This window comes from Streptomyces daqingensis (assembly GCF_014645895.1).
Classification (GTDB): domain Bacteria; phylum Actinomycetota; class Actinomycetes; order Streptomycetales; family Streptomycetaceae; genus Streptomyces; species Streptomyces daqingensis.
The window spans coordinates 225584-282080 of the sequence record NZ_BMMP01000007.1; the positions used below are offsets into that span (position 1 = coordinate 225584).

Genomic DNA, 56497 nt, shown 5'->3' on the forward strand with positions numbered 1-56497 from the left:
GACGACGGCCGGCGCGTGGACTGCCGCCAGACCCTCAGGCTCTACCCGCAGCCGGCCGGCGCCGGCGGTCCGTTGCGCATCGTCTTCGCCGGGGGCCCCGGACGGGCGGTCCCGGGCGGGTCTCCCATGGGCTCCGGGGACGTGGGGTGCGACCGGGACGGCTTCCTCAACCTTCATGAACCGGGCGCCGTACGGGCCCTGCTCGACGCGGCGACGGAACGCGGGTGGCAGCCGGAGGAGGGGCGGGCGACGGAGTTCGACGGCTGGCCTCTGCTGGAGGACGTCGCCGCCGCACGGTCAGGGAACGCCCGTCCGCCTGCTGAGGCAGGCAACGACGGGGAGGCGACGCGAAGTTGAGGCGCCCGGTCTCCGGGGGTGCCGCAGGAGATCGGGACGCCGCAGGTCACGGAGGGGGCGACGGGGGTGGCCGGCGCCCCACACATGGAGTCGCGGTGTCCCCGGAGCTTTGGGCGGCCGGCGGGCCCGCACCGGCTCAGGCGGAGCGGACGGGCCGTCCCGCGGCTGCCGGGCGCGGGGGCCAGGCGTGGGGGGCGAGGATGCCGAGGACGTAGGCGCGGGCGACGAGCGCGGGTCTGGTCGGGGCGTGAAGGAGATCGCGGAGCCGGCTGAGGTGGTAGTCGACGGCCTGCCGGGAGAGCTTCAGCGAGGTGGCGATCTCGCCGTTGGTGCTTCCCTCGGCGAGCAGGGACAGTATGCGGATCTGCGCGGCGGTGAGCGGCGGGTGCCCTTCGTGGGCGAGGCTCTGGTGGGTGACGACGGCCCACACGTGTGAGGCGCGGCCCGCTGAGGTGGTCACGGCGGCCAGATGGAGCCGCGCGCGGCGCTGGTTCCCCTGGGCGTCGAGGAGCACGGCGGAGGTCTCCGCCCGTCTGATGCGGCGGGATATCAACCCCTCCCACGCGTGGCGGAGTTGGTGCAGTTCGGCCGTGGCGGCGAGCAGGGTGTGCGCGCGGCGGCCGACGAGGTCGGAGAGGCGCGTCCGGAAGAGTTCGGCGGCGGCCGTACCGGCCTGTTCGATGCGCCCGCCGGCGGAGAGCAGCGCGCACGGCAGGCCGCTGTGGTCGCGCAGCGCCCTCAGGCTCTCCTCGGCTTCGCGGCGCTGGTTCATGGCGCGGGTGTGTTCGGTGATGTCGACGTAGATCCCGGCCACGCAGGTCCGGCCGTTCTCCTCGACGGGGAAGCGGTGCCCGGCCGCCTGCCCGGTGCTGCCGTCGGACCGGTGGTAGGTCAGGGTGTGGCGGACCGGCTTGCCGCGGCTGAGGATCTCCTGATCGAGGGCGCGGAACTGGGCGGCGTCGGAGGGGGAGTCGTGGTCTTCGATGCGGCTGCCGGCGATCCGTTCCGGCGTCGTGCCGTAGAGGTGGGCGTACGCGTGGTTGGCCCACAGGTAGAGCCCTTCGCTGTCGCGGATGAAGGCCGCGGCGGGGGCGAAGTCGGCGACCTCCGCGAAGGCGGCGTACCGGCGTCCGTTGACGGGCCGCGCCTGTGCCTCGACGGCGAGTCCGCAGGTGCGTCCAGGGTCGCGGCTGCCGTTCGGGGGGAGCCGCACCTCGAACGTCCGGCCGTCGAACTGGACGAGGCAGTGGCCGTCTTGGGCGGCGTGCCCCGGCGACGTCATCTGCTGGCGAAGGCGGTCGAGGAAGCGCTGCGCGGTGGCGAGATCGCCGAAGGCGCCGCCGCCCCTCTCCAGGAGGTGCCACTGCTCGTCGGCCTCCCACCAGGACACGGGGAGGTGCTCTAGCAGTGCTCTGAGCCCGGAGTCATCCACAGCGGCCTTTCGGTTCCGTCTCCCGCCGGACGGCGGGGGTTCCCCGCGATGCCTATCCCGGGTGCGTGCCGCTCATGCCCGGTTCCCGGCAGGCTGCGAAGTGTGACCTGATCGCGAGCGAGGCGCGCCATATGTGATCACGGAACCTTCACCGTTGCTCGACGAGGTCTGCAACTTTGGCATTTGCCTGAGAGGCGCCGGGCGGCCGCGGCGATTCCGGGACGCGGGGTCTGATTCCCTTGTGTGTGCCGTCAGTTACGCCCCGTGTTCTACGCGGGTTGCGCCGTCGTGTGCCCTGCCGGGCCCGGACGCGCGGAGGGCGGGCGGCAGGCAGCCGGCCGGGCGATCGCCCGCGACCCGGACAGGACGAAGCGAGGGGAGTCGAACTTCAGTGAGCACGGTGCTGTTGGTGCACGCCAAGGGCGGTCCGCCGATCGGTCACGTTCTGTCCCGTACGGCTGCGAGAGCGGAGGTGCATCTGCTGGCGCTCAGCGAGCTGCCGGCGGCCGTGGCCTCCCACGCCGCGAACCTGTGCGCCTCCGTCACGGTTCCCGCGGAGGAGGAGCGGCGCGACTTGGTCTCGCTGATCGTCCGGCGAGCCGGGGACGTCGGCGCCGGCGCCGTGCTCACGTTCTCCGAGTACGCGGTCGTGGCCGTCGCCGAGGCCTGCGACGCGCTCGGCCTCGCGGGGGCGGGGAGTGCCGCCGCGCTCGCCCGCGACAAGCGGATGATGCGGGAGACCTGGCGCCGGCACGGCCTGCCGCAGCCGGAGTTCCGCCCCGTCGCGACGCGGACGGATCTCCACGAGGCCGCGGACGCCCTGCCCGTCCCCATGCTGCTGAAGGCCGCCTGGAGCGCGGGCTCCACCGCCCACCAGATCATCGGCTCTCCCGGCGAGGCCGAGGCGGCGTGGCGGCGCTCGCGAGAAGTGATGGCCGCCTCCGCCCGGTTGGGCTTCGCCGAACTCCATGTCGCCGAGGCGGACGCGCACTTCGTGGTCGAGCAGATCGTGACCGGCGATGCCGGGGAGTGGTTCGACGAGCCCGGCTGGGGCGACTACGTCAGCGTCGAGGGCGTGGTGGCGGACGGCGTCTTCCACCCGGTCTGCGTCAGCGGCCGGATGCCCACGGTGGAGCCGTTCACCGAACGCGCCAGCATCACGCCCGCGTTGCTTCCCGCCGGGCTCCAGGACCGGGTCGTGGACCTCGCCCGTCAGGCAGTCGACGCTCTCGGGTTGCGCGACTGCGGCACCCACACCGAGATCAAGCTCGGTGCGGGCGGGCGCATGTGGCTGATCGAGACGGCCGCACGGTTCGGCGGGGCGATGACCGTCCCGCAGATCGAGGAGGTCTTCCGGCTCGACCTCGTCGGGATGCTCGTGGACCACCTGCTGGGCCGTCCGGTCGCCTGGCCCGAGCGGGCCCTCGGGCCGGAGCAGGCACGGGGCGCGGCGGGGTCCCTCGTCGTCCTCGCGGTGGACGGCGACGGTGCCGCCTGGCGCGACCGCAGGGTCTGGGACTTCCCGGCGGTGAAGGAGGCCGTCGCACTGAGCGAGGGCAGCGACCTCTCGGTGGTACCGGAGAGTTCGCTGCCGGACGGAGCGGAGGTGCCGGTCTACGACCCCGACGGCGGAGCGAACACGATGGCGGCACTGTGCCTGCTGTCCGCGGCCGACGCGCGCACGGTGATCCGCGACTTCACGACTCTGGTGGACGCCCTGCCCTCGGTGCTGCCGCCTGCCGCGCCGGTGCCGTCGGCCGCTGCGAAGACCGCGCTCGCCGCGCCCGCGGTGCACAAGCCCGTGGCCGCTGCGCAGAAGGCCGCGCCCGCGGTGCAGAAGCCCGTGCTCACCGTGCCCGCCGTGCGGAAGCCCGCCCCCGCCGCTCCCGAGGAGGTCCCCGCATGAGCACCGCCACGCTCTCCACCGGAGCTCCGGAACCCCTGACCGACCGCACGGTCGTCGGCGAGAACCTGTCGCTGCCGCTGTTCCGCACGCTCTCCGGCGTCCTGGCCGGGCACCCCTACCTCAAGGTCGTCGTCGACCGCGCCGAGAACACCTGGCACCTGCTCGACACGGCCGCGCACCCCTTCCACGTCAACTACATAGCGACGCGCGTCCTCGGCATGGACCTCGCCGAACTCGACGCGTCCCTCGACGAGTTCAACGCCTCCGTCTACATGGACCCCGGACGCCGCTTCCTGCTCGGAGTGCTGTCCCTGCACACCGAGCCGGGGGAAGAGGGCCGCGAGCGTACGTTCCTGGTGCTGGAGACCACCGAGGCCGACACCATGCACGGGGAACTGCTCGAGTTCTTCTACGACTTCGTACGCGAGCGCGTCGACGGCAGGCTGCCGCTCCGGCTCAAGCCCGCGAACCACGGCCAGGAGGAGGAGCTGGCCGGGGTGAGCGAGCAGCGGGTCCCGCGCGTCCTCAGCCACGAGCTCTTCGGCAACCGGACCAGGACGCCCCTCAACACCGGGGACGCCACGGGCCGGCTGCGCTGCTTCCGGACGGTGGAGGAGTACGAGGCGGCGGCCGCGGGACTCGGCTGGTCCGACATCGTCGCCATGCCCTGCCTGCCGGACGACGTGCAGCGCGTGGCCGGATTCGTCAACACCGCGCCCATCACGCCGCTCTCCCACACCAACGTGCTCGCGACGGGCTGGGGCATACCCAACGCGATCGTCCGCGACCTGGACGGGCTCGTCGAGGAGGACGGACTGGACGGCGCCTGGGTCCGCTACCGGGTACGCGAGGACGAGGTCACGCTGGAGCGGCTGGACGAGGCTCCCGAATTGCGGGCCCCGGCCTGGCACCAGCAGCGCATCCGGCTGGAGCCGCCGCTGCTGGAGGACTCGCCCGTGCTCTCCCTGCACCGGCTGCGCAGCGCGGACCGGGACCGCTACGGCACGAAGGCCGCAAACCTCGGGGAGCTGCACCACGTCCTCGACAGCCGCTCCGCCGACCTCACCGCGTTCTACGGGCGCCCGCGCCCGCCGCGGGAGGACCTGTACGGGCATCTCGCGGCCCGGCTCGGCCTGCGCTCGCCCTCCGCCGAGGAACTCCGGGCGGCCGCCACGTCGTTCGTGGCGGACACGGTCGAGGCGCCCGACGGGGTGGCTCTGCCCTTCTCCCTGCAGCACCGCTTCCTCACCTCGTCCCCGGCTCTCCAGCAGGGCATCGGCAAGCTGAAGATGGCGCTCGAACTCGGCGCGGACGACGTGATCGACTCGCTCTGCCTCCAGCTCCAGCACCTCGTCCGGCACACGCCGATGCCCGACTCGGTCGCCGGGGAGATCGCCCGCGCCTTCCCCGCACCGCTCGCGGACGGCGACCGACTCGTCGTGCGCTCCTCCTCCAACGCCGAGGACCTGCCCGGGTTCTCCGCCGCCGGGCTCTACGACTCCGTCACCACGGTCCGCGACGCCGGTGAACTGCCCGACGCCGTACGGCAGGTGTGGGCGTCGCTGCTCTCGCCGCGCAGTGTGCGCCTCCGCCATCAGGTGGGGATCAGCCTGGACGACACGTACATGGGTGTGATCGTCCAGGCGTACGTGCCCGCGGCGCTCGGCGGTGTGATGGTGACCTGCGACCCGACCCGGCGCGAGGACTTCCGCAACGTCTACCTCAACTGCTCGCCCGGCTCGCCCGAGCAGGTCGTCGAGGGTGCGGTCCTGCCGCAGCAGTACCTGTACAACACCGTCGAGGGAGGCGGACGCACCGTCGCCCTCGGCACGTGGAGCGAGGGACTGCCCGCCGCCACGCGGGCCCGGCTCGCGGACCTGTCGCTGACGGGGCGGCTGCTGCAGTCCCACTTCAGCGCACCCGACGTGGACGAGCCGCTGGACATCGAGTGGCTGCTGACCGGCGAGGGCGACTTCCGGCTGGTCCAGATCCGCCCGTACGCGCTGTGAGCGGCCGTCCCCCGCGCCCGCGCTCCTCCGCGCGGCCCGCGGCCACTCCGCTGACGGCCACCGCCCGCCGCATCGTCCGGCTCAACTACGGCTTCCAGCTGCTGTTCAACCTGCTGTGGTGGATGCCGGTCTTCTACGCGTACCAGAAGGACGCCGGACTCTCCGACGGGCAGATCTTCGGCATCCAGAGCATCTACTACGTCGCCTTCTGCCTCTTCGAGATCCCGACGGGGCTGATCGCCGACCGCATCGGCACCCGCAACTGCCTGCGTGCGGGCGCCGTCGTGATGACGGCGGCGAACCTCGCGCCGGTGTTCAGCGCCTCCTACACCGGGTTCCTCGTCCACTTCCTCGCCATCGCGGCCGGCCGCTCGCTCACTTCGGGTGCGGCCAGCGCCTACCTGTACGACGGGCTGCGCGCCGAACGGTGCGACGAGCACTATCTGAAGGCGGAGGGCACGGCGCGGGCGCTCGGACTCGCCGCGAAGGTCCTGTGCTGGCCGCTGGTCGGGCCGCTGATGGCTCTCGCCCATCCCGCTCCGTACGTCCTGAGCGCCGTGAGCGCGGCGGGCTCCCTGGCCTGCGCCGTCGCCCTGCCCCGGCTCGCGGGCCCGCCGGCGGAGGCCGGAACGTCTCCGTCCGGCCGGAAGGGGAGGCCGTCGGCCGGGAAGGCTTCCGGGACGGGCGGCCGCGGCCGCAGCACCTCGCTGGGCGACGCCCGGGCCGCGCTGCGGTGCATCGCGTCGTCGCCGTGGCTGGCGCTGGTGATGGTGCAGGGGGTCGCGGTCTTCACGCTCTCCCGGATCTGCCAGGTCAACCTCTTCCAGCCGATCCTGCTCGACCACGGCATCGCCGAGGCGTCGCACGGCGGGATCCTCGCCGCCATGACGGTGGCGGAGGCCGTGGGTTCGGCGCGCCCCCAGTGGCTGGGGCGCCGTCTGACGCCGGTGGCCTGGGTGTCCGTCCTCAGCATCGCCCTCGCGGTCACGCTGGCGGGCATCACACTCGGCGGGCCCTGGACGGTGGTCGTCCTGCTCTGCCTGTTCGCGGCCGCGGCCGGCTTCGCCTATCCGGTGCAGCGCAAGCTGGTCAACGACGCCGTTCCCGCCCACGCTCCCCGGGCCACGGTGCTGTCCGTCGAGTCGATCGTGGACCGCGGGGTGTGCGCACTGGCCGCCGTCGCCGTGGGCGCCTACCTCTCAGCCGGACGCCTGGACGCCCTGCTCTGGCACAGCGCCCTGGCGACCGCGGTGCTGCTCGGCGTCTTCCAACTGGTCCTGCGCAGCGACGTGTTGCTGCGTGTTTCCGACGGCGGGCCGCGGGCGGCCGCCGCCCGGGAGCCGGACGGAGGCACCGTCCCCGGCACTCAGGCGGCCCCGGCTCCCGCGGCCGACCCGGCTGCTCCAGCGGCCCCGACGGCAGCGGACGCGCACCGCAACGCCGGCGTGTAGGACGGCCGCGCGCCCGTCCCGCAACGGGACGGGCGCGCAGCGGTGTTCGTCCGCGCTTCGCGTGTCCGGGGCCGCCGTGTCGCGTCAGGAGCCGTGCGCGAGGAGTTCGATCACGCGGGCCGGCAGGTAGGCGGGGCGGGAGGGCAACCCGGTCTGGTAGGCGAAGTAGCCGAGCGAGGCGGCGACTTCCGTCTCCTCGGCGGTCTCGGCCTCGTAGACGAGGCGGCAGCCGTTCGCGTTCTCCTTGGCGCGCTCCCACAGCGCGGGCGCCGGCTTGCGCTCCGCCTCGGTGCGGGGGGTGAGGATCCGGTCGCCGAAGTCCTCCCAGGCGAACGGCGCGGAGCCCTTCCAGGTCGAGTCGACCTCCTTCTTGAGCGCGGCGGCACGTTCGGCGTCCGTCTCGCCCCAGGAGGAAGGCACGTTGGTGATCAGCCCGACCTCGATGTTCCGTTCCCGCAACTCGCGCAGGTAGGCGGCCGCGCCCGGCATGTAGCCGGTGGTGGAGTCCTCGGCGGTGTGCACGAGGGTCTCGCCCAGGTCGAAGTAGACGACAGCGCAGCCGCGTTCGGCGTCCGCGTCCGCCTGGATCCCGGCTGCGGCGCCGTGCGCACCCTCCGCCGGCACGGCCGCACTCGCCGCGGTGGTCATCGCTGCGGACGCCGCCGCCGCGCCCAGCAGCGCGATGCTCGTACGGAAGATGCCGCGGAAGGCGGGTCTGTTCATGGCGTTCGGCGCCTTTCTCCTCGGCGCATCGCGGGGATGCGCGAATGTCCGGGGCATGACACACAAGGAGGGCGGAGTGCCCGCCAAGTCCCCTCATGCGCCTGGAAGAAGGCTCTTCCTGCCACCGCTCCCTCCGGCCATACCCCCGAACGGCGCCCACCACTCGGCCCGGGCGTCTGACGCCCCGCTCCGGCCGTCCCGCCGCCCGCGCAACCACCGGCGGTCCCCAGAGAGCGTCAAACCCCTTCCCTTCAGGGCAAGTTGGAGCATCCTTGAATCAGCGGCCGGCGACTGCGCCGGAACGCGACACGGGGCCGGAGGAGCGGGATGAAACGCGGCCGACAGGGTCTGTGCGGCAGTCCGCCCGATTTCGTCTTCTTCGCGTCCCGGGGCCGGGACCTGCGGCGGTTCATAGAGGCCGCGGGCGAGGGAGGGCGCCGCTGCCGCACCACCTTTGGTCTCCGGATCGAGCACCCTGGGCGTCTGCTTCGACCTCAAGGACAGGAAGCCCGGCGCCGCCCTGGAGAAGCTGCGCAGCCGCTGGGCGCACAGCGGACTGCGGGTGTACTACACGGCGTACACCCATCCCGAGATCGCGGAGAAGGTGTACGGCAAGGGCGGCGGCCCGTTCGCGGACTTCGAGAAGGCGTACCGGCGCGAGGCCGGCGAACCCGTCTCCGCCCTCGACAGCGGCCAGGCGATGCTCGGGCACGACGCGACGCTCACCATCGGCAAGGCCGCCCGCACCGCTGTACGCGTGTACGGGACGCGGGCCGTGACGCCGCGCATGGTGCTGGCCATGCTGGAGCAGACGAACGGCAAGCTGCGGGTGCGCGGGGTGAGCGGCGAGACCGCCTTCGACCCGGACACGGGCGAACCGGTCGGGCGCCCGCTGGCGCTGGTGGAGCTGAACCGGCCGCCGGAGGGGGGCGGCAGCGGCGGGAAGTACCGCTTCGAGGCGGCGATCACGCCGTGACCCCCGCGGGCGGTCGCGGGGGTTCGGGGTGGTGCGGCCCTCAGGCCGCGAGCAGGAGCGCCAGCGCCGCGGCGGCGGGCAGCGCCTGGACGTAGAGGATGCGGCGGTTGACCGTCAGGGAGCCGTAGAGGCCGGCGGCGAGCACGCAGCAGAGGAAGAAGACCTGCACCTGGGGGCCCGTGGGGTCCGGGGCGAGGAGCCCCCAGACGAGCCCCGCCGCCAGGAAGCCGTTGTAGAGGCCCTGGTTGGCGGCGAGCACCGCGGAGGCGTCGGCGAACTCCTCAGTCGTGCCGAAGGTGCGCCGCCCGCGAGGAGTGCGCCACAGGAACATCTCCAGGACCAGGAAGTAGAGGTGGAGCGCGGCTATGACGCTGACGAGCAGCAGGGCGGCGGTGTGCACGGAGGTCTCCCGGAAGTGGTGAGTTGGATTTCACGACCAACTGAACGGCCGGGACGCTAGCGCACTTTGGTTTGTTTTTCCAACCATCTCTCGGCTAGATTGCCGCCATGGCCAGGAGAGAGGTGAACCCGCGCGACTGCTCGCTGGCCTCGGCGCTGAACGTCGTCGGGGAGAAGTGGTCGCTGCTCGCGCTGCGCGAGGTGTTCTACGGCGTCCACCGCTTCGACGGCATCGTCCGCAACACCGGTGCCCCGCGTGACGTGCTCGCCGCGCGGCTGCGCACACTGGTCGACGGCGGGGTGCTGCGGCGCGTGCGCTACTCCGAGCGGCCGCCCCGCGACGAATACCACCTGACGCGGGCAGGCCGGGAGCTCGCACCCGCGATGCTGGGCCTCATGCGGTGGGGCATGCGATGGGTGCCCGGCGCGCCCACCGACCCGACGGTCTTCACCCACGACTGCGGCGGTCCGCTGGACGCGGGGATCGTATGCGGCTCGTGCGGCGAACAGGCCGGGGCAGGCGGCGTCACGATGCCCGGCTCCGGCTCGGGCTCGGAAACGGGTTCCGATCCCGGCCCGGGTTCCGAGACCGGTCCCGGCCCGGGTGCCGGGTGAGGCTCCGGTTCCTGGTTCCGGTCGAGGCCCTGGCTGCGGGGCCGGCTCATCCCAGCACGCGCAGTCTCGCTCCCTTGTTCCATGCCTCCAGCAGGCCGCGGTGGACGGCGGTCACCTCGTGCCGGGCGGCCACCAGCAGGGCGTCGCGGGTGAAGGGCGCTGACGCGACGAGCAGCGCGACGTCGGCCTCGTACTCGAGCTTCGCGACGCCGGCGAAAGCCAGCACGTCGCCACTGGTGATGTGTGCCCCGGAGTGGCGCGTCCGGCACCGGACGACGAGGCGGCGTCCGTCCGCTGCGTGCCCGAGCATGTCGGCGAAGCCGTCTCCGTAGCCCCCGCCTCCGCTCTCCCCGCGTGCGACGGTCAACTCCGCGCAGCCGTCACGCCGGCAGAGCCAGGCGACATGACGTCCGAACTCCCGCGAGTCCATGGCGTCCAGCGCCGCCATCGAACCGGCCGCTCCGTTCTCGCGGACCACGCGCCTGAGCCGGACCGTCTCCGCCTCGTTCTCCGCGAGCCTGCGCCGCAGCTCCCCGTGCGCGTGCATCACCTGGTTCAGCAGCGGTACGACAGTCCTGCCGACGACGCCGCGCACCGCCTCCTCCGCGATCTCGCGTACCCGGCCCTCCCGCGCGGCGTGCGGCACCCCCTGCTCGGCGACGCACGCCGCGATCCGCTGGTCGAGCCACTCGATGAGACTGTGGACGACTGCGTCGTCCACAGGCGCGCCCGGGCTCTCCGCTCGCGTGGCCTGCTCCGTGTCGAGCAGGTACGTGCGCACCCGCCGCGCCACGTCGCTGTCGCGCAGCAGCATCGCGACGTTGAGCACGGCGCGACGGGTGAAGAGCGCGAGGTGCGCACGGCCCTGTGGATAACTCTCGGAGCAAAAAGACAAGTTGTCCTTTTCAAAAATGCGCAGGTCAGAGCCTCGCAGCGTCCGGAAGCCGTTGCCGGTCAGCTCCTCACGGTGGCGCTGCACGAGTTTGCCCACAGCGTGCTCCGAGACCTCGAAGTACCGCGCCACCATCCGCGTCGTCACATGCACGCCGTCCGGCAGCAGCGACAGCGCCTTCACCTTGTCGAGCGCTTCGGTGCGCTCCGCTACGGACGCGCGCAGCGTCTGCGATTCGAGCAATGCGCCTTCGTGCACCACGACGGATCCCCCTCCCACCGGGCACGCACCCGGTTCCGGGGCAGGCGTCCCCGCTGACGCCACCCCCGTGAGGATCAACGAGGCCGCGCCAGGGGAAGGCACGCTCGAAAAGCGTGCATGCTTGCGAATCGGCGCGGGGTTGAGCGGGCCGGCGCACACCTCTACCGCGAGCGCCCCCGTAGCCCGGCACTCAGAGCTGCATCTTGAAGCCCAGGTGGGACGCCTCGAATCCGAGCCGCTCGTAGAAGCGGTGAGCCTCGATGCGGGTGGCGTCCGAGGTGAGCTGGACGAGGGAGCACCCCAGCCGTCGCGACTCCGCGACGGCCCATTCGATGATCTGGCTGCCCAATCCCGTGCCGCGGTCGTCCGAGTGGACGCGGACGGCTTCGATCAGGGCGCGGCTGGCACCACGCCGCGACAGCCCCGGAATGACCGTGAGCTGCAGGGTGCCGACGGTGCGGCTGCCGCGTTCGGCGACGACGAGGTACTGGTTGGGGTCGGCGTCGATGCGCTCGAACGCGGCCCGGTACGTCTCGGGTTCGTCCGGGCTCTCGCGGCGTGCGCCGAGGGGGTCGTCGGCGAGCATGGAGACGATGGCAGGAACGTCGTCGGCGGTCGCCCGGCGCATCGTCACGGGCGAGTCCGCCGGTGACGGGGAGGGCGGTGTGGATGACGGAGTGCCGGTGGTCATGTCCGCAGCTTACGTCTCGGTTTTGGCCAGAGGTCGGACTCGTTGGCAACGTGCGCATCCGTGCCGCAGCGCACCCTGCCTGACGTGACTTCGCAGCTCCGCGCGGCCCGCGGCCGGCCGGCGTCCGTCAGCCCGCGGGTTCCAGTGCCCGCACCGCGCTTACGAGGGGCGCCAGTTCGGGACGCTGCTCCGCCGCGTCGAGCGCGTCGCGGAGAGCCGCGTCGTGCGTGGGGCGAGCGGTTTCGAGAAGGGCGTGGCCCGCCTTGGTGACGTTCGTATAGATGCCGCGTCTGTCTGTCGGGCAGAGGTAGCGGGTGAGCAGGCCGCGCTCCTCGAGCCTGTTGACGAGACGCGTGGTGGCGCTCTGGCTGAGGACGACGGCGTCGGACAGCTGCGTCATGCGGAAGTGACCGCCGTCTCCGTCGTGTTGCTCGCTGAGCACGTCGAGGACGGAGAACTCCCGGACGCTGAGGCCGTGTTCCGCCTGGAGCGCGCGTTCGATCCGGGCCTCGATCCGCCCGTGCAGTGCGGACAGCGCGCACCAGCCCTTGGCGGGGACGGGATCCGGTCGCGACATGGCGCCCTCACTTCCTCTTGCGGTACGTACGGACCGTGCCTCGTCGAGCGGCCCCTGCCCCGTCTCGGGGCGGGCCGTGCTCCCTCGGCGCGCGTCTGCCTCTCGGCGGGTCCGGCGGCACCGCGGACAGGGGGCGCCGCTCGGTATTCCACAGGTTAGTGCAGGGCGAAATTTCCAGCTCGCACCCGTATGCGGCGCCTGCAAACACCGTCCCGGCACCCCGGCCGGGGAGGGCTGCCGCCGGAGAAGACCGTGGAGGCGGCGTCCGCCCGGCCCGGCCTGAGGGAGAGGGCCGCCAGCGCGTCGGCGGCGAGCGTCAGCCAGAACTCGGCGTAACCCATCGACACCAGGCCAGTCCCCACAGAAGAGACGGAGACCTCCGCGAACGCGTCCGGATTGCGGACGCTCGCGAGGGCCGGTGCGAGCAGGCACAGCGAGGTGCCGAGCCGGCCCGCCGAGACGGTGACGTGGGTGACGAGGAAGGCTTTCCGCGGGGGCGCGTGAGCTGCGGCAGTCGCGGCATGTCCGACGTGGTGCCGCCGTGGTGCTCTCCACGTCTGACGGCCGGAGTAACCGCCGCTGCCCGGCGGCGAGTAGGCGCCCGCCCCCACGGCGCTTCCAGGGCCGCTTCTACGATCGGCCCATGGTTCCTTCTCCGCTCGCGTCCTCGCAGCCCGGCGCCGGGCAGGCGCCGCGCCGCCCCCGGCTCCACCTGTTCGACCTGGACGGGACGTTGATCCACGGTTCGTCGGCGGCCGTCGAGATCGCGCGCCAGCTGGGTCTGGACACCGAGATCCGCGAACTGGAGTCCGCGTTCTCGGCCGGGGCGCTGACGCCTCCGCAGTTCGCAGCGCGCGCGTGCGAGCTGTGGTCGGAGCTGACGGACGAGCACGTGGGCAGGGCCTTCCTGCAGGCGCCGTGGCTGGCGGGCATCCGCGAGGTGTGGGAGGACATCCGGGCACGCGGTGAGCACTGCGCCGTCATCTCGCTCTCGCCGGACTTCTTCGTCAGTCGCCTGCTGCGGCAGGCCCCTCCGTCCCCGCGCGGCGCCTCCGCCTCCCCGGACGCGGACGCCGGGTCCGCCCGTACGGGCGCCGATGCGACGTACGGATCGCGGTGGCCCTCGATCCCCTTTCGGGAGCCCGTGAATCCGGCGGGGATTCTCTCCGCGGCGGCGAAGGTACGGATAGCGGACGAACTTTGCGCGCAATTCGGTGTATCGAGAAATGAGTGCGTCGCGTACGGCGATTCGATGTCCGACGCGGAGCTGTTCGCCAGGGTGCCGACGTCGGTCGCGGTGAACGCGGACCGCCACCTGCGGGGTCTCTCGTCGTACGAGTACCGGGGGCGTGACCTCCGGGAGGCATACGGACTTGTCGGCACGCGTCCGTAATTCCTGTCAGTGGTGCCCGTCACGTGATTCGCCCGGGCTGTTCACGGGACTTGTGCGACGAAGTGACAACGGTATGGTCGAGTCCGCATCGTGCGGTACGTCAAACCGCTGCCGGTGCCCCGGGGGTCGAATCACCGAAACGTGCGAAATGCGTGACTGCGCAGATTGTCTGTAAGAGTTCGAGGCGAGGCAGACCATGACGACCACATCGGCCGGCAACGGTCCGTCCGCGGGGGACGGCGGAAGAGGCGACGGCAGAGAAGACGACGACTGGGGCTGGTTCAGCCGGCCGCAGCCGCAGGCCGGAAGCCCGACCGCCGAACAAGGGACCACCTGGCACCAGGAGGAAGAGACCGGGGCGACGCGCGCCCGGGACAGTGTGGAGAGCAACGCGGCGGGGCGGGCCACCGACGCATGGGCCTCCCGGGAACAGGCCGTACGCGAGCAGGCGGGACGCGAAGGCGCCGGCCGTGAACAGGCCCCTCGCGAACAGCCCCCTCGCGAATCCGGGCGGCAGTCCCTGAGCCCGGTCGCGGCGAACGCCGGTCCCGGCGCGCTGCGCACCCGGCTCGCCGGGGCGACCGGACAGCCGGGCGCCACCGACGGCGGGGGCCTCGACGAGTTCGACGCCTTCGGCGGAAGCGGTGGGGACCGTCCGGCGCCCGCGATCGACGTGCCCACGCTCGACGTCCCGACCGTCGACGCCGGCCTGGAACTGGCCCGCCGGCACCCCGACCCGGGCGCGCGCCGTGGGCCCGCGCCGGAGAGCGCACCCGCCCCGCCGCCCGCGCCGGACGCCGACCCCGTCGAGTCGCGTGACGCGATGCTCATCCGCCGCACCATGCAAGAGGTGGAGCCCGTAGCGGACGCGGCGACCGCGTACTTCTACGCCCTGCTGTTCGTCGAGCACCCCGAGCTGCGCGAGCTCTTCCCGGCCTCCATGGACACCCAGCGCGACCGGCTCTTCCGCGCGCTGCTGACCGCCGTGCGCCTCGCCGAGGACCCCGACGTCCTCACCCGCTACCTCTCCGGACTGGGCCGCGGGCACCGCAAGTACGGCACCCGCCCCGAGCACTACCCGGCGGTCGGCGAGTGCCTGCTGGGCGCGCTCGCCCAGTACGCGCCCGGCACCTGGAGCCAGGAGACCGAGGACGCCTGGGTCCGCGCGTACACGCTGATCTCGCAGATCATGATCGACGCCGCGGCCGAGGACGAGATGCGCGCCCCGGCATGGTGGAACGCGCAGGTCGTCTCGCACGAGCTGCGCACCTCCGACATCGCGGTGATCACCCTGCGCACCGACCAGCCGTACCCGTTCCTCGCGGGCCAGTTCACGAGCGTCGAGACGCCCTGGTGGCCGAGGGTCTGGCGGCACTACTCGTTCGCCTCCTCGCCCCGCTCGGACGGCCTGCTCACCTTCCACGTGAAGGCCGTACCGACGGGATGGGTCTCCAACGCGCTCGTCCACCGCGCCCGTCCCGGCGACGTGCTGCGGCTCGGCCCTCCCGCGGGCGGCATGACCGTGGACCACTCCACGGACGACGGTCTGCTGTGTCTCGGCGGCGGCACGGGGATCGCCCCCATCAAAGCGATGGTGGAGGATGTCGTGCAGCAGGGCCGCAGACGGCCCGTGGAGGTCTTCTACGGAGCGCGCAGCGATCACGACCTCTACGACCTGGAGACGATGCTGCGCCTGGAGGAGCGGCACGACTGGCTGTCGGTGCGGCCGGTGGTCGTCAACGGGCCGGGGGCGGGCCGTGCGCAGGTCCTGTCCGGTCAACTGCCGGACGCCGTCAGGCAGTACGGCCCCTGGAACTCGTACGTCGGCTACCTGTCGGGCCCGCCCGGCATGATCCGCAGCGGCCTGGACGCCCTCGTCGAGGCGGGCGTGCCGGCCCACCGGATACGGCACGACGCGGTGGCGGAGCTGAACGTCGGGAGCGAATAGCGGCGTCCGGGAGCGCGGCGCGCGGGACGTACGCACACCACCGCGCCCGTGGCGGCCAGAACCGCACAACCGCATACGGCAAGCACAACAGCGACAGCAGGACGGCACGGGGGGCTCCGTGCGCAGCAGAGCAGTTGGCAGAGGAAGGGGAAGGGGTCAGCGGCGTGGCAGAGGCTGATGCGGCACATCCTCGGGATGGCCAGAACGCGCGTGCGCAGCACGAGAACGAGAAGTCGGAAGCGCACTGGTTCGAGCGCCGTGACCGCCACGACCGAACGGCCTCCGGAAGCGGCGCGCGCGAAGAGCACAGTGCCGTCGGCGAGGAGCACGGGTTCTTCGGCGGACCGTCGCGCCCCGGCAGCGACGGTGAGCGCGTGCTGCAGCGCCGGATGGGCACCACCGACCGGGCGGAGCGCTTCTACGACGAGCAGGTGCTGGACCATCTCAACGAGCGGATGCGCGAGTTCGTGCAGCGCCAGGAGATGTTCTTCCTCGCGACGTCGGACCGTCACGGCGAGTGCGACAGCAGCTTCCGTGCCGGGCCGCCCGGATTCCTCCACGTGCTGGACGAACGCACCCTGGTGTACCCGGAGTACCGGGGCAACGGCGTGCACGCCAGCCTCGGGAACATCGAGGAGAACCCGCACCTCGGCATCATGCTGATCGACTTCACCCGCGCCAGGATCGGGCTGCACGTCAACGGCCGCGCCAGCGTGCTCAGCGACGCGGAGATCCGCATGTCGCACCCGGAGCTGCCCGCGGACCCGGTGCCCGGGCGCAAGGCGCAGTTGTGGGTGCGGGTGGAGGTCGAAGAGGCCTACATCCACTGCGCGAAGCACATCCCCCAGCTGCAGCGCGCCCCGAAGCGCACCGCTCGTGAGTGGGGCACGGACGACTACAAGCGCAAGGGCGGCGACTTCTTCGGCGCCGCACGCGACGCGCGGGAGCGCGGGACCGCACACGGAACCGGACGCGGGGGCGCCAAAGGGCGCGAGCGCGAGCAGGTCCCGGCGATGCAGACCGCGCAGGGGTACGCGGCGTCACGCGGGCAGCAGCAGCAGACGCCGCCGTCCCCGTACGACGAACTGCCGGGCTACGGGCGGGAAGAGGCCTACGAGCCCGGGGGCCAGGGGGCGCAGGCCCACGGGTCCGGGGCCCGTGTGTCCCATGCGCCGGTGTACGGGGCCGGGGCGCCGGACGCGGAGCCGGCCGGGGCGGGAAGCACGTCGCCCGGGGCGGGAAGCGTGCCCGAACCCGTGTCCCTGGCTGACACCACGGGCACCGCGGACACCACGGGGACGGCGGCAGCGCACCCGGTCGTGCCGGAAACCGGGGCCGGCGCGGCTGCCGTGACCGGTTCCCCGTCCGGGACCGCCTCCGGAAGCACGTCGTCCGCCACGGAGTCCGTGACAGCGAGCAGCTCCGGTACGGATCTGTTCGGGAGCGACCGCGAATCGGCCTGGCAGCTTCCCGAGATGCCGCCGCCACCGCGGCTGCTGAACGCGCCCCCGGCCCAGCGCGCCGCCGGTTCCCAGCAGGACGCCTCGGTGTACTCGGGGAGTACGGACTGGCCTTCGTCGCTCTCCGCCGGTTTCGCGGCGACCTCGTCCCCGGCGCAGGGCGCGCCGACTGCTGCCGACGGGGCGTCCGGAGCGATCGCCGCGCGGGGGGCGGCCGCGGCGGGGCGCGGTGCCGACCCGCACGCCTGGCGGCAGGAGGCCGAGGCGGCGCTGGCCGAGGCGCAGCGGCGCGGTGCGGTGAGCGGACAGAACTCGTTCCAGGGCTGGTTCGGCTGACGGTCCGCCCGGCCGGAGGGCCCGCCCCCGGCCGGAGCGTCCGGCGGACGTGCGGCCCGCGGCCGGAACTGCCTGCCGGCCGTGGACCGTTCACCCCAGGTCGGGTGCCAGCAGCGCCAGTACGCCCTCGATGTTCCGTTCCAGGTAGGAGCGGAGCGCCGGCGGGACGACGTCGACGGAGGTGACGCCTTCGCGGGTGAACGGCACCCGCACGATGTCGTACTCGCCGCTCGGCTCGTCCACTTCGGGGCCGTGCCTGCGGGAGAGGTCCATGGACACCAGCCGGCAGACGAAGAAGTGCTGCACCTTCACGCCGCTCTCGCCGCTCTCCGTGGTGTGGGGCACCGTGTCGACGAAGGCGGGAACCACGTCGGTGACCTTGCCGCCGAGTTCCTCGTCCACCTCGCGGTGCAGCGCGTCGACGACGGTGCGGTCGACCCCTGGTTCGACGCCGCCCCCCGGCGTGATCCAGTACGGCTCCAGCCCCGGTTTGGTGCGTTTGATGAGGACGAGGTGCGGAGCGGCCGGAGCAGGGCCTCCGGCGGAACCGGTGCCGCCGCAGTCGAGCAGGACCGCGCGGGCGGTGCGTTTGACCACGTGACGTTCATGGGCCATGGATGAGGTCTGGCCCGCGGCGGGACGCGTCAAACTCCCTCCGCCGAGACGCCCGTCGTACGCCGTGTCCGCCGCGGCGGCGCGGACCCGGTCCCCCTGCGGATGCGGAACGGTGGCGAAAATCTCCACGGAGCTATATCGATAATGTCGCGACAGTCACTGGACATCGACGCAGAGTCAACTAATCTGGTTTTGAACGGTTCTTCGCGCGTTGAACCGTGAACCGGGCGGTTCGAGGCATGAGGGGGGAGCCTCGAACCGCCTGTCGCGTACGGGGCGCGGGTGCCTGGGCTTACGCGTGATGCGTGGCGCCGCACGCTCCGGCCGTCGGGAGACGCGCAGCAGCGGATACGCATGGCGGCCCCGCTCAAGAGCCCGCCCCCTGACCGTGGTTGACGTCGAAGAAGTACACGCCGCGCTTCCACGCCACCGCGAGCGCGTCCCCCGAAGGCGTCCACGCGCAGCATCCGTGGTCGTCGTCGGAGCGCATCATGGCCGCGCACTCTCCTCGGACGGGGTCCCACAGCCGCACGGTGTGGTCCCAGCCAGCCGTCGCCACGAAGGTGCCGCCGGGCGAGACGGCGAGCCCGCTGATGCGCGCTGTGCGTGCGGTGAGGGTTTGCAGGCGCCCGGCGGCGACCCCGGCGAGCCTCCGGTCCGTCCGCCCTCCGGCCGCCCCGCGCCGCCCCCGCCTACCGCTACGGTGTCTTCTCGAACTTGTCGCACTGCCAGTCGCGGAAGTCGCCGTGTTTCTTCCACATGCGGTGCGCGGCTTTGATGTTCCATTCCGGGTCCAGCGCCTTGCGCGGTGTTCCGCCCATCTGCTCGACGCGGGACTCGTAAAGCTGGAAAACTCCCCAGTTGCGGGTTCCGTTGTTGTTGGAGAGGATGTACAGGGGGTCCAGATTCGACTGGCAGCGGGCTATTGCCACCGCGCGGTCCGGTGCTTCCTTGAACACTTCGCGAATTCGCTTTTCGACGCGGTCCTCGGGCCAGCTTCTGAGCCGCGTTCTTTCTTCGTAGAGTGCCCTCTTCGTCGTGTCGTCCACGACTCCGTTCGGCGTTATTCCGGCCAGTACCTGGAATGCGATGACGCGTCTCAGCGTCTCGGGTCCGAACGAGTCGTCCACGGCCAGTTCGCCGCCCGCCCGCTTGAGCAGGAGCTGGACCTCCCGTACGCACTTGTCGTTCTGGCGGCCGAGGTTCACCGGCCCCTCGCAGGTGTCCGCGAAGAGCGGGCGGGCCCCCTCTTCCCGTCCGCCGTCGCTCGTGAGGCCGATTCCGGCGGCGACAGCGGACACGACGGTCACGACGGCGGCTGCCGCGATCAGCGGACGCCGGAACCGGTGCAGGACGGACGCGTCCGCGGACGGTTCGGACGCGGGCGGTGGGCCGGCCGCTAAGGCGGCCGGCTCTCGCGCCGGCGCCGTGGTCGTGGCCGCTGCCGTCCCCGTGGCTGCCGCCGCCGCTCCGGGCCTCCGCTCCCCGGGCTTCTTCTCCCCGATCCGCTTCTCGGCCGTCTTCGCCTCGGCCCACCTGGCCGCCCACTCCTGCCTGTCGCCGCCCAGGGCCGCGGCGATGTCCACCGCGTTGACCTGCTTGACGAGCACTTCCTGCTCGATCAGCCGGTGGGCGGTGTCGTGGCTGCAGTGCGCGTCTTTGCCGATCTTGCGGAATGAGGGATTCCCGGCGCCGGCCCGCAGCGCCCGGATGTCACGGAAGAAGGCCGCCCGGACCTCGTGCGCGTCCGGTTCGTCATTGTCGTCGACCATCTGCACCCACTTGAACGAATTGGCCTCTGCGAATCGGAACCTCGCCTGCCACGGGCCGGAACCGGTGTCCGAGGATATCCGAAGTTCTCCGAAAGCGTCCGGACTCCTGGCGTTCCGGTATCCGCGGCTGAGACGTTCCTCTGGCACGGGCACCAGACTTCATCGAATTCCTGGCCGTGGGTCCAGGGGAAAAGGAGTGCATTGTGAAGAGGATTCTCAAGCGGTTTGCCGTCTCCACCGCGGCCGTCGGGGTACTGGCATCGGGAATGGTCGTCGCCGGCACGTCGGAGGCGATGGCCGCGGCGCCCTGCGGACTCAGCTACACGGTGGGCGACGTTCCGGGCGGGCCCCTGAAGGTCGTCTACTACGACATCCGCAACTGCCACAACAAGGCGGTGAAGCGGAAGCTGGACATCGCCGGAACCACCGACGGGCCCTGCCTCACCATTCCCGCCGGAAAGACGGTCTCCAATGAGCGCATCATCGCGGGATGGGCGGGCGTACGGGGCATCAAGGCCTGCTGAAGCCTGTCCGACAGCCCCTGAAAATACAGCCGCCGGCGCTGCGCGCATGCGATTCGGAGCGCGGCCCTGATCCGCCCTGACCGCCATGCCGTAAGACCGGCCGCCCCGCTCGTCGACACGGGGCGGCCGGTCTCTCATCCGGCTTCCGTCAGCGCTCGGTCAGGGGCAGATAGACGCGGTTGCCGCCTTCCGCGAACTCACGGGACTTGGCGAGCATGCCCGCCTCGATCTCCTCCTGTCCGAGAGGGCTCTCCTCGCCGCCGTCCGGGCCGAACCGCTCGTTGATGTCGCGGCTGATCCTCATCGAGCAGAATTTCGGCCCGCACATCGAGCAGAAGTGGGCGACCTTCGCCCCCTCCGCGGGCAGCGTCTCGTCGTGGAACGACCGGGCGGTGTCCGGATCGAGGGCCAGGTTGAACTGGTCCTCCCAGCGGAACTCGAAACGCGCGTCGGAGAGAGCGTCGTCCCAGTCCTGGGCACCGGGATGGCCCTTGGCGACGTCCGCCGCGTGGGCCGCGATCTTGTACGTGATCACACCGGTCTTCACGTCGTCCCGGTCGGGCAGACCCAGATGCTCCTTGGGCGTGACGTAGCAGAGCATCGCGGTGCCCCACCAGCCGATCATGGCGGCGCCGATGCCGCTGGTGATGTGGTCGTAGCCGGGGGCCACGTCCGTGGTGAGCGGGCCGAGGGTGTAGAACGGCGCCTCGTCGCAGACCTCTTGCTGGCGGTCGATGTTCTCCTTGATCTTGTGCATGGGCACGTGGCCCGGGCCCTCGACCATCGTCTGCACGTCGTGCCGCCTGGCGATGCGGTTGAGCTCTCCCAGCGTCTCCAACTCGGCCATCTGCGCTGCGTCGTTGGCGTCGGCGACGCATCCGGGACGCAGCCCGTCACCGAGGGAGAAGGTGACGTCGTAGGAGCGCAGGATCTCGCACAGCTCGGAGAAGTGCGTGTAGAGGAAGCTCTCCTCGTGGTGCGCCAGGCACCACGCGGCCATGATCGACCCGCCGCGCGAGACGATCCCGGTCCTGCGGCGTGCCGTCAGCGGGACGTAGCGCAGCAGCACCCCGGCGTGCACCGTCATGTAGTCGACGCCCTGTTCGCACTGCTCGACGACGGTGTCCCTGTAGACGTCCCATGTCAGCTCCTCCGCCTTGCCGTTCACCTTCTCCAGCGCCTGGTAGAGCGGCACCGTGCCGATGGGGACGGGGGAGTTGCGCAGCACCCACTCGCGGGTGGTGTGGATGTTGCGGCCGGTGGAGAGGTCCATGACCGTGTCGGCGCCCCACCGGGTCGCCCACGTCATCTTCTCCACTTCCTCCTCGATGGACGAAGTCACGGCCGAGTTGCCGATGTTGGCGTTGACCTTCACGAGGAAGTTCCTGCCGATGACCATCGGCTCGGTCTCCGGATGGTTGACGTTGGCGGGCAGGACGGCACGGCCCGCGGCGATCTCGTCGCGTACGAACTCTGGGGTGCGCTTCTCGCGGATCGCCGCGTACTCCATCTCCGGCGTCACCAGGCCGCGCTTGGCGTAGGCGAGTTGGGAGACGGCCTCCTGGCCGCCGGACCGAGCCCGGCGGGGCCTGCGGGCGCGGCCGGGGAAGACGGCGTCGAGTCCGTCGAGCCCGGCATGTGCGCCTCCGTCGCCGACGCGGCCGCGCGGGACGGCGCCGCCCCGTGGAGTGGTGTGCCTGATTCCGTCGTCCTCGGGCCGCAGTTCACGGCCCGCGTACTCCTCCGTGTCGTCTCGTTCGATGATCCAGTTCTGGCGCAGCGGGGGCAGGCCGCGGCGCACGTCGGTTTCGATGGCGGGATCGGTGTACGGCCCGGACGTGTCGTAGAGCGTGACGTCCTTGCCGTCGGTGAGGTGCACGCGGCGGACCGGGACCCGCAGGTCGGGGCGCGAACCGCTCAAGTAGCCCTTGTGCCGGCCGAGTCCGGTGGACCCGGACGCGGCGGACGAAGGCGTGTGTGCATCCTGCATGGTCATGCGACCAACTCCCTACGCCGGCATTACCCGGTAACAGGTTCGGCGGTCGGCGCAGCCGTCTCCGTCTCCGGCGAACTGCCGTACGGAAGTCAGCGCCCTCTCAGCCCCGTGCTCGGAGCTCCCGCGATGTGCAAAGGCGTACTCACGCTAGTGCCACGGTGACAGAACTGACCAGAGCGCCTCCGGTATTGCGATGATCGGGGCGTGACACCGACACCTCCGTTCCGTCCCGGCAGCCCCGGCGGAAACACGCCTCACACCGGAGCACCCGGGCAGGTGCCGGGGCAGGCGCCCGGACAGAACAGCGGACACGACAGTGGACACGGCAGCGGGCACGCCCACGCTCACGCCCACGGTTCCCACGGCCATTCCCACGGGCACGGACCCCCCGCGCCCGTCTCCCGCCATCTGCGGAAAGTCATCGCGGCGGTGCTCATCCCCTTCGCCGTCGCCGTCGCCGCCGGCCTCGTCGCGCTCTGGCCCGGCGGGGTCCCGGGCCACGACGAGGACACGGGCCTCGGCTTCGACCGGCCCACGCTCGCGGCACGCGTCACGGCGGTGAAGGTCGTCGACTGCGAGGACGTGAACGTACGCCCGCCGTCCGGCCAGCCGGGGCAGGCGCCCGGACAGTCCGCCGGTGCGCAGGGGCAGGGCGGCGGCGAGGCGTCCGGCGGCACCTGCCGCAAGGCGACCGTCGAAGTAGCCGAGGGCAAGGACAAGGGCGACACCTTCACCGAGGTCGTGCCGCCCGACGCCACCCGCACCTACTCGGCCGGGCAGGAGGTGGTCGTCGCGTACGCGGCGAACGCGCCCCGCGAGCTGCGCTACAGCGTCGTCGACGTCGACCGGGACGTCCCGGTCGTGCTGCTGGCGTGTGTGTTCGCGCTCTTCGTCGTGCTCGTCGGAAGGATGCGCGGCATGCTCGCCCTGGCCGGTCTGGCCGTGAGCTTCGCAGTGCTGTCGTTCTTCATCCTGCCCGCGATACTGCAGGGTTCGAATCCGCTGGTGGTGGCTGTCGTCGGAGGCAGCGCGATCATGCTGGCGACGCTGTACCTCTGCCACGGCTTCTCCGCGCGCACCTCCGTGGCCGTGGTCGGGACGCTGATATCGCTGCTGCTCATCGGCGTGCTCGGCTCGCTCTTCATCGACTGGGCACGGCTCACGGGCAACACCGACGACCAGACCGGCCTCGTGCACGGTCTCTTCCCCGGCATCGGCATCCAGGGCCTGCTGCTCGCGGGCGTACTGATCGGCTCGCTCGGTGTGCTCGACGACGTCACGGTCACGCAGACGTCAGCCGTGTGGGAGCTGAAGCAGGCCGATCCCGGGGCGGGCTGGCGGAAGCTGTACGGCGCGGCCATGCGGATCGGCCGCGATCACATCGCCTCCGTCGTCAACACGCTGGTGCTGGCGTACGCGGGTGCCGCGCTGCCGCTGATGCTGCTGTTCTCCATCGCGCACAGCAGCGTCTCCACGGTGGCGACGAGCGAGGTCGTGGCGGAGGAGATCGTCCGCACGCTCGTCGGCTCGATCGGCCTCGTCGCGTCCGTCCCGGTCACGACGCTTCTGGCGGCGCTCGTGGTGTCGGCGGACCGCCGGGGCGCCGTACCGGCAGCGGCCGGCCCGGCGGGCGGCGCCTCCCAGGCGTCCGCGACCACGTCGGCGGCCGCTCACGCGGGGCGCGAGGGTGCGCCCGCTCCCGTCACCAGTCGTCGCGGCGGGAGGAGGAGGAAGCCGAGGTGAAGTGCCGCACCACGTAGATGAGGCCGCCGACCAGAGCGGCGAAGATCAGCAGCTTGAAGAGGAGCCCGACGAGGAAGCCGACGACGCTGAGGATCAGGCCGCCGAAGACGACGACTGCGATCAGCGGGATCGCGACCCACTTCACCCACCACGGCAGGCTTCTGATGATCCCCTTGGCGTCCATTGAACCGCTCCCGATGGCCGGCCGGCCCGTGTGCGGACCGGTGAGTGCGAACTCCGCGGCAGGTCCTGCCGCCTTCCGACTCCGATGCTAGGACTCGCCGGTCCGCGACGGGAGGGCCGGAGCCCCCGGTCCTCCCCTGAACCGCCCCCTACGCCGACCCTGAGCCGGGCCTGTCCGGTCCGTCCGGCCTGTCCGGCCGTCTCCGGGGCCGGCCCCGAAGGCGGCTGGCTGTGTCAGCCCTCAGGGGGCGCGAAGACGACCATCATCCGCAGGTCCTCGCTGATGTGGTGGAACTTGTGCGGCGTCCCGGCCGGTACGTACACGACGCTGCCGCGCGCGACGGCGGTCGTCTCGGTGCCCACGGTGATCGCGCCGCGTCCGCTGACGACGAGGTACACCTCGTCCTGCCGGTGCGGCTGCTGCGGGTCGACGGTGCCCCGGTCGAGGGCGTACAGGCCCGCCGACATGTGGCGTTCGCGAAGGAACTGAAGGTACGCCCCGTCGTTGGCGGCCCGCTGGGCCTCCAACTCGTCCAGCCGGAACTCCTTCATCTCGCTGCCCACCCCGCTCTTCCGTTCCACCCCGCCAGGGACCCCGTGTGCTGCCGGCGTCCGGCTCTGCCACGATCACACTATGACGAATTTCCTCATCAAGACGCTCGCCAACGCAGCCGCCCTCGCGGTGGCCACATGGCTGGTCTCCGGTGTCGAGGTCACCGGCACCGGCACCGGCGAGAAGACGCTCACGCTGATCATCGTGGCACTGATCTTCGGTGTGGTGAACTTCGTGGTGAAGCCGCTGCTGAAGTTCTTCTCGATGCCGCTGCTGATCCTCACGCTCGGACTCTTCACGCTCGTCATCAACGCCCTCATGCTGATGCTCACGTCCTGGGTTTCGGACCAGGTGGACGTCAACTTCCATGTGGACGGCTTCGGTTCGGCCTTCCTGGGCGGCCTCGTCATCTCCATCGTGGCGTGGGCCCTGCACATGGTTCTGCCCGACCGGGACTGAGGCGGCATGCACGAGTACAGCGTCTGCTTCGTCTGCACCGGCAACATCTGCCGCTCACCCATGGCGGAGGCCGTATTCCGCGCCCGGATCGCGGAGGCGGGACTGGACGGCGAGGTCGTCACCAGCAGCGCGGGCACCGGGGGATGGCACGCCGGAGACCCCGCGGACCCCCGCACGGCCGCGCTGCTGGAGGAGACGGGATACGAACTGGACCACGTGGCGCAGCAGTTCCGACGGGACGGGTTCGCGGACCACGATCTCGTCGTCGCCCTCGACGAAGGCCATGCCCGTGAACTGCGGGCTATGGCGCCCTCACCGGGGGACGAGGCGAAGATCCGGCTCCTGCGCGGCTACGATCCCACGGCGGCCGAGGACGACGGCTTCGGCTTCGACGTTCCCGACCCCTACTACGGCGGTCCCGAGGGCTTCGAGGAGTGCCTCCGGCTCGTCGAGGCGGCGATGTCCGGACTGATCGCCGAGGTCGCCGCGGCGCTGGAGCAGCGTGCGGGGGACCGGGGCGCCAGCGGAAGCGGCGCGAGCGCCCCCGGCGGCGCCGGAAGCAGAGACGACAGCACAGGACGCCCCCTCGTGGGCGAGCACAACAGCACAGGAGAGCACCCATGAACGCCGTCGCCGACCGCGTGGCGCAGCTGACCGACGCCGCCGAGGCAACCGGGGCGTACCCGTTGCCCGGCGGGGACATCTGCGACGCCTGGCGCATCACCCTGCGCGGCGGCCCGCTCGGTCCCCACAGCACCGTCTTCGCCAAGTCGCTGGCCGACCCGCCGCAGGGCTTCTTCGAAGCGGAGGCCGCGGGGCTGGCGATGCTCGCCGTCACCGGCGAGGTGGCGGTCCCGCGCGTCCTGGCCGTCGCCGACGACGTGCTGGTGCTGGAGTGGGTCGAGCCCGCGTACGGGAGCCCGTCCTCGCAGGAGGCCGAGAGATTCGGACGGGACCTCGCCGCGATGCACGACATCAGCGGCACCGTCTCCTACGGCACCCCCGGACGAGCCGCCTACCTGGGCACCCTCCCCCTGCCGAGCCCCGACGAGAACGTCTCCGACCCCGCCGACTGGCCCCGCTTCCACGCCGAGTACCGGCTGCGGCCCTTCCTGCGCGAGGCCTTCGACCGGGGCGGCATATCCGCGTCCGACACCCTTGACGTGGAGCAGCTGTGCGAGGAGATCGGCAAGGTGGCCGGGCCGCCGCAGCCTCCGGCGCTGATCCACGGCGACCTGTGGTCCGGCAACGTGCACTGGGCGGCGGACGGCCGCGCCAGGCTGATCGATCCCGCAGCTCAGGGCGGCCATCCCGAGACAGACCTGGCGCTCCTGGAGCTGTTCGGCTGCCCCGAGCTCTCCCGTATCCTCGCCGCGTACGAAGAGGTACGTCCCATCGAGGGCCGCGCGGAGCGTGTCCCTCTCCACCAGCTGCAGCACCTGCTCGTGCATGCGGTCCTCTTCGGCGGCGCGTACGGCGCGAAGTGCGGGGAGGCGGCACGGGCCGCGCTGCGCCAGGGCTGACGGCGCGGCCCGCGCCGGCCCGGCCGTCCCGACAGGAGAGCACCCATGAGCACCGACCGCGACGCGACCCGGGTCGTACGGGCCGGCCTCCCCGACGAGGAGGCCTACGCCCCGCCGCTGCCCGGCCCCGTCTTCGCCGCCCACTACCACCTCCCCGGTGACGTCGCCGGCGCCCCTTACACCTACGGCCGCGACGCCAACCCCACCTGGACCGGCCTGGAGAGCGCCATCGGCGAGCTGGAGTGCCCCGGGGACGAGGCCGCGCACACCGTCGCCTTCGCCTCGGGGATGGGCGCGATCTCCGCGGTGCTGCTCTCCCGCGCCCGGCCCGGCAGCGTCTTCGTGCTGCCCGACGACGGGTACAACCTGCTGGCCGCCATGCGGGAGCGGCTCGAGGCCTTCGGCGCCGAGGTCCGCACCGCGCCGACGGCCGGGGACGCCCAACTCGCCCAGCTCGACGGGGCGTCGCTGCTGTGGATCGAATCACCGTCGAACCCCGGGCTCGACGTGTGCGACATCCGGCGGCTGACCGCCGCGGCACACGAGCGCGGCGTTCTCGTCGCCGTCGACAACACGCTGGCCACGCCCCTGGGGCAGCGCCCGCTCGAACTCGGCGCCGACTTCTCGGTGGCCAGCGGCACCAAGGCGCTGACGGGGCACGGCGACATCCTGCTCGGCTACGTCACCTGCCGCGACCAGGAGCTCGCGGACTCCGTCCGGCTGTGGCGCAAGCACGTCGGCGCCATCCCGGGCCCGATGGAGGCCTGGCTCGCGCACCGTTCGCTGGCGACGCTCGACGTACGCACCCGGCGTCAGGCGGAGAACGCGCGGGCCGTCGCGGAGGCCCTGCTGGAGCGGCCGGACGTCACCGGTGTACGCCACCCCGGGCTCCCCGGCGACCCGGCGCACGAGGTGGCGGCGCGGCAGATGAGCCTCTTCGGCTGCGTCGTCTCCTTCACGCTTCCCGGCAAGGCGGAGGCGGAGCGGTTCCTCGGTGCGCTGCGCCTCGTCGACGACGCGACCAGCTTCGGAAGCCTCCGCTCCACGGCGGAACGTCGCGGCCGCTGGGGCGGTGACGCCGTGCCGGAGGGTTTCGTGCGCATGTCTGTCGGCGTGGAGGACGCCGAGGACCTCGTGGCGGACGTCCGGCACGCGCTCGACGTCGCCGCGGGCGGCTGAACCGGCCCTACTGCGACGGGTGTTCGGGCCCTCCGTACTCCGGGCTCGAGTAGTCGGGGCTGGAGTAGCGGGGGCGTACGCTCCGCTCCTCCTTGCCGTCGGAGGGAGTGCGGCTGGAGAAGTCCGGGTGGGAGTAGCCGAGCCGCGGCGTGCGCTCCGCACGCCGCGTCTGCCCGTCCTGCGTCTGCTCGCCCGCCTGGCCTTCGCCCGGGGTGGGGGCGTAGCTGGACGGGGCCCGGCCGCCCGGTTCGTCCGCGAGGGCGCCGGTCAGGAACGGGACTATGCCGCGCTCCAGCAGCGCCTCACGCCAGGCGGCGCGTGCCTTGGCGAGGTCCTCCGTACGGCCCGCGCGGCCCGGCGTTCCGGAGCCGGAAGCCGCCTGCTCCTCGGCCGCCGTCCGGCGTGCTCCGGCCCCGTTGCGCAGGGCGGTCAGCCACAACTCGACCATGCCGACGACGGTTCCCGCGGCGGCGAGCACGGCGAAGACCCAGCCGGCGCCCCTCATGGGGGCGGCTATCGACGGCTCGGGTGTCACGGCGTGCAGCGCATAGCCCAACAGCAGGAAGATGACCGCCGCCGTCCCCGCGAGCAGCGGCACCAGCACGGACACCATCGCCAGCAGCCCGGCTCCCGCGGAGTCGGCCGGGCCCTGGCCGCCGTCGGCGGCGAGGCCCGCCTCCTCGGGGCGGTTGGCGTCGGCAGCCGCGGCGCCGGAACCGGCGTCCGCGCCCGTGCGGACTCCGGCGCCGGCCGGGCGCGCTGCCGAGGCGGCCTGCCCGGCCGGCTGCCGCAACTCGGTGCGCAGCGCGACGAAGTGGGCGTACTCCTCCGCGGCGTTGCCGGCGATGGCGCTGGCCGCGCTGAGGGCCATGGTCCGGAGCTGCTCGGCCTTGAGCCGCTCGCCCAGCCCCGCGAGAGCGGGACGGCGGGCCGCCGTACGCAGTGCCTCGTCCACGGCCCGCTCGAACTCGGGCCGGTCCTCGGGCAACAGGTGCGGAGCGCTGTTCATGTGCATCCCCCGATGCTCCGTAAGGCCGTGAAGGCCGGTCGGCGGGCGGGGCAGCCACGGCGACGGGTAGGGGAACTCGCTGCGGCAGGACCGATGGTAGAGGGAGTCCGGCACCCCTTGATGAAGAGTTTCCGGTAATTGGCCCTTCCCGGCAACGTGTTCCGCGCCGTCCGCGCCCGTGCGTGAAGTTCTGCGCCCGCCCCTGAACGGCTATTCCGTCAGCGGAAGTTGCGTGACGAGCAGCTTTCCGGCCATGGTCACGCCGCCGTCCATGGCCAGCGCCAGCCCGTCCGCGTAGACGTGCGGGCCGGTCACGTCGGGGGCGTCCTCCTCGTCTTCGCTGCCCACGTCGCCCAGCAGGTACGGGATCGGGCTGTGGCCGTGGACGATGCGCTCGCCGCCGAAGACGGAGAGCAGGCCCCGGGCGTTCTCCGGGCCCGTGCCGTCGCGGAAGGCGAACCGCTTGGTGAACTTGCGGAACAGGTCCCAGGTCTCGTCGGCGTCGTTGCGCTGGAGCGCCACGGTGACGGCGTCGTTGACCGCGTCGATGGTGGTGCCGTAGTCGAGGTAGCAGGTGGCGTCGGAGTGCAGCAGCAGGTGCCCGTCGGCGAGCGCCATCGCGTCCAGCCGCGACATCCACTGCACGTGGTGGTCCTGCAGGCGCTCCATGTCGGAGCGCTGGCCGCCGTTGAGGAGCCAGGCCGCCTGGAAGGAGGCGGTGCCCGCGCCGGAGTTGACGGGAGTGTCCCCGAAGCGCTTCGCGCCGATGAGCAGGAGTTCGTGGTTGCCCATCAGGGCCTTGCAGTAGCCGCCCGCGGCGGCGGCCTGTGCCGAGAGGTCCATCACCAGGTCGATGACGCCGATCCCGTCCGGGCCGCGGTCGGTGAAGTCGCCGAGGAACCACAGACGGGCGTTGCCGGCGATCCAGTCGTCCTGGGCGTCGATGATCCCCGCGGCGCGCAGTGCCTCGCGCAGCTCGTCGAGGTAGCCGTGCACGTCGCCGACGACGAACAGCGAACCCTCGCCCTCATTGGTGGTGGCGGGCTTCGGCACGTCCACGAGGGTGGGCTCCCGTTCGCCGTTCCCGCCGGGGGTGATGACCGGGAGGTCGCGTTCGGTGGGCGTGTAGCCCTCGGGCTCCTCCGGCCGGGCCGGCTCCTGCCGTACAGGCGCGGAGGCCGCTGCCGGAGGCGGGAGAGGTGCGGGCTCAGCGGCCTGCGCCGGGGCGACAGCCGGTGCGGGCGGAACGGGACCACCGCCGAATCCGTCCCCCTGCGCGGTCGCGCCGCCGCCCTGCCACATCGCGGGTCCCTGACCGGCCCCCTGAGTCATCGACCCCTCCACCATCGCGCGCCGCCGTGCACCTGCCCGGACCTTGCCCTGCCTGCCGCGGCGGGGAGTTCCCGCCTGTCGCCTCTCTGCGCCGGCCCACACGTCCGTGGCTCCACGGTTTCACAGGTCGAGGGCGGGTCCCGGTGTCGTGCGCCCATCATAGGAACGCCGGTAGCGGCTCGCGACGCACATGGGGGTGGCAATTGAGGCTCGTGCACGCGACGGTGGCGCATTCCTCCGGAAATCTGCCTCTCGTCCCCGCGCGGAGGGTCCGTCAGCCGCTCGGCACGGACGGTCCGGAGGGGCCGCGGCCGTCATTCGGCGCCCGGGGAACGCGGCGCGCTGACCGTGTTGCGGGGCGGGCGGCGCTGCGAGGACGTACGGACGATGAGGTCGGTCGGCATGACCTGGTGCACGGGTGACTTCGGACCGACGCCCTCGATGGCGTCGATGAGTAACTGGATGACGGTGTTGCCGATCCTGCCGGGCTTCAGGGAGAGCGTGGTGATGGGCGGTTCGGTGCTGGCGTAGACGGTGGACTCGCTGCAGCACACCAGCAGCAGGTCCTCCGGTACGCGCAGCCCGTAGCGCCGCGCGGCCGCGAGCAGGTCGGTGCCGTTGGGGTCGAACAGGCCGTAGACGGCGTCGGGGCGGTCGGGCCGCGCCAGCAGCCGGTCCGCGGCGACCGCGCCGGCGCAGGGGTCGTGGGCCGGGTAGGTCTCGTAGACCGGTTCCTGGCCGACGCGGCGGCACCAGTCGAGGTAGGCGGAGGTGGAGAGCCGCGTGTAGGTGTCGGTGCTGGTGCCGGTGAGCAGCCCGATCCGGCGGGCGCCCGACTCGGCGAGGTGGTCGAGGAGACCGCGCACCGCCGCCTCGTGGTCGTTGTCGACCCACGCGGTGACGGGCAGCGAGCCGGCGGGGCGGCCGTCGGAGACCACCGGCAGCCCGGAGCGCACGAGTTCGGTGACGACGGGGTCCTCGTCGGAGGGGTCGATGACGACGGTGCCGTCGAGCGCGACGTTGGACCACAGGTCGTGGCGGGAGGTGGCGGGCAGGATCACCAGCGCGTATCCCCGGGCGAGCGCTGCCGAGGTGGCCGCACGCGCCATCTCCGCGAAGTAGGCGAACTCGGTGAAGGTGAACGGTTCTTCGCCGTACGTCGTCACGGTGAGCCCGATCAGGCCGGACTTCCCGGTGCGGAGCGTGCGGGCGGCCGCCGACGGGCGGTAGCCGAGGCGCTCGGCGACCTCGCGGACGTGCCGGCGGGTGGCCTCGGGCAGTCTGCCCTTGCCGTTGAGGGCGTCGGAGACAGTCGTGATGGATACACCGGCCGCGGCGGCGACATCGCGGATGCCCGCGCGCCCGTTCAGCCGGCTCCCCCCGCGTGCCCGGCGCGAGGCCGGTGCCCGGCTTACCTGATGCTTCTCTGCTGCTGTCATGGCGCCCCGATCGTAGGCCCGCGGCGGAGGGGGTGGCGGACGCCGCGGAGGAGGGCCAGAAGGCACGATTCTGCATGTGTCCCTGGCATCAACAACCTTTAAAACTACGGTAGTTGACGCCCCGTCATAAACTTTGCGTCCCGTTCGGGCGATTGCGCCCGCGGACACGGGGATGTTTCGAGGAGGTCTCAACTCACACTCATGAGTGACGCGCGCCACCGCTCCCGCCACCAGCGCGGTAGTGCGTGGGGGAGCTCATGCCGCACACCCGTACGCTCTGTTCCGCATTCCTCTTATGGTGAGCAGTATTGAAGTCCGAGTCGGGACGAGGAGGAACAGCGGTGAGTGAGAAGACGCCCAGGCTGCGCGGCGCGCTCGAGGGGATCCCCACCTACAGGCCCGGACGGCCGGCCGCCTCCGGAACGGCCGCGTACAAGCTGTCCTCCAACGAGAACCCCTACCCCCCGCTGCCGGGTGTCCTGGAGACGATGACGGCGGCCACGGCGAAGGCCAACCGCTATCCGGACATGGCCTGCACGGCGCTGATGGCCGAACTGGCGGAGCGCTTCGGCGTCCCCGTCGAGCACGTGGCCACCGGCACCGGCTCGGTCGGCGTCGCCCAGCAGCTGCTCCAGAGCACCGCGGGCCCGGGCGACGAGGTGGTCTACGCCTGGCGGTCCTTCGAGGCCTACCCGATCGTCACCCAGATCTCCGGCGCCACCTCGGTGCAGGTCCCGCTGACCGAGGGCGAGGAGCACGACCTGGACGCGATGGCCGACGCGGTCACCGAGCGCACCAGGCTGATCTTCGTCTGCAATCCCAACAACCCCACGGGCGTGGCCATCCGCCGGGACGCCCTGGAGCGGTTCCTGGACCGGGTGCCGGAAGACGTCCTGGTCGTACTGGACGAGGCGTACCGCGAGTTCGTCCGCGACGAGGACGTCCCGGACGGGATCTCCCTCTACCGCGACCGTCCCAACGTCTGCGTGCTGCGCACCTTCTCGAAGGCGTACGGCCTGGCCGGGCTCCGGGTCGGCTTCGCCGTCGCTCACGAGCCGGTCGCCGCCGCGCTGCGCAAGACCGCCGTGCCGTTCGGGGTCAGCCAGGTCGCCCAGGACGCCGCGGTGGCGTCGCTGCGCAGCGAGGACGCGCTGCTGGAGCGGGTGGAGACGCTCGTGGCGGAGCGTGCGCGCGTCTCGCGCGAGCTGGTGGCGCAGGGCTGGACGGTCCCGGAGTCGCAGGCCAACTTCGTGTGGCTGCGGCTGGGCGAGCGTACGGTCGACTTCGCGGCGGCGTGCGAGAAGGCCGGTGCGGTGGTCCGCCCGTTCGCCGGCGAGGGAGTGCGCGTCACGGTGGGGGAGAGCGAGGCGAACGACATCTTCCTGCAGACCGCCGCCGCCTTCCGCAAGAACGAACTCTGACCTCACGGCCGGCGCGGCCCCTCGGTCCGCGAACCGGCGACACGACGGCGGCCCGTCCGCCCTGCCCTCAGCGGGGGCAGGCGCAGGCGGGCCGCCGCCGTCGTGGCCGCCCGTCCTGCCGGGCAGATGTGGCCTTCCTCCCTTTTCGGCGCCCCCGCTGCGCGGGCGGTCCGGCGTGGTCGTAGCATTACTTGTGAATGTGAACGCATTCACAAGTGCACTCGGCGGGCCCCGGCGTTCTGACTCGACCAGGAGGAACGCGGGGCGCGGTGGAAGGCAAAGGAGAGAGCCGGTGGAGATCACAGCTCTGGCGCCGGAGACGCTGGCACGCTGGCAGTTCGGCGTCACGACCGTCTACCACTTCCTCTTCGTCCCCCTGACGATCTCGCTGGCCTCCCTCGTCGCCGGGCTCGAGACGGCGTGGGTGCGCACCGGCAAGGAGAGGTACCTGCGGGCCACCAAGTTCTGGGGGAAGCTCTTCCTGATCAACATCGCCATGGGCGTGGTGACGGGAATCCTGCAGGAGTTCCAGTTCGGGATGAACTGGTCGGACTACTCGCGCTTCGTCGGGGACGTGTTCGGCGCCCCGCTCGCCTTCGAAGCGCTCATCGCCTTCTTCTTCGAGTCGACCTTCATCGGGCTGTGGATCTTCGGCTGGGACAAGCTGCCCAAGCGCCTCCACGCGGCGTGCATGTGGATGGTCGCCCTCGGCACCGTCCTGTCCGCCTACTTCATCCTCGCCGCCAACTCCTGGATGCAGCACCCCGTGGGCTACCGCATCAACCCGGACAACGGCAGGGCCGAACTCACCGACATCCTCCGCGTGCTCACGCAGAACACCGCCGTCGCGCAGTTCGCGCACACCCTGGCCGCGGCGTTCCTCACGGGCGGCGCGTTCGTCGTCGGCGTCGCCGCGTACCACCTCGTGCGGGGGAGGCACGTGGCGGTGATGCGCTCCTCGCTGCGTCTGGGGCTGGTCACGCTCGTGGCCGCCGGGGCGCTCACGGCCGTCTCCGGCGACCGGCTGGGGAAGATCATGTACGACCAGCAGCCGATGAAGATGGCCGCCGCCGAAGCCCTGTGGGAGACGCAGGCGCCCGCGCCCTTCTCGCTCTTCGCCTACGGAGACGTCGACGAAGGCCACAACGAGGTCGCCGTCGAAGTGCCGGGGCTGCTCTCCTTCCTCGCGCACGACGACTTCTCCGCCGCCGTCCCCGGCATCAACGACACGCAGAAGGCGCTGCAGGAGAAGTACGGCGAGGAGACGGGCATCACCGACTTCCGGCCCAACATCCCCCTTGCCTACTGGTCGTTCCGCTGGATGATCGGCTTCGGCATGACGTCGCTGGCGCTGGGGACCGCCGGCCTCTACCTCACCCGGCGCAGGCTCTGGCTCTCCCCCCGGCTCCGCACGTCCGGCGACGAGGTCCCCGTCCTCGCCCTGACCCGCGACCGCGCGGCCGGCCCCGCCCTCACCCGCTGGTACTGGCGGCTCGCGCTGCTGACCATGGCGTTCCCGCTCGCCGCCAACGCCTGGGGGTGGATCTTCACCGAGACCGGCCGGCAGCCGTGGGTCGTCTACGGCGTGCTGCCCACGTCCGCGGCGGTCTCGCCCAGCGTGAGCCAGGGCGAGGTCATCACGTCGATGTCCGTGTTCATCGCGCTGTACGCCGTCCTCGCCGTCGTCGAGGTCAGGCTGCTCGTGAAGTACGTCAAGGCCGGGCCCCCGGAGCTGACCGACGACGACCTCGACCCGCCCACCCGGATCGGCGGTCACGACGCCGACGCCGACAGGCCGATGGCCTTCTCGTACTGAGGAGAGAGCGATGCAACTGCACGACGTCTGGTTCGCCGCCATCGGCGTGCTGTGGACCGGCTACTTCTTCCTGGAGGGCTTCGACTTCGGCATCGGCGTCCTCACCCGCCTCCTCGCACGCGACCGGACGGAACGCCGGGTGCTCATCAACACCATCGGACCGGTCTGGGACGGCAACGAGGTGTGGCTGCTGACCGCGGCGGGGGCGACCTTCGCCGCCTTCCCCGACTGGTACGCGACGCTCTTCTCGGGCTTCTACCTGCCGCTGCTGCTCGTCCTCGTCTGCCTCATCGTGCGCGGCGTGGCCTTCGAGTACCGCGCCAAGCGGCCCGAGCGCGGCTGGCAGGACCGCTGGGAGGCCGCGCTGTTCGTGACCTCGCTGCTTCCGGCGTTCCTCTGGGGCGCCGTCTTCGCCAACATCGTGCGGGGCGTGCCGATCGACGCGCGGAAGGACTACGCCGGGACGACCGCCGACCTGTTCGGCCCCTACGCGCTGCTCGGCGGGCTGGCGACGCTCGTCCTCTTCACCTTCCACGGCAGCGTCTTCGCCGCGCTGAAGACCACCGGCGCCATACGCCTGCGGGCGCGGCGGCTCGCGGGCCGGCTCGGTCTCGCCGCGGCCGCCGTGCTGGCGGTCTTCCTCGCGTGGACGCAGCAGCACACCGGCGGCACCGGGAGCCTCATCGCACTCGCGGTGGCACTGGCCGCGCTGCTCGCCGCCGTGCTCGCGAACAGGGCGGGCCGGGAGGGCTGGGCCTTCGGGCTGTCCGGGGTGACCGTCGCCGCCACGGTGGCCATGCTCTTCCTCGCGCTCTTCCCCGACGTGATGCCGTCCTCGCTCGACTCCGGCTGGAGCCTGACGGCCGAGGGCTCGGCCTCCAGCCCGTACACGCTGAGGATCATGAGCTGGTGTGCGGCCTTCGCCACACCGGTCGTCCTTCTCTACCAGGGGTGGACATACTGGGTCTTCCGCAAGCGCATCGGCACGCAGCACATCGCCGGCAACCACTGAGGTCACCCCATGAAGCCCGTAGACCCGCGCCTGCTCAGGTACGCCCGCACCACGCGGGTCTTCCTCGCGGCCTCCGTATTGCTGGGGCTGGCATCCGCGGGACTGGTCGTCGCGCAGGCGATGCTGATCGCCGACGTCGTCGTGCGCGGCTTCCAGGAGCACGCCACGGCAGGGCAGTTGCGGACCCCGCTGATGCTGCTCGCCGCCACGGCGGGCGGCCGGGCACTGGTGTCCTGGCTGACGGAGCTGACCGCGCACCGCTGCAGCGCCGCGGTCAAGTCGCAGCTGCGCACGCGGCTGCTGGAGCACGCCGGCAGGCTCGGCCCGGCGTGGCTGTCGAAGCAGCGCACCGGTGAACTCGTCACGCTCGCCACACGCGGCGTCGACGCCCTCGACGACTACTTCGCCCGCTACCTCCCCCAGCTCGCGCTCGCCGTCGTCGTCCCCGTGGCGGTGCTGGCGAGGATCGTCACGGCCGACTGGGTCTCCGCCGCGGTCATCACCGTGACCCTTCCGCTGATCCCGCTCTTCATGGTGCTGGTCGGCTGGGCGGCCCAGGCCCGCATGGACCGCCAGTGGCGGCTGCTCTCCCGGCTCTCCGGCCACTTCCTCGACGTCGTCTCCGGCCTGCCCACCCTCAAGGTCTTCGGCCGGGCCAAGGCGCAGGCGGAGAACATCCGCGCCATCACCGCCGACTACCGGCGGGCCACGCTGCGGACCCTGCGCATCGCGTTCCTCTCCTCGTTCGTCCTGGAGCTCCTGGCGACGATCTCCGTGGCGCTCGTGGCCGTCGGCATCGGCATGCGCCTCGTGCACGGCGAACTCGACCTGCACACCGGGCTGCTCGTCCTCGTCCTGGCACCCGAGGCGTACCTGCCGCTGCGGCAGGTCGGCACCCAGTACCACGCCGCCGCCGAGGGGCTGTCCGCCGCCGAGGAGGTCTTCGCCGTACTGGAGGAGGCCCCGCCGGAGGTCTCCGGGCCGCCCGCCCCCGATCTGCGGTCCGCGGACATCACGGTCGACGGCCTCGTCGTACGTCACGAGGGCCGCCGCGAGGACTCGCTGCCCGCCACCTCCCTGACGCTCGCGCCGGGCGAGACGCTCGCTCTTACCGGTCCGTCCGGTTCGGGGAAGACGACGCTGGTGAACGCGCTGCTCGGCTTCGTCCGCCCCGCCGAGGGCAGCATCCAGGCCGGCGGTGCGCGGCTGGGCGGCTTCGGACTCGCGAGCTGGCACGAGCAGATCGCCTGGGTCCCGCAGCATCCGCATCTCTTCGCGGGGACCGTCGCGGACAACGTGCGGCTGGCCCGGCCCGGGGCCACGGACGCCGAGGTGCGCGCCGCGCTCGACGCGGCGTGCGCGGGCCTCGACCCGGCGGCCGGACTCGGCGAGGGCGGGGCGGGCGTGTCGGCGGGGCAGCGCCAACGGGTCGCGCTGGCACGGGCGTTCCTCGCCGACCGCCCGCTGCTGCTGCTCGACGAGCCGACGGCGGCGCTGGACGGCGAGACGGAGGCGTCCGTCGTCGAGACGGTCCGCCGCCTCTGCGCCGACCGCACGGTCCTGCTGATCACGCACCGCCCCGCGCTGCTGGGCGTCGCGGACCGGGTGCTGCGTCTGGAGGGGCACCGGGCGGAGACGGACGGGCGGTCCGGGACCGCCGGGGAGCCCGGCCCGTGGCGCGGCCGCCCGGTGCCGGCCGCCTCCCCGGGGCCCGCACACGCGGACGCCGCCGCGGACGAGGCCGCGGCGCCGGCCGTCCCGGAGCCCCGTCCCTCCGTCGGCGGCACCACCTCCGAGACCCGGCAGCCCCCGCAGCCGCGGGACGCCTCCGGCGTTCTCACGCTGCGCGCCGCGACCCCGCGAGCCGCCCTCGCCCTCCTCCTCGGCTCGCTGGCGCTGCTCAGCGCCGTGGGCCTCATGGCCACTTCCGGCTGGCTGATCTCCAGGGCGGCACAGCATCCGCCGGTGCTCTACCTCATGGTCGCCGTCACGGCGACGCGCGCGTTCGGCATCGGGCGCGCCGTCTTCCGGTACGCCGAGCGCCTCGTCTCCCACGACGCGGTGCTGCGCGTCCTGGCCGACGTCCGCGTGCAGGTCCACCGCCGGCTGGAGCGGCTGGCACCCGCCGGGCTGCGCCGCAGCCACCGCGGCGACCTGCTGACCCGCCTCGTCGCCGACGTCGACGCCCTCCAGGACCACCTGCTGCGCTGGCTTCTCCCCGCCGCGGTCGCGGTCACCGTCGGGACCGTCGCCGTCGGCTTCACCGCGGCGCTGCTCCCGGCCGCCGGGGCGGCCCTCGCCGCGGGCCTGCTCGCGGCGGGCGCCGCAGTCCCCGCACTGGCCGGCGTGCTCTCCCGGCGCACGGAGCGCCGCCTCGCCCCGGCGCGCGCCGCGCTCGCCACCCGGGTGGTCGACCTCCTCACGGGAACCGCCGAGTCGACCGTCGCGGGGGCGCTGCCCGCCCGTACCGCCGCGGCACGCGACGCCGACGCCGGTCTGACCCGCCTCGCCGCGCGCTCCGCCGCCGTCACCGCCCTCGGTTCCGGCCTGGCCGCGCTCGCGTCGGGGCTCACCGTCACCGCAGCCGCCTGGACCGGGGTCGCGGCGGTGCACGACGGGTCTCTCGACGGGGTGTGGCTGGCGGCGCTCGTCCTGACGCCGCTCGCCGCGTTCGAGGCGGTCAGCGGGATGCCGCTCGCCGTCCAGTACCGGCAGCGCACCCGGCGTTCGGCGGAGCGGATACGCGAGGTGCTGGAAGCGCGCGAACCCGTCCGGGAGCCGGAGCGTCCCCTTCCCGCGCCTGCCTCCCCCTTCCCCGTCGAGCTGCGGAACGTCACCGTCCGCTACCCGGACGAGGAGGACGCCGCCCCCGGCTGCCGGACGCCCGCGCCGCTCGCGGAATTCGGTCTGACGCTCGCACCCGGGCACCGCGTCGCGGTGGTAGGCGCCTCCGGCTCCGGCAAGACGACGCTCGCGCAGGCGCTGCTGCGCTTCCTCGACGTGCGGAGCGGTACGTACACCCTCGGCGGAGTCCCGGCGGAGCGGCTGGAGTCCGACGAGGTCCGCCGCTTCGTCGGCCTGTGCGCGCAGGACGCCCACATCTTCGACAGCTCGCTCCGGGAGAACCTGCGCCTCGCCCGTACCGGCGCGGACGACGCCGAGCTGCACCGGGCCCTGGCCGCCGCCCGGCTCGGAACGTGGGCCGCCACGCTGCCCGACGGGCTCGACACCCTCGTCGGCGAGCACGGAGCCCGGCTCTCCGGCGGGCAGCGCCAACGGCTCGCGCTCGCACGGGCGTTGCTCGCGGACTTCCCCGTCCTCGTCCTCGACGAGCCCGCCGAGCACCTCGACCTCCCCACCGCGGACGCGCTCACCGCGGACCTGCTCGCCGCCACGGAGGGCCGCACGACGGTGCTGATCACGCACCGGCTCCACGGCCTCGACGCGGTGGACGAGGTGGTGGTGCTGGACGGCGGACGCACGGCCGAACGCGGCACCTACCGCGAACTGGCGGCCGCGGGAGGCCCGTTCAGCAGGATGCTGGCGCGGGAAGCCGAGGCGGCGACGGCGGGCGCCGGTGCGGAGCCCGGCGAGGCGGGCGCGGTCAGCGGCGCGCGCGGTCCGGCACAGCGCCGGACGGCGGAGCCGCCGGACCGGGGTCCGTCCCGAGCAGCAGCCGCTCGATGACCTCCGCGACGCCGTCCGCCTCGTTGGACGAGGTGACGTGCGTCGTGGCGGCGAGCACCTGAGGGTGCGCGTTGGCCATCGCGTAGGACGTTCCCGCCCAGCCCAGCATCTCCAGGTCGTTGGGCATGTCGCCGAAGGCGACGACCTCCTCCGGCTGGACGCCCCGCTCCGCGCAGCACTTCGCCAGAGTGCTGGCCTTGCTCACGCCCCGCCCGCTGATCTCCAGCAGCGCGGACTTGCTGGAGCGTGTGAACTGCGCGTGCGCGCCCGCCGCTTCGCGTCCGAGGGTGAGGAACTCGTCCGGTTCGAGCTCGGGGTGGTACGCGAGGAGTTTCAGGACGGGCTGTCCGTGGTCCAGAGGGGGCCTGGGGCCCGGGCCCGCTCCCAGCAGCTTCTCGGCGGGGGCGACGCAGCCCACCGGATCGGGGTGCAGGGCCGGGTAGGAGGGCTCGAAGTGGATTCCGCCGCTGCGTTCGACCGCGAAGCTCACACCGTCCGCCGCCTCGCGCAGCGCCTCCACGACGGCCAGCGCGTCGTCCAGCTCCAGCGCGCGCACGTCCACGACCTTGCGTCCCCGGTGCAGGTCGACGACCGCGGCGCCGTTCGCGCAGATGGCGAGACCGTGGCCGTGGACGTGCTCGCTCACCACGTCCATCCAGCGCGCAGGACGTCCCGTGACGAAGAAGACGTCGAGCCCAGCGACCTCTGCCGCCGCCAAGGCGGCGACCGTGCGGTCCGAGACCGTCTTGTCGTCGCGCAGCAGCGTGCCGTCGAGGTCCGTGGCGATCAGCCGCGGACGGACGGCGCGGGGGGTGCCCACGGCGGTGGCGGGGCCGGCGGAGGGCCCGGCGGCACAGGCGGCGGGAGACGGGCGCGGATCAGTCACAGCCCCCATCATCGCTCATATGTACGCACACTCGTGCGCAGGGCTCCGCTGATGAGCGCTCCGAAAGGCGGCGGGGGCGCGCGCCCCGCCGGCTCGGCCGGCCTTCAGGCGTTCCGGTTGAGCTGCCCGGGCGCCTCCGTGGCGATCCGCTCGAAGACACCCTGGTCGGCTTCGAAACGGGTACCCGGCAGCGGCCAGTGCAGGACGATCTCCGTGATGCCGGCCTCGGCGTGCTTCCCGGCGAAGTCGACGAAGGCGTCGACCGATCCGAGGGGGTTCCCCGGCGTGAAGCCGGTGAGCAGGATCTTCTCCGGGACGGAGGAGTCCCGTCCGGTCTCGGCGCAGGCCGTGTCCAGCCGGGTGATCTGGTCCCGTACGGCCTGGAGGCTCTCCTCCGGGGTTCCCTCCGCGGAGACGCGGGGGTCGCCCGTCGTCACCCACGCGTCCCCGTAGCGCGCCGCGAGGAGGAGCCCGCGCGGGCCGGTGGCGGCGACGGCGAAGGGGAGGCGGGGCCGCTGGACGCAGCCGGGGACGCCGCGCACCTCGTGCGCCGAGTAGAACGTTCCGTCGTAGGTGACCACGGGGTCGCGCAGCAGCCGGTCCAGCAGCGGCACGAACTCCGCGAAGCGGTCCGCCCGTTCGCGGGGGGTCCACGGCTGCTGCCCGAGGGCCGTCGCGTCGAAGCCGTTGCCTCCGGCGCCGACGCCGAGGACGACGCGTCCGCCGCTGACGTCGTCCAGGGTGAGCAGCTCCTTCGCCAGCGTCACCGGATGCCGGAAGTTCGGCGACGTGACGAGAGTGCCGAGGCGCAGCCGCGAGGTGGCCCCGGCGGCGGCCGTCAGCGTGGGCAGGGCGCCGAACCACGGGCCGTCGCGGAAGGGTTCGCGCCACGAGAGGTGGTCGTAGGTGTAGGCGGCGTGGAAGCCGAGCTCCTCGGCGCGGCGCCACCGCTCGCGGCCGCCCTCGTGCCAGCGGACGACGGGGAGGATCACGGTGCTCAGGCGCAGGCTCATGGCCACGACACTACGTCGGGCCCGGGCGCCCCCGCGGGCCCGTCCGGGACGCCGCCGAGCAGCTGCCGCATCGACTGCGCCGCCCGGACCGCCGCGTCGCCGCAGCAGTTGTTGAAGAGGACGTGGACCTCGCGCGCCTGCTCGGCCATCGCGCGGATGCGGGGCGTCCACTCCGACAGTTCGGCGGCGGTGTACGAGTGGCGGAACTTCTCCTCCTTCGTCCCGGTGCCCCAGGCGGTGCTGCGCCCGTGGAAGCGCACCACCGCGAGCCGGGGGACGGTGACCGCTGCCACGGGAGGCACGGAGGCCGGCAGCGTCTGCGCCGTGTCCACCGCGACGGCCGCCGCGTCCAGCTCCGAAAGCAGCGCCGAGGTTCCGGCGGCGCGGTCCTCGCTCCACCAGCCGGGATGCCGGAACTCCACGGCCACGGGCCATCCCGCCGTCCGCTCGCGGCACGCGCGCAGGAACGCCTCGGCGGACCTCCCCGGTGCGAACCGCCCCGGGAACTGGAACAGGAGCGCTCCGAGGCGGCCGGAGTCGCGCAGCGGCCGGAGGGCCTCGCCGAACCGGCTCCACACCTCGTCGAGCAGGCCGGGATCGGTCCCGGGCCTGCCGCGCTGCCGCTCCAGGGCCGGACGGAGATCGGGCGGCAGCGCTCCCGGCCTCGTGGGGTGACCGGTGAGCAGGGAGAACGCCTTCACGTCGAAGCGGAATCCGCCGGGGGTGCGCGCCGCCCACAGGTGGCTGTTGCGAGCCGTGGGGAGGCCGTAGTAGGTGGCGTCGACCTCGGCCACCGGGAACTGCGCGGCGTAGTGCCGCAGCCAGCCCTCCGCGTCCCGCCTGCCCGGCGGATACCAGCCGCTGGAGACCAGCGCCCTGTCCGTCCACGAACATGTGCCGACCCGGATCTCTCCCATGCCGGCCGCCTTCCCCGGACGGCGGCCGCGCCAACGTCCTTGCGTGAGGCGCCCGTCGGGAGGGGCGCGGGTCGGGGCGGCCGGGCCGTCGCCGGTCACGCGGCGGGCACTCACGGTCATTAGTCGAAAAGAGTTAAAAAGTGGACAATTGCTACAAGGTGTCCGCGTGACGGCATCACCGCGGCGCAGCGGACGGGTCACGCCCGCCCGCGGCAGCCCGGCCGGGCATCGCACCCCGCTCATGCGGAGGCACCGAGGTCATCTGGGCAGACCGCTCCCGGTACGGCGTGGAAAGGAACGGGCCATGGCAGCCACACACAGCCGGTACGTCGCCGACCGCGGTCTGACCAGCCGGATGGTGGTCACGATGTTCTTCATCGGGCTGCTGTACGTCGTACTCGTCGGCGTCCTGGTCGCGGCTCTCGGCAACGCCTGGCCCCTGATCGTCCTCGTGGTGGGCGGCCTCTTCGTGGCGCAGTTCTGGTTCAGCGACCGGATCGCCGCCTTCAGCATGGGCGCCCGCGAAGTCACCCCCGAACAGGCGCCCGAGCTGCACGGGGCGGTGGACCGGCTGTGCGCGCTGGCGGACGTGCCGAAACCCAAGGTCGCGATGGCCCAGAGCGATGTGCCCAACGCCTTCGCGACAGGGCGCAGCCAGCGCAAGTCCATGGTCTGCGCGACCACCGGGCTGATGCGCCGCCTCGAACCCGAGGAACTCGAAGGCGTGCTCTCGCACGAGCTGTCGCACGTCGCGCACCGCGATGTGGCCGTGATGACGATCGCCTCCTTCCTCGGCGTCCTGGCCGGGATCATGACGCGCGTCGCGCTGTGGGGCGGCCTGAGCAGAGCGGGGCGCGACGACCAGAGCGGAGCGGGCATCGTGCTGCTGCTCGTCCCCCTGGTGAGCGCCGCCGTCTACATCGTCAGCTTCCTGCTGACGAGGCTCCTCTCGCGCTACCGCGAACTGTCCGCGGACCGCGCCGGAGCACTGCTGACGGGACGGCCCTCCGCCCTCGCCTCCGCGCTGACCAAGGTCACCGGCGAGATGGCGCGGATCCCCACGCGGGACCTGCGCAAGGCCGAGCCCTTCAACGCCTTCTACTTCGCGCCCGCCTTCTCCGGCGAGAGCGTCGCGGCCCTGCTCTCCTCGCACCCGCCGCTCGAGCGCCGCCTCGACCAGCTCAGCCGGATCTCCGCGCAGCTCGGGCAGCAGCGGTGACGGCGGGCGCCCCGGGGCGGCGCCCGCCCCGCACAACAGCACACGCACCCGTCAGCCCCCCATCCGATTGAGGGACGTGAAGACCGTGGGTCTCCTGGACGCACTGCTCGGCCGCAGCAAACCCGCCCGCCCCGACCTGGACCAGCTCTTCGGGCTGCCCGCGGCGGCCGTCACGCTCCAGGCCGGAGCGGATCTCCGGCCGACGGGGCTCGGGTCGGTGTGCTTCGCGAGCGTCGAGGGCGGTGCGTTCAAGCAGGTGGAGCGGGACGTGCGGGCGCTGCTCGACGCCGACCCGCCGCCGGGCGACCCCGGCGGCCCGTCCGGCAACCCCGACGACACCCCTCCGGGCAACCCGGGCATCCCGGGCGACGCCCCGCCCGCCGTCCACGGCGACGTGCCGGTCGAGTTCAGCCAGGACGAGTACGGCTACACCTGGCTCCTCACCCGGCACGGGCCGCTGGGGACGATCTCCCTGGTGAACGACCTGCACGCCGTGAACACCCTGCTCGCCGAGGGAGGGTTCGGCCCGCAGCTGCTGTGCTCCGTCGTCGGTTTCCGCGGGGCGGGCGACGGTGACCCCCGCGCACTGGCCCTGGTCTACCTCTACAAGCGCGGCACCTTCTATCCGTTCGCGCCCCGCCCCGGGCAGCCGGAGAAGCGGGACAGCGCACTGGAGCTTCAGGTGCGCGGCCTGCTGACGGACGACCTGCGGATGGAACCGGACCTGGCCCGCTGGTTCCCCCTCTGGGGAGCGCCGGGCCTCTGACGGGCGCGACTCTCGTGCCGTCCCCGCCGCCACCCGCGCCGCCCGAGCCTCCGGCGGCAGGCAGGAGCGCCGGCGAGCCCGCCCGGTGATCAGCGCGCCGGGCCCCGTGTCACAGCGGCGGGTCGACGCGGGCGAGGGCACGCACCACTCGCGGGGCGAAACGCGACAGGAACCGCGCCGCATGCGCCTCGGCGGTCACCGGCACGACGGCCTGATCGCGGACGATCCCCCGCATGATCGCCCGGGCGACCTTCTCCGGCGGATACCTCCGCAGCCTGTACAGCTTCGCCACCCGCTCCCTGCGGCGCCGACGCTCCTCCTCGCCGAGGCCCACGAACCGCGCCGTCCCCGTTATCCCGGTGTCCACCGGGCCCGGACAGACCGCCGTGACCCCGATCCCCTCGCCCGCGAGCTCCGCGCGGAGGCATTCGCTCAGCATCAGCACCGCCGCCTTGGAGGTCCCGTACGCGGGGAGCAGCCTCGTCGGCTGGAACGCCGCGGCGGAGGCGGTGTTGACGATGTGCCCGCCCTGGCCCCGCTCCGCCATCTGCTTGCCGAACAGGCGGCAGCCGTGGATGACGCCCCACAGATTGGCGTCCAGGATCCGCTTCCACTCCTCCACGCCGGTCTCGAGGAACACGCCGGAGACGCCGACCCCGGCGTTGTTGACCAGGACGTCGACGGTTCCGATCTCTGACGCGACCCTGGCGGCGAGCCGCTCCATGGCCTCCTGGTCGCCCACGTCCACCGCCTCGGCCCACGTCTGCGGTGCACCCGCGCGGCGGGCCGTCTCCGCCGTGTTCACGGCGCTGTCCCCGTCGATGTCGACGCACACGACGCGGGCGCCCGCCGCCCCGAACGCGACGGCGGTGGCCCTGCCGATGCCGCTGCCGGCGCCCGTCACCAGCACGAGCTGCCCGCCGAACCGCTCGGCGAGAGCGCCGCTGCCGGGTGCCTTCCCGGCGCCGGCACCCCCGCCCGCGCCTTCGTCTCCGTGCCTCGCGTCCCGGGGCGCCTCACGGTCTGCCGTGACGGCCCCGGCCTCCTCCCGACCGGTCACGAATTCGGTGATCCACCAGGCGAGCCGGTCGGGCCTGGTGCGGGGTATCCAGTGCCCCGCGTCCAGCGTGCGGCGCGTGACGTCCGGCGCCCAGAGGGCCACCTCGTCGTAGAGGCGGGGACTGAGGAAGACGTCCCGCAGCGGGACGATCAGCTGCACCGGCGCGTGCGCGCGGCAGTCCGGCCGGGGACTGCGCAGCTTCCGGCCCACGTTGTCCCGGTAGAGCCAGGCACCGTGCGCCGCGTCGCGCGGCAGCGACTGCGTGGGGTAGCCGTCCGCCGGGACCTTCTCGACGCGGCGCAGATACCTCGGCCAGTACGCGGACAGGGGCCCCCGCCAGGCCAGTTCCGGCAGCACCGGGGTGTGCAGCGCGCCCACGTACCACGAGCGGACGCCCTGGTTCAGGGCCTGCGCCAGCCGCACCGGCGTCGGGCGCCGCACCCGCCTCCGGAACCAGTGCCCGAAGTGGTCGAGCGACGGGCCCGACATGGAGGTGAAGGAGGCGATACGGCCCCGGGTCTCCTCGGCGGAGACGAACTCCCAGCCCTGCACGGAGCCCCAGTCGTGCCCGACGAGGTGGACCGGCCGGCCGGGGGAGACCTCGGCCGCCACGGCGAGGAAGTCCCGCGTCAGCTTCTCCAGCGTGAAGCCGCCGCGCAGCGGCCGCGGCGCGGAGGAGCGGCCGCAGCCCCGCACGTCGTACAGCACGACGTGGAAGCGTCCGGCCAGCCGGCCGGCGACCTTCGACCAGACCTCCTTGCTGTCCGGATAGCCGTGCAGCAGCACCACGGTGGGCCGCTCCGCCTCGCCCAGCTCGGCGACGCACAGCTCCACGCCCTCCGGCGTACGGACCCAGCGCTCCCGGGCGCCCTCCAGAAGGGCTCCGCCCGCCGCGTTCCGCCCCGCGCCCGCGTCCGCGCGCTCGCCCACAGCCCCCACCGTCCCCGCGATCAGGGGCCGGCGAGGCGCCGGCCCGCGTACTCGGCACGGTCAATGGGATCAATGCGGCAGGAAGCCGTCAACAGCGGGCCCGATCCTGTGGATACCGTCGGTAACGCGTCTTTGTCCTTCTTGTCTACGCCCCTTAAGGGAGGCGTCCGCCTCCGGTATCAGTCGAATCCAGCCCTCAGGAGGGACGTCGGAAGCGGCACTCAGGCCCTAGCGTCATGAGGGTGACTGTGATCGCTATCGAAAGCCTGACCAAGCGGTACCCAAGGGTGACCGCCCTGGACCGGCTGACCGTGGGCATCACACCGGGTGTAACCGGCCTGGTGGGCGCCAACGGGGCCGGTAAATCGACCCTCATCAAGATCCTTCTGGGGCTCGCCCCCGCCACGGAGGGCGGCGCGACCGTCCTCGGCCTGGACGTGGCACGCGAGGGATCCGCAATCCGCGAACGCGTCGGATACATGCCCGAGCACGACTGCCTTCCGCCCGACGTCTCGGCCACCGAGTTCGTCGTCCACATGGCCCGCATGTCCGGGCTGCCGACGACCTCCGCCCGGGAACGCACGGCCGACACCCTGCGCCACGTCGGACTGTACGAGGAGCGCTACCGCCCCATGGGCGGCTACTCGACGGGCATGAAGCAGCGCGTCAAACTCGCCCAGGCCCTCGTGCACGACCCGCAGCTCGTCCTGCTCGACGAGCCCACCAACGGCCTCGACCCCGTCGGCCGTGACGAGATGCTCGCGCTCATCCGCCGCGTCCACACCGACTTCGGCATATCCGTGCTCGTCACCTCGCACCTGCTGGGCGAGCTGGAGCGGACCTGCGACCACGTCGTCGTCATCGACGGCGGCAAGCTGCTCCGCGCCTCCAGCACGGCCGACTTCACGAAGAGCACGCCGTCCCTCGCGGTGGAGGTCACCGACACCGACACCCACCCGGACGGAACCGAGGCGCTGCGCGCCGCGCTCGTCGCCGCCGGCCTGTCCGCGCAGGCGCCCGGAGCGGCGGGCGCACCCGGGGCCGGGCACCTGCTGATGGTCGACGCCACCGACGAGAGCGCCTACGACACCGTCCGCGACACCGTGACCGAACTGGGCCTCGGCCTGGTCCGGATGGAACAGCGCAGGCACCGCATCTCCGAGGTCTTCGACTCGCAGCAGCCGCTCACCGCGTCCGGCGCGGAGCCCGCACGGCCCGACGCCGCCCGTCCGCTCCAGACGCAGAAGGGAGGCGGCGGCGATGTCGCCTGAGCCTCAAGCCCCCCGGTCCGCACCGGAGTCCGGGACCGCGCCCGGCCCTTCGGCACTGACGAAGCAGGCCCCCGGAGCCGGGGCGCGCGGTGAGAACGTCATCCACAACATCGGCTACCGCAACTACGACGGGCCGAGGCTGGGCAGGAGCTACGCCCGCGCCTCGCTGTTCGAGCAGTCGCTCCGCGGCGCGTACGGACTGGGCCGTTCGGCCAAGTCCAAGGTGCTGCCGATGATCCTCTTCGCCGTGATGTGCGTACCGGCCGCGATCGTCGTCGCGGTCACGGTCTTCACCAAGGCGAAGGAGATGCCGGTCGAGTACAGCTCCTACGTCATCCAGATGCAGCCCGTCATCGGCATCTACATCGCGGCGATGGCGCCACAGGCCGTCTCGCTCGACCTGCGCTTCCGCGTGGTGCCGCTCTACTTCTCCCGGCCCATCCGGCGGGGCGACTACGTCGCGGCCAAGTACGCCGCTCTGTCGGCTGCGATCTTCGTCTTCACCGCGACGTCCGTGGTGATCCTCTACGTCGGGGCGCTGCTGGCGAAGCTCGACTTCGGCGACCAGACGAAGGACTTCGCGCTGGGCCTCGTCTGCTGCCTGGTCTTCTCCGTGCTGCACGCCGGCATCGGCCTGGCCGCGGCGGCGGCCACCCCGCGGCGGGGCTTCGGCGTCGCCGCGATCATCGCCGTCCTGACGATCCCGTACATGCTCATCAGCGCCCTGCAGGCCATCGTCTCCACGCAGGGCGAGACCTCGGCCGTCGGCTGGCTCGGTCTCGGCTCGCCCGGGTCGCTGATCGACGGGCTGCAGAGCAAACTCCTCGGCGGCCGGAACGCCTTCCCGCTGGGCGTGGAGCTGACGAACGCGCAGGCGTCCGCCTACGTCGCGCTCATCGCCCTGCTCATCGCCGGTACGTACGCCCTGCTGCTGCGCCGCTACCGGAAGGCCGGGCTGTGACCGAACACCTCGCCCGGGCTCACCCGGTCACCGCCGGGCGGCGCCGGCGCCCCCGTCCCACCGCCACCCTCCGAAGGAGTGGGCCGCGCTCATGAGCACTCTCCACATCGACCGCACGTCCCGCTGGTTCGGGAACGTCGTCGCCGTCAACGACATCACGATGGACATCACCCCCGGCGTCACCGGCCTCCTCGGCCCCAACGGCGCGGGCAAGTCCACGCTCATCAACATGCTGGGCGGCTTCCTGCCGCCCTCCACCGGCAGCGTCACGCTCGACTCCACGCCGATCTGGCGCAACCAGGAGGCGTACAAGGAGATCGGGCTCGTCCCCGAGCGGGAGGGGATGTACGACTTCCTCACCGGCTGGGACTTCGTGCTCGCCAACGCCGAGCTGCACAGGCTCCCCGACCCGGCGGCGGCCGCCCGCAAGGCCCTCGCGACCGTCGAGATGGAGCAGGCGCAGGACCGGAAGATCGCCACATACAGCAAGGGCATGCGCCAGCGCGTGAAGATGGCGTCCGCCCTCGTGCACGATCCGTCGGTGCTGCTGCTCGACGAACCGTTCAACGGCATGGACCCCCGGCAGCGCATGCAGCTGATGGAGCTGCTGCGCCGCATGGGCGACGAGGGCCGCACGGTGCTGTTCTCCTCGCACATCCTGGAGGAGGTCGAGCAGCTCGCCTCCCACATCGAGGTCGTCGTCGCCGGACGGCACGCCGCCAGCGGCGACTTCCGCAAGATCCGCCGCCTGATGACGGACCGCCCGCACCGCTACCTCGTCCGCTCCAGCGACGACCGGCTGCTGGCGTCGGCACTCATCGCCGACGCCTCCACCGCGGGCATCGAACTCGACTACAGCGAGAAGGCGCTGCGGATCCAGGCCGTCGACTTCGGGCGGTTCACCGAGGTCCTCCCCCGGCTCGCACGCGAGCACGGCATCCGGCTCTACACGGTCTCGCCCTCGGACGAGTCCCTGGAGAGCGTCTTCTCGTACCTCGTAGCGGCCTGAAGGGAGCCTTCACGATGTACAACCAGACAGTCGCAAGGCTCACCTACAAGGCCCTCCTCGGCAGGCGCCGTGCGCTGATCCTCTTCGCGCTGCCGCTGCTGCTCCTCATCGTGGCCGGTACCGTACGGGCGACGACCGGCATGGACGACGAGGTGACGCGTGAACTGCTCGGCGGTTTCGCGATGGCCACGATGGTGCCGCTCATCGGCGTGGTGGCCGGCACGGGCGCGATAGGCCCCGAGATCGACGACGGCTCGGTGGTGTACCTGCTGGCCAAGCCGCTGCGGCGGTCCAGCATCATCTTCACGAAGCTGCTCGTCGCCATAGCGGTGACGGTCGTCTTCTCGGCCGTTCCGACCCTCCTGGCCGGCTACCTCCTCAACGGCAACAGCCAGCAGATCGCGGTCGCCTACGCGGTGGCCGCCGCGGTCGCGTCCGTCGCCTACAGCGCGCTGTTCCTGCTGCTGGGGACGGTCTCCCGGCACGCCGTCGTGATCGGACTGGTCTACGCCCTGATCTGGGAGGCCCTGTTCGGCAGCATGGTCTCGGGCGCGCGGGAGCTGTCCGTGCAGCAGTGGGCCCTGTCGCTGGCGCAGAAGGTCGCCGGCAGCGGAGCGGGGATCACGTCGGACGTCGGACTGACGACGGGCCTGACGCTGCTGCTGGTGGCCACCGTGGGCGGCACCTGGTACGCGAGCCGCAGGCTGCGCACCCTCACCCTCGCAGGGGAGGAGTGACCGCGCAGCGGCCCCCGGCGTGAGGAGTGCCCGGGCTACGGTCACCCGTGACCGTAGCCCGGGCACTCCCGTCCGTGCGCCCCGGGGTGCCGCACCGTCGTTTCGTACGGCTGCCGGGTTGCTCTGCCGCCGGGCCGTACCGCCCCGCCCCGTGCTACTGCCCGGCAGATGAGACCCGGGTCCGCGTGCCCGCGGACCCGACTAACGTGTCCGTATGTCACCAGCGAGCCGCTACACCTACCTCGGTCCGGAAGGCACTTTCACCGAGGCCGCCCTGCGCACCCTGCCCGAAGCCGCCACGCGGGAACTGGTGCCGATGGTCTCGGTGCCCGCGGCGCTGGACGCCGTGCGCAACGGCGAGGCCGCGGCAGCGCTCGTACCGATCGAGAACTCGGTCGAGGGCGGCGTGACGGCGACGCTCGACGAGCTGGCGAGCGGCCGGCCGCTGATGATCTACCGCGAGGTGCTGCTGCCCATCGCCTTCGCGCTGCTGGTGCGTCCCGGCACGTCCATCGAGAGCGTCAAGACGGTCACGGGGCACCCGGTCGCGCAGCCGCAGGTCCGGCAGTGGATGGCGAAGCACCTCCCGGACGCGCTGTGGGAGTCCGCCGCGTCCAACGCGGACGGTGCGCGGCTCGTACAGGAGGGCCGGTACGACGCGGCGTTCGCCGGCGAGTTCGCCGCTGCCACGTACGGCCTGGACCCGCTGGTGACGGACATCCACGACGCGGACAACGCGGCGACGCGTTTCGTGCTGGTGGGGCGCCCCGCCAGGCCGGCGGCGGCGACGGGCGCGGACAAGACCTCCGTCGTCTTCTGGCTGCGCGACGACCACCCGGGCGCGCTGCTGGAGGTGCTGCAGGAGTTCGCGTCGCGCGGCGTGAACATGATGCGCATCGAGTCCCGGCCGACCGGCGAGGGCATCGGCCGCTACTGCTTCTCGGTCGACTGCGAGGGGCACCTTCAGCAGCGCCGCGTGGGCGACGTGCTGATGGGCCTGAAGCGGGCGTGCGAGAAGGTGCGCTATCTCGGCTCGTATCCGCGTGCGGACGGCGGCCGTGCCACAGAGCGTCCCGGCACGACCGACACGGAGTTCGTCGAGGCCGCCGACTGGCTCACTCGCTGCCTGGACGGGCGGGGCTGAGGCCGCTTTCCACGGCGTCTGTGCAGCCCACAGAGTTATCCACAGGCTGTTGCGCCGCCTGTGCACAACACGGACAGCGGAAACGGACACTATCGACAAAGCGCCATGGAGACCCCATAGGCATCCACAGTGCATCTGGTCCGCATCCATCCCTTTTCGTCACTTCAATTACGCTGCTGCACTCTTTGGTGTGAGTCCAACCCGCTCGAATGAGTGCTTATTGAGGGTTTGCAACGGAATTTCCGCTGCCTCAGCGATTCCGTCGGAACTGTCGACTCCAATTTCCACAGGCGCCGCCCATGCCCTGTGGAAAAGGTCGCGGAAGACCGCTGAAGCTGTGGATAAGTCTGCCGCGTCTCCCGGCTCCAGTGCCACGACGGCCCTCCTCAACTGCCTCTGACGCGGGTGGACATGGGCCCGGCCGCCTCGACCCGGGGCGCGTCCGGCCCGGGTCGGTCACCCCGCGGGGAGGGCCCGGGAAGCGCTCCTGACATCGCATTTTGACAAAAAGGACAATTTAGGCAAGAAAGCCCTGCGGGAATGCTGTCGAGGCACTGTGGTCCCCCCGGTACCCTGGCGGGGTGATTGACCTTCGACTGCTCCGTGAGGACCCCGACCGAGTCCGCGCATCACAGCGCGCCCGTGGAGAGGACGTCGGCCTCGTCGACGAACTGCTCTCCGCCGACGAACGCCGAAGGTCGTCCAGCGTCCGCTTCGACTCGCTGCGTTCCGAGCAGAAGCAGCTCGGGAAGCTGATCCCCAAGGCCCAGGGCGACGAGAAGGCCGAGCTGCTGGCGAAGGCCGGCGAGCTCTCGGCGGCCGTGAAGGCCGCCGACGCCGAACAGCACGAGGCCGCGGAGGAGACGCAGCGGCTCCTGCGCGGCCTCGGCAACCTGGTCCACCCCGACGTCCCCGTCGGCGGCGAGGAGGACTTCACCGTCCGCGAGACGATCGGGGAACCCCGCGACTTCGCCGCGGAGGGCTTCGAGCCCAAGGACCACCTGGAGCTGGGCCAGCTCCTCGGCGCCATCGACGTGGAGCGCGGCGCCAAGGTCTCCGGCGCGCGCTTCTACTACCTCACCGGCGTGGGCGCGCTGCTCGAACTCGCCCTCGTCAACGCCGCGATCGCCCAGGCCACCGAGGCGGGCTTCACGCCCATGCTCACCCCCGCCCTGGTCAAGCCGCAGGCCATGGAGGGCACCGGCTTCCTGGGGCAGGCGGCGCAGGACGTCTACCAGCTGGAGAAGGACGAGCTCTACCTCGTGGGCACGTCCGAGGTCGCCCTCGCCGGCTACCACATGGACGAGATCATCGACGCCTCGCAGCTGCCGCTGCGGTACGCGGCGTTCTCGCCCTGCTTCCGGCGCGAGGCGGGCTCGTACGGCAAGGACACCCGCGGCATCTTCCGGGTGCACCAGTTCGACAAGGTCGAGATGTTCTCGTACGTGACGCCGGAGGACTCCGAGGCGGAGCACCTGCGTCTGCTGGAGTGGGAGAAGCAGTGGCTCACTGCTCTGGGCCTGCCCTTCCAGGTGATCGACGTCGCTACGGGTGACCTGGGCTCCTCGGCGGCCCGGAAGTACGACTGCGAGGCGTGGATCCCCACCCAGGGCAAGTACCGCGAGCTGACGTCGACTTCGGACTGCACCGAGTTCCAGGCCCGCCGCCTCTCCATCCGGATGCGCGACGGCAAGCAGGTGCGGCCGCTGGCGACGCTCAACGGCACGCTGTGCGCGGTGCCCCGCACGATCATCGCGCTGCTGGAGAACCATCAGCAGGCGGACGGCTCGGTCCGGGTTCCGGCGCTGCTCCAGCCCTACCTGGGCGGGCGCGAGATCCTCGAACCGGTGGGCAAGTGAGCCCTGAGTCCGGTCCCGGACCCGTTCCCGGGTCCACGCCGGGGCGGGAGCCCGCTCCCGTCCCCTACCGGCTGATCGCCACGGACCTCGACGGCACGCTGCTCCGCTCCGACCAGACCGTCTCCCCGCGTACGCGCGACGCGCTGACCTCGGCCGCGGCCCGCGGCGCCGCGCACATCGTGGTCACGGGCCGCGCCGTGCCGTGGACGAAGCACATCCTCGACGACCTCGGATACGACGGCCTGGCCGTGTGCGGACAGGGCGCGCAGGTCTACGACGCGGGGGCGCACCGGCTGCTGACGTCCATGACGCTGGACCGTCAGCTCGCTCAGGTCGCGCTGGCCAAGATCGAGGCTGAGACGGGCCCGCTCGCGGTGGCGGCGTCACGCGACGGCCTCGACGGCGAAGTGGTCGTGGGCCCGGGGTTCCGGGTGCTCGAAGGGCCGCTCCCCGTGGTGAAGTGCACCGATCCCGGAGAGCTGTGGGCGGAGCCGCTCAGCAAGCTGTACCTGCAGCACCCCGTGCTCCGCGACGACGAACTGGCGGAGGCGGCCCGAACCGCCGCCGGGGGCCTGGTGAGCATCACCATGTCCGGCGAGGACATCGTCGAACTGCTGCCCCTGGGGCTGAGCAAGGCCAAGGGCCTGTCGATGGCGGCACGGCGGCTCGGCGTCTCCGCGCAGGAGACGATCGCCTTCGGCGACATGCCCAACGACATCCCCATGTTGGGCTGGGCCTCCAGAGGCGTGGCCATGGCCAACGCCCACCCGGAACTTCACGCGGCGGCCGACGAGGTCACGCTCTCCAACGACGCCGACGGCATCGCCGTGGTACTGGAGCGACTCTTCGCCGTGTAGGCGGCGCGGTTCGTGCAGCGCAGCCCTCTGCCGCCCCTGCTGCCGTACGGATTTGCGAAGCACGGACATCGGCTCGAAAAGAGCCGTGACCATACGAAGATCCGTTCGTTGCATCTGGTGCGCGGAGGCGACCGGAGTGCGTGGCGACGAGAGTCCGTGAAGTGGTGGTGGCCGGTTGAGGGCGAGGCCCTTGCCGGTAGTGCAGTACGTGGCAGACATGAGCTGATCTCCGCTCCTGGCTCCTGGATACGGACACCTGACGGCCCCAGGTGATCGGGCCCCGATCGTCATGTCCGTACGAGCCCCGGGAGGGGTCACTTCGTGTACACCGAATCCGTGTTGCTGGAGTCGCAGGCTGCGCGCTCCGGCATGAGCCACAGGATCGAAGTCCTCGACAAGGTGAAGGCGCTGGCGCTGTCCGCCGACGGCGTGCACGCGACGACGAGGGACGTCGCCGAGTACTTCGAGGTGGGTGAGCAGGCTGTGCATAACTTGCTGCGCCGCCACCGGGAAGAGCTCGAGAGGAACGGTCTGCGGGTACTGCAGGGCCCTGAGCTGCAGGAATATCTAACACTCAAGTTGAGTGTTACATCCGAAGCAGCCAAGAGTTATCCACAGCGAAGGCCGCATCTGGCCGTCTACACCCGCCGCACCGTCCTCAACGTCGCGATGCTGCTGCGGGACAGCGACGTCGCCCGACGCGTGCGGGCGTACCTTCTCGACGTCGAGGGGCGACGCCGCACCGGGCCGGGCGTTGTGGCGTCCCCGGCTGAGCCGGCGCCCGGGGACGCCTCTCTCGAACGCCGGGTGACGAACCTGGAGTGCGCCGTCTCGGACGTGGGGTCCGTCCTCCGCGAGCTCGGTCCCGTGATCGCCCGTATCTCGTCGAGGCTGGAGCGCGTCGATCACCGGCTGCTGCAGATGGAGCGGCGGCAGGTCAACACCGAACGTGTGGTGTCGGCGATGAGCCGCCGTCTCGCCGACATGGGGGAGGACATGCGCGCTATGCGTGTGGACGTCAATCGTCTGGCGCGCGACTGCGCGAGGAGGCACCGGCGGGACCGCTGATCGCAGCGCGCCGCTCTCCCCGTCAGCGCGATGGTGAGAGCGGCGCGTCCCCGTCCGTCGCGTAGAGAGCGGTCACGGCGGAGGCGGCGCGGGCGAGTTCGGCTCGCGCCGCCTCCGGTTCGAGGACCACGACGTCCGGGCCGAACTGCAGCAGTTGGCGGACGGCGCGGAGCACCGGGTACGCCAGGTGGACCGTCACCCAGACGTGTTCCGGGTCGATGTCCGCGGCCTCGCCGCCGGGCCCCGCCCCGGATCCGCCGTCGTCGCCCTCCGCGCGGAGCATGAAGGGCCCGACGATGCGGCGGAACATCTCCAGGCGGGACTGCCGCACCTTCGCCCTGACCGGGACGTCCGGTGCCCAGTTCTCGACCTGGCGGCGCAACTCCTCCCAGGCGTCGCCCAGTTCGATGCCCGTCCTGCGCTGCACGGGCGCCTCGGTCACCTGGGCCCGCTGGACGCGGTCCGCGCGGAAGAGCCGGGGCCGTCCTCTGCGGTCGGCGACGAGGTACCAGGTGCCGGCCTTCGCGACGAGGCCGTACGGGTCGACGGTGTACCGGTGGGAGCGCGTCTCCCCGCCGTGCCGGTAGACGATGCGCAGGCGCCGGTCGGTGAAGACGGCCGTGGTGAGGACGTCCAGGTCGACTGCGGTCCGCTGCCCGCCCAGCCAGCGTTCGGGGTCGACGAGGATGCGCCGGCTGGTGAGTTCCGCCGCGGGCCTGTGCGGCGCCGGGAGTGCGGCCATCACCTTGCGCAGGGCCGATCCGAGTGCGCCGTCGAGGCCGAGGGCCGAGTGCGTGCCCTGTGCGGTGAGGACGAACAGCGCCCGCGCCTCGTCGGCGGTGAGCCCCGTGACGTCCGTGCGGAACCCGGGCAGCAGGGAGATGCCTCCGTGTCTGCCCCGTTCCGCGTACACGGGGACGCCGGCCGCGGAGAGGGAGTCGACGTCGCGGTAGATGGTGCGGGTGGAGACCTCGAGCCGGGTGGCCAGCTCGTCGGCGGACACGCGTGCGCGGGTCTGGAGCAGCAGCAGGATCGAGAGCAGTCGGTCCGACTTCACGTCTTCCACAGTGCCGGAAAACTTGACGGTACGTGTCAGGAAAACCGGGGAAGC

General features: G+C 72.2%; 49 protein-coding genes and 2 pseudogenes (1 of these 51 only partly in view). 29 read left to right on the plus strand and 22 right to left on the minus strand.

What is annotated here, in order from left to right; translation table 11 throughout:
* On the plus strand, positions 1-357 hold the 3' portion of the coding sequence (locus IEY56_RS12670; protein WP_189037243.1) for a hypothetical protein. 87 nt of this gene lie to the left of the window's left edge; only the last 357 of its 444 coding nucleotides appear in the window; its start codon lies beyond the left edge, outside the window; it ends in the stop codon at positions 355-357.
* Positions 358-493: 136 nt separating this feature from the next.
* Here IEY56_RS12670 and IEY56_RS12675 read toward each other — a convergent pair whose 3' ends face one another.
* On the minus strand, positions 494-1747 hold the full coding sequence (locus IEY56_RS12675; RefSeq protein ID WP_229711830.1) for a PAS domain S-box protein: 1254 nt from the start codon (positions 1745-1747) through the stop codon (positions 494-496).
* Between the two features lie 433 nt (positions 1748-2180).
* Between IEY56_RS12675 and IEY56_RS12680 the strand changes: the two genes are divergently transcribed.
* Genes IEY56_RS12680 through IEY56_RS12690 form a run of 3 tightly spaced genes read left to right on the plus strand, consistent with a single transcriptional unit; the run spans position 2181 to position 7155 of the window.
* Positions 2181-3695, plus strand: a complete 1515-nt coding sequence (locus IEY56_RS12680) for an ATP-grasp domain-containing protein (protein WP_229711831.1) — start codon at positions 2181-2183, stop codon at positions 3693-3695.
* Positions 3692-5704: a PEP/pyruvate-binding domain-containing protein gene (locus IEY56_RS12685; RefSeq protein ID WP_189037245.1), complete on the plus strand. Its 2013-nt coding sequence runs from the start codon at positions 3692-3694 to the stop codon at positions 5702-5704. Before IEY56_RS12680 ends, IEY56_RS12685 begins: the two co-directional genes overlap by 4 nt.
* Positions 5701-7155 (plus strand): MFS transporter, encoded by a 1455-nt coding sequence (locus tag IEY56_RS12690; protein ID WP_189037246.1) that lies wholly within the window; start codon positions 5701-5703, stop codon positions 7153-7155. Before IEY56_RS12685 ends, IEY56_RS12690 begins: the two co-directional genes overlap by 4 nt.
* An 84-nt stretch (positions 7156-7239) precedes the next feature.
* On the opposite strand, the gene IEY56_RS12695 is transcribed toward IEY56_RS12690, so the two are convergent.
* Positions 7240-7878: an HAD family hydrolase gene (locus tag IEY56_RS12695; protein WP_189037247.1), complete on the minus strand. Its 639-nt coding sequence runs from the start codon at positions 7876-7878 to the stop codon at positions 7240-7242.
* Between the two features lie 454 nt (positions 7879-8332).
* Between IEY56_RS12695 and IEY56_RS12700 the strand changes: the two genes are divergently transcribed.
* Positions 8333-8854 (plus strand): type 1 periplasmic-binding domain-containing protein, encoded by a 522-nt coding sequence (locus IEY56_RS12700; protein WP_189037248.1) that lies wholly within the window; start codon positions 8333-8335, stop codon positions 8852-8854.
* A gap of 40 nt (positions 8855-8894) precedes the next feature.
* Here IEY56_RS12700 and IEY56_RS12705 read toward each other — a convergent pair whose 3' ends face one another.
* A complete protein-coding gene (locus IEY56_RS12705; RefSeq protein WP_189037249.1) occupies positions 8895-9254 on the minus strand; it encodes a DUF1304 domain-containing protein in 360 nt (119 codons plus the stop codon).
* Positions 9255-9361: 107 nt separating this feature from the next.
* On the opposite strand from IEY56_RS12705, the gene IEY56_RS12710 reads away from it, so the two are divergent.
* Complete coding sequence (locus tag IEY56_RS12710; protein ID WP_189037250.1) at positions 9362-9868, plus strand: winged helix-turn-helix transcriptional regulator; 507 nt, start codon at positions 9362-9364, stop codon at positions 9866-9868.
* 46 nt (positions 9869-9914) lie between these two features.
* Here IEY56_RS12710 and IEY56_RS12715 read toward each other — a convergent pair whose 3' ends face one another.
* The 4 genes from IEY56_RS12715 to IEY56_RS12730 form a co-directional block, all read right to left on the minus strand.
* Positions 9915-11021 carry a restriction endonuclease gene (locus IEY56_RS12715; protein ID WP_189037251.1) on the minus strand — a complete coding sequence of 369 codons (1107 nt, stop codon included), beginning with the start codon at positions 11019-11021 and terminating at the stop codon, positions 9915-9917.
* A 190-nt stretch (positions 11022-11211) separates the two neighbouring features.
* Positions 11212-11712, minus strand: coding sequence for a GNAT family N-acetyltransferase (locus IEY56_RS12720; protein ID WP_189037252.1), 501 nt, complete (start codon positions 11710-11712; stop codon positions 11212-11214).
* A 127-nt stretch (positions 11713-11839) separates the two neighbouring features.
* A complete protein-coding gene (locus tag IEY56_RS12725; protein WP_189037253.1) occupies positions 11840-12289 on the minus strand; it encodes a MarR family winged helix-turn-helix transcriptional regulator in 450 nt (149 codons plus the stop codon).
* 155 nt (positions 12290-12444) lie between these two features.
* Complete coding sequence (locus IEY56_RS12730; protein ID WP_189037254.1) at positions 12445-12900, minus strand: hypothetical protein; 456 nt, start codon at positions 12898-12900, stop codon at positions 12445-12447.
* A gap of 32 nt (positions 12901-12932) precedes the next feature.
* On the opposite strand from IEY56_RS12730, the gene IEY56_RS12735 reads away from it, so the two are divergent.
* The 3 genes from IEY56_RS12735 to IEY56_RS28425 all read left to right on the plus strand — a co-directional run bounded on the left by IEY56_RS12735 (position 12933) and on the right by IEY56_RS28425 (position 17426).
* On the plus strand, positions 12933-13682 hold the full coding sequence (locus IEY56_RS12735; RefSeq protein ID WP_189037255.1) for an HAD family hydrolase: 750 nt from the start codon (positions 12933-12935) through the stop codon (positions 13680-13682).
* 196 nt (positions 13683-13878) lie between these two features.
* Entirely contained in the window at positions 13879-15630 is a 1752-nt protein-coding gene (locus IEY56_RS12740; protein WP_189037256.1) for a globin domain-containing protein, read from the plus strand.
* 164 nt (positions 15631-15794) lie between these two features.
* The gene (locus IEY56_RS28425) at positions 15795-17426 is read left to right on the plus strand and encodes a pyridoxamine 5'-phosphate oxidase family protein (protein WP_229711832.1); all 1632 of its coding nucleotides are present in this window, start codon (positions 15795-15797) and stop codon (positions 17424-17426) included.
* Positions 17427-17516: 90 nt separating this feature from the next.
* Here the strand turns inward: IEY56_RS28425 and IEY56_RS12750 are convergent, their stop codons facing one another.
* The 4 genes and pseudogenes from IEY56_RS12750 to IEY56_RS12760 all read right to left on the minus strand — a co-directional run bounded on the left by IEY56_RS12750 (position 17517) and on the right by IEY56_RS12760 (position 19813).
* Positions 17517-18041 carry an NUDIX domain-containing protein gene (locus IEY56_RS12750; protein ID WP_189037257.1) on the minus strand — a complete coding sequence of 175 codons (525 nt, stop codon included), beginning with the start codon at positions 18039-18041 and terminating at the stop codon, positions 17517-17519.
* Between the two features lie 367 nt (positions 18042-18408).
* Entirely contained in the window at positions 18409-18534 is a 126-nt protein-coding gene (locus IEY56_RS28835; RefSeq protein ID WP_268241326.1) for a hypothetical protein, read from the minus strand.
* Positions 18535-18570: 36 nt separating this feature from the next.
* A pseudogene (locus IEY56_RS29070) lies at positions 18571-18666 on the minus strand (hypothetical protein); the annotation flags it as partial.
* A gap of 73 nt (positions 18667-18739) precedes the next feature.
* Positions 18740-19813 (minus strand): peptidoglycan-binding protein, encoded by a 1074-nt coding sequence (locus IEY56_RS12760; RefSeq protein WP_189037258.1) that lies wholly within the window; start codon positions 19811-19813, stop codon positions 18740-18742.
* Positions 19814-20016: 203 nt separating this feature from the next.
* Here IEY56_RS12760 and IEY56_RS12765 point away from each other — a divergent pair, with 203 nt between their 5' ends.
* Positions 20017-20337 (plus strand): hypothetical protein, encoded by a 321-nt coding sequence (locus IEY56_RS12765; protein ID WP_189037259.1) that lies wholly within the window; start codon positions 20017-20019, stop codon positions 20335-20337.
* 148 nt (positions 20338-20485) lie between these two features.
* On the opposite strand, the gene thiC is transcribed toward IEY56_RS12765, so the two are convergent.
* Positions 20486-22333, minus strand: coding sequence for a phosphomethylpyrimidine synthase ThiC (thiC, locus tag IEY56_RS12770; RefSeq protein WP_189037260.1), 1848 nt, complete (start codon positions 22331-22333; stop codon positions 20486-20488).
* A gap of 204 nt (positions 22334-22537) precedes the next feature.
* On the opposite strand from thiC, the gene IEY56_RS12775 reads away from it, so the two are divergent.
* The gene (locus IEY56_RS12775) at positions 22538-24076 is read left to right on the plus strand and encodes a YibE/F family protein (protein WP_189037261.1); all 1539 of its coding nucleotides are present in this window, start codon (positions 22538-22540) and stop codon (positions 24074-24076) included.
* Here IEY56_RS12775 and IEY56_RS12780 read toward each other — a convergent pair.
* Both IEY56_RS12780 and IEY56_RS12785 read right to left on the minus strand, forming a co-directional pair.
* Positions 24036-24260, minus strand: a complete 225-nt coding sequence (locus IEY56_RS12780) for a DUF5326 family protein (RefSeq protein ID WP_189037262.1) — start codon at positions 24258-24260, stop codon at positions 24036-24038. The two genes, IEY56_RS12775 and IEY56_RS12780, sit on opposite strands and share 41 nt — an antisense overlap.
* Positions 24261-24493: 233 nt before the next feature.
* Positions 24494-24811, minus strand: a complete 318-nt coding sequence (locus tag IEY56_RS12785) for a cupin domain-containing protein (RefSeq protein WP_189037341.1) — start codon at positions 24809-24811, stop codon at positions 24494-24496.
* A gap of 82 nt (positions 24812-24893) precedes the next feature.
* On the opposite strand from IEY56_RS12785, the gene IEY56_RS12790 reads away from it, so the two are divergent.
* From IEY56_RS12790 to IEY56_RS12805, 4 genes and pseudogenes are all read left to right on the plus strand, one after another.
* Positions 24894-25271 carry a phage holin family protein gene (locus IEY56_RS12790; protein ID WP_189037263.1) on the plus strand — a complete coding sequence of 126 codons (378 nt, stop codon included), beginning with the start codon at positions 24894-24896 and terminating at the stop codon, positions 25269-25271.
* Positions 25272-25277: 6 nt separating this feature from the next.
* Positions 25278-25778: pseudogene (locus tag IEY56_RS12795) on the plus strand (low molecular weight protein-tyrosine-phosphatase); the annotation flags it as partial.
* A 113-nt stretch (positions 25779-25891) separates the two neighbouring features.
* Complete coding sequence (locus IEY56_RS12800; RefSeq protein WP_189037265.1) at positions 25892-26794, plus strand: fructosamine kinase family protein; 903 nt, start codon at positions 25892-25894, stop codon at positions 26792-26794.
* A 45-nt stretch (positions 26795-26839) separates the two neighbouring features.
* Positions 26840-27973 carry a cystathionine gamma-lyase gene (locus IEY56_RS12805; protein WP_189037266.1) on the plus strand — a complete coding sequence of 378 codons (1134 nt, stop codon included), beginning with the start codon at positions 26840-26842 and terminating at the stop codon, positions 27971-27973.
* Between the two features lie 7 nt (positions 27974-27980).
* On the opposite strand, the gene IEY56_RS12810 is transcribed toward IEY56_RS12805, so the two are convergent.
* The 3 genes from IEY56_RS12810 to IEY56_RS12820 all read right to left on the minus strand — a co-directional run bounded on the left by IEY56_RS12810 (position 27981) and on the right by IEY56_RS12820 (position 31753).
* Positions 27981-28988, minus strand: coding sequence for a hypothetical protein (locus IEY56_RS12810; protein WP_189037267.1), 1008 nt, complete (start codon positions 28986-28988; stop codon positions 27981-27983).
* 204 nt (positions 28989-29192) lie between these two features.
* On the minus strand, positions 29193-30329 hold the full coding sequence (locus IEY56_RS12815; RefSeq protein WP_189037268.1) for a metallophosphoesterase: 1137 nt from the start codon (positions 30327-30329) through the stop codon (positions 29193-29195).
* A 299-nt stretch (positions 30330-30628) separates the two neighbouring features.
* Positions 30629-31753 carry a LacI family DNA-binding transcriptional regulator gene (locus IEY56_RS12820; RefSeq protein ID WP_189037269.1) on the minus strand — a complete coding sequence of 375 codons (1125 nt, stop codon included), beginning with the start codon at positions 31751-31753 and terminating at the stop codon, positions 30629-30631.
* 341 nt (positions 31754-32094) lie between these two features.
* On the opposite strand from IEY56_RS12820, the gene hisC reads away from it, so the two are divergent.
* The 4 genes from hisC (at position 32095) to cydD (ending at position 39689) form a co-directional block, all read left to right on the plus strand.
* Positions 32095-33174, plus strand: coding sequence for a histidinol-phosphate transaminase (hisC, locus tag IEY56_RS12825; RefSeq protein WP_189037270.1), 1080 nt, complete (start codon positions 32095-32097; stop codon positions 33172-33174).
* Positions 33175-33466: 292 nt separating this feature from the next.
* Entirely contained in the window at positions 33467-34990 is a 1524-nt protein-coding gene (locus IEY56_RS12830) for a cytochrome ubiquinol oxidase subunit I (protein WP_189037271.1), read from the plus strand.
* A 10-nt stretch (positions 34991-35000) separates the two neighbouring features.
* Positions 35001-36002, plus strand: coding sequence for a cytochrome d ubiquinol oxidase subunit II (gene cydB, locus IEY56_RS12835; RefSeq protein ID WP_189037272.1), 1002 nt, complete (start codon positions 35001-35003; stop codon positions 36000-36002).
* A gap of 9 nt (positions 36003-36011) precedes the next feature.
* Positions 36012-39689: a thiol reductant ABC exporter subunit CydD gene (cydD, locus tag IEY56_RS12840; protein WP_189037273.1), complete on the plus strand. Its 3678-nt coding sequence runs from the start codon at positions 36012-36014 to the stop codon at positions 39687-39689.
* On the opposite strand, the gene IEY56_RS12845 is transcribed toward cydD, so the two are convergent.
* The 3 genes from IEY56_RS12845 to IEY56_RS12855 form a co-directional block, all read right to left on the minus strand.
* Positions 39607-40584, minus strand: coding sequence for an HAD family hydrolase (locus tag IEY56_RS12845; RefSeq protein WP_189037274.1), 978 nt, complete (start codon positions 40582-40584; stop codon positions 39607-39609). The genes cydD and IEY56_RS12845 overlap by 83 nt on opposite strands.
* Before the next feature lie 95 nt (positions 40585-40679).
* On the minus strand, positions 40680-41588 hold the full coding sequence (locus IEY56_RS12850; RefSeq protein WP_189037275.1) for an LLM class flavin-dependent oxidoreductase: 909 nt from the start codon (positions 41586-41588) through the stop codon (positions 40680-40682).
* Positions 41585-42505, minus strand: coding sequence for a DUF72 domain-containing protein (locus tag IEY56_RS12855; RefSeq protein WP_189037276.1), 921 nt, complete (start codon positions 42503-42505; stop codon positions 41585-41587). The genes IEY56_RS12850 and IEY56_RS12855 overlap by 4 nt, the downstream gene beginning before the upstream one ends.
* A 304-nt stretch (positions 42506-42809) precedes the next feature.
* Here IEY56_RS12855 and htpX point away from each other — a divergent pair, with 304 nt between their 5' ends.
* Entirely contained in the window at positions 42810-43724 is a 915-nt protein-coding gene (gene htpX, locus IEY56_RS12860; RefSeq protein ID WP_189037277.1) for a zinc metalloprotease HtpX, read from the plus strand.
* A gap of 85 nt (positions 43725-43809) precedes the next feature.
* On the plus strand, positions 43810-44490 hold the full coding sequence (gene pspAB, locus IEY56_RS12865) for a PspA-associated protein PspAB (protein WP_189037342.1): 681 nt from the start codon (positions 43810-43812) through the stop codon (positions 44488-44490).
* A gap of 109 nt (positions 44491-44599) precedes the next feature.
* Here pspAB and IEY56_RS12870 read toward each other — a convergent pair whose 3' ends face one another.
* Positions 44600-46480, minus strand: coding sequence for an SDR family oxidoreductase (locus IEY56_RS12870; RefSeq protein WP_189037278.1), 1881 nt, complete (start codon positions 46478-46480; stop codon positions 44600-44602).
* Positions 46481-46716: 236 nt separating this feature from the next.
* On the opposite strand from IEY56_RS12870, the gene IEY56_RS12875 reads away from it, so the two are divergent.
* The 8 genes from IEY56_RS12875 (at position 46717) to IEY56_RS12910 (ending at position 55386) form a co-directional block, all read left to right on the plus strand.
* Positions 46717-47751: an ABC transporter ATP-binding protein gene (locus IEY56_RS12875; protein WP_189037279.1), complete on the plus strand. Its 1035-nt coding sequence runs from the start codon at positions 46717-46719 to the stop codon at positions 47749-47751.
* The gene (locus tag IEY56_RS12880; protein ID WP_189037280.1) at positions 47741-48712 is read left to right on the plus strand and encodes an ABC transporter permease subunit; all 972 of its coding nucleotides are present in this window, start codon (positions 47741-47743) and stop codon (positions 48710-48712) included. Before IEY56_RS12875 ends, IEY56_RS12880 begins: the two co-directional genes overlap by 11 nt.
* Before the next feature lie 91 nt (positions 48713-48803).
* Positions 48804-49721 (plus strand): ABC transporter ATP-binding protein, encoded by a 918-nt coding sequence (locus tag IEY56_RS12885; RefSeq protein WP_189037281.1) that lies wholly within the window; start codon positions 48804-48806, stop codon positions 49719-49721.
* A gap of 14 nt (positions 49722-49735) precedes the next feature.
* Complete coding sequence (locus tag IEY56_RS12890; RefSeq protein ID WP_189037282.1) at positions 49736-50458, plus strand: ABC transporter permease subunit; 723 nt, start codon at positions 49736-49738, stop codon at positions 50456-50458.
* A 214-nt stretch (positions 50459-50672) separates the two neighbouring features.
* Positions 50673-51602 carry a prephenate dehydratase gene (pheA, locus tag IEY56_RS12895; RefSeq protein ID WP_189037283.1) on the plus strand — a complete coding sequence of 310 codons (930 nt, stop codon included), beginning with the start codon at positions 50673-50675 and terminating at the stop codon, positions 51600-51602.
* 581 nt (positions 51603-52183) lie between these two features.
* Entirely contained in the window at positions 52184-53461 is a 1278-nt protein-coding gene (gene serS / locus IEY56_RS12900) for a serine--tRNA ligase (RefSeq protein ID WP_189037284.1), read from the plus strand.
* Positions 53458-54318 carry an HAD family hydrolase gene (locus IEY56_RS12905; RefSeq protein ID WP_189037285.1) on the plus strand — a complete coding sequence of 287 codons (861 nt, stop codon included), beginning with the start codon at positions 53458-53460 and terminating at the stop codon, positions 54316-54318. The genes serS and IEY56_RS12905 overlap by 4 nt, the downstream gene beginning before the upstream one ends.
* A gap of 321 nt (positions 54319-54639) precedes the next feature.
* Positions 54640-55386: a hypothetical protein gene (locus tag IEY56_RS12910; RefSeq protein ID WP_189037286.1), complete on the plus strand. Its 747-nt coding sequence runs from the start codon at positions 54640-54642 to the stop codon at positions 55384-55386.
* Between the two features lie 22 nt (positions 55387-55408).
* Here the strand turns inward: IEY56_RS12910 and IEY56_RS12915 are convergent, their stop codons facing one another.
* On the minus strand, positions 55409-56443 hold the full coding sequence (locus tag IEY56_RS12915; RefSeq protein WP_189037287.1) for a helix-turn-helix transcriptional regulator: 1035 nt from the start codon (positions 56441-56443) through the stop codon (positions 55409-55411).
* Positions 56444-56497 lie beyond the last annotated feature (54 nt).

Excerpts from the sequence above, each read along its gene's own strand:
- thiC (WP_189037260.1), bottom strand. The coding sequence starts at position 22,333 with ATGACCATGCAGGATGCACACACGCCTTCGTCCGCCGCGTCCGGGTCC.
- IEY56_RS28835 (WP_268241326.1), bottom strand. The coding sequence starts at position 18,534 with ATGATGCGCTCCGACGACGACCACGGATGCTGCGCGTGGACGCCTTCG.
- IEY56_RS12725 (WP_189037253.1), bottom strand. The coding sequence starts at position 12,289 with ATGTCGCGACCGGATCCCGTCCCCGCCAAGGGCTGGTGCGCGCTGTCC.
- cydD (WP_189037273.1), top strand. The coding sequence starts at position 36,012 with ATGAAGCCCGTAGACCCGCGCCTGCTCAGGTACGCCCGCACCACGCGG.
- IEY56_RS12685 (WP_189037245.1), top strand. The coding sequence starts at position 3,692 with ATGAGCACCGCCACGCTCTCCACCGGAGCTCCGGAACCCCTGACCGAC.
- IEY56_RS12695 (WP_189037247.1), bottom strand. The coding sequence starts at position 7,878 with ATGAACAGACCCGCCTTCCGCGGCATCTTCCGTACGAGCATCGCGCTG.
- IEY56_RS12810 (WP_189037267.1), bottom strand. The coding sequence starts at position 28,988 with ATGCACATGAACAGCGCTCCGCACCTGTTGCCCGAGGACCGGCCCGAG.
- IEY56_RS12815 (WP_189037268.1), bottom strand. The coding sequence starts at position 30,329 with ATGGTGGAGGGGTCGATGACTCAGGGGGCCGGTCAGGGACCCGCGATG.
- IEY56_RS12875 (WP_189037279.1), top strand. The coding sequence starts at position 46,717 with ATGAGGGTGACTGTGATCGCTATCGAAAGCCTGACCAAGCGGTACCCA.
- htpX (WP_189037277.1), top strand. The coding sequence starts at position 42,810 with ATGGCAGCCACACACAGCCGGTACGTCGCCGACCGCGGTCTGACCAGC.
- cydB (WP_189037272.1), top strand. The coding sequence starts at position 35,001 with ATGCAACTGCACGACGTCTGGTTCGCCGCCATCGGCGTGCTGTGGACC.
- IEY56_RS12710 (WP_189037250.1), top strand. The coding sequence starts at position 9,362 with ATGGCCAGGAGAGAGGTGAACCCGCGCGACTGCTCGCTGGCCTCGGCG.
- IEY56_RS12820 (WP_189037269.1), bottom strand. The coding sequence starts at position 31,753 with ATGACAGCAGCAGAGAAGCATCAGGTAAGCCGGGCACCGGCCTCGCGC.
- IEY56_RS12740 (WP_189037256.1), top strand. The coding sequence starts at position 13,879 with ATGACGACCACATCGGCCGGCAACGGTCCGTCCGCGGGGGACGGCGGA.
- IEY56_RS12780 (WP_189037262.1), bottom strand. The coding sequence starts at position 24,260 with ATGGACGCCAAGGGGATCATCAGAAGCCTGCCGTGGTGGGTGAAGTGG.
- IEY56_RS12750 (WP_189037257.1), bottom strand. The coding sequence starts at position 18,041 with ATGGCCCATGAACGTCACGTGGTCAAACGCACCGCCCGCGCGGTCCTG.
- IEY56_RS12880 (WP_189037280.1), top strand. The coding sequence starts at position 47,741 with ATGTCGCCTGAGCCTCAAGCCCCCCGGTCCGCACCGGAGTCCGGGACC.
- IEY56_RS12885 (WP_189037281.1), top strand. The coding sequence starts at position 48,804 with ATGAGCACTCTCCACATCGACCGCACGTCCCGCTGGTTCGGGAACGTC.
- IEY56_RS12850 (WP_189037275.1), bottom strand. The coding sequence starts at position 41,588 with ATGAGCCTGCGCCTGAGCACCGTGATCCTCCCCGTCGTCCGCTGGCAC.
- IEY56_RS12800 (WP_189037265.1), top strand. The coding sequence starts at position 25,892 with ATGAACGCCGTCGCCGACCGCGTGGCGCAGCTGACCGACGCCGCCGAG.
- IEY56_RS12760 (WP_189037258.1), bottom strand. The coding sequence starts at position 19,813 with ATGGTCGACGACAATGACGAACCGGACGCGCACGAGGTCCGGGCGGCC.
- pheA (WP_189037283.1), top strand. The coding sequence starts at position 50,673 with ATGTCACCAGCGAGCCGCTACACCTACCTCGGTCCGGAAGGCACTTTC.
- IEY56_RS12845 (WP_189037274.1), bottom strand. The coding sequence starts at position 40,584 with ATGGGGGCTGTGACTGATCCGCGCCCGTCTCCCGCCGCCTGTGCCGCC.
- IEY56_RS12785 (WP_189037341.1), bottom strand. The coding sequence starts at position 24,811 with ATGAAGGAGTTCCGGCTGGACGAGTTGGAGGCCCAGCGGGCCGCCAAC.
- IEY56_RS12790 (WP_189037263.1), top strand. The coding sequence starts at position 24,894 with ATGACGAATTTCCTCATCAAGACGCTCGCCAACGCAGCCGCCCTCGCG.
- IEY56_RS12890 (WP_189037282.1), top strand. The coding sequence starts at position 49,736 with ATGTACAACCAGACAGTCGCAAGGCTCACCTACAAGGCCCTCCTCGGC.
- IEY56_RS12735 (WP_189037255.1), top strand. The coding sequence starts at position 12,933 with ATGGTTCCTTCTCCGCTCGCGTCCTCGCAGCCCGGCGCCGGGCAGGCG.
- IEY56_RS12720 (WP_189037252.1), bottom strand. The coding sequence starts at position 11,712 with ATGACCACCGGCACTCCGTCATCCACACCGCCCTCCCCGTCACCGGCG.
- IEY56_RS12855 (WP_189037276.1), bottom strand. The coding sequence starts at position 42,505 with ATGGGAGAGATCCGGGTCGGCACATGTTCGTGGACGGACAGGGCGCTG.
- IEY56_RS12805 (WP_189037266.1), top strand. The coding sequence starts at position 26,840 with ATGAGCACCGACCGCGACGCGACCCGGGTCGTACGGGCCGGCCTCCCC.